The organism is Streptomyces sp. DSM 40868 (assembly GCF_011820545.1).
Lineage (GTDB): Bacteria > Actinomycetota > Actinomycetes > Streptomycetales > Streptomycetaceae > Streptomyces > Streptomyces eurythermus.
On sequence record NZ_CP050504.1, the window covers coordinates 172,718 to 230,388 of the forward strand.

A 57,671-nucleotide genomic window follows, 5' to 3' on the forward strand; every position below is an offset into this window, starting at 1 on the left:
GTAAAACGAGCAGCCCCAATCCGTGGCTGACCAGTGGCGTGGTCGCGCAGAGCGTCGAATAACTGACTTAGCAGCTCCTCGGTGAAGGAGGTGCCACGGTGATCAATATCAGCGCCGGGCACAAGGGTGCTCAGGTAGGCGGCACGCTCGACCTCATTCAGATGGGGCAGACAGGCATTACGACCAGGCACATTGATGCCGCGGCAGCCAACCGGATCCTCCGCTGTGCTGCCGCGGCCGCAGTGCGGCCATCCCGGTGGTGTGGTGGACGACTGTCCAGAAGTCACAGACATCATGCTGCGAGGACGATTGAGCACTGTCCGGTGGTTCCCCACCTCGGGGTGCAGCGCTGGCATGTAGGTATCCACCATGGCGCTGCACCACAAGTGCACCAGATCGAGCGGGGAACAGCGGGAAATCACGGTGAAAGCCAGCGACACCGGCGGGGGCGCAGGCTAACCGTCAACGCAGGTCAGCGTCCGGACCGCCCGCAAGTGATCGCAGCTTCCCAATCTGAGGGCTCGGCCGGTCACCGCCGTCAGGCGCTGGCCATCGAAACAGGCAGCGTGGCTGAGGCCGGCGGGTGTGCAACGAGGCACACGCGGGCGTGGTCGGTCGGCGCACTCGCCGTCGTGGCGGGCTGTCGTCGGCTGAGGTTCGGGCTGGGCGCGTCGAAGGTGCCGGCCGTCAGGCGAGCGCGGCGAAGCTGGGCCGTCTCTGGGCCGTCCGAGGTCGCTCGACAGTGGCCAAGGACGACCAATTACGACCAGTAGGCGTACGAGCGCACTACCTCTGAGCAGCGAATACCCAGCTCGCCAAGATCCCCGGCAAGACCCAGGGCAAGAAGACACCTGCGAGCGGGGAGCCTTGACGACATGTCGCCGCAGGTCACGGGCGGATGTCCAACGGCGCAGCGTGTGCATCATGAGGCATGGGAATCGATCTGGAGCTGCACTCTTCACGGCCGGCTAACAGCAACTGGCGCAAGTCCCGCGTGACACTCCTGCGGAGTTCCTACGGGCACGGCGACGCGCTGGCCGATGCACTCGGCTCGCTCCATCTCTTTGGAGTACCGGGGCGGCTCACTGCCGTCGATCCGTACGGGGACACGTTGATGAACGAGCAAGAGGCCGTAGCCGCCCTCCAAGAGATCCACAGCCTAAGGCAAAGGTGCGGCGATGAACGTCAGCTCGCCGCGCTGGACGACCTCGCAACGTTGCTGGCAGAGTGCGCGGCCACCCCAGGAAGTTACTTGTGGTTCGCGGGCGACTGAAGCTGGTGCCACGTCCGCTATGTGCGTGTCTAACTGCGTGACAACGCCCACGCACAACGGCGAACAAGCGCGGACGTCTGCGGACCATCAGCGCAGGTGAGAGCTGCACCAGTCCCAGGCAGAGGCCTCACCCAAGTTGCTTCGGGACGAAGAGGTCATGGGTTCAAATCCCGCCACGCCGCGGGGCAGGCCCTGCCCCGCGTAGTAGTTTCCACTCGACCGCGACTACGCCGACCGGTCAACATCCGTACATGAACACGGAGATCACGGTCGCGCTGATTGGTGCCGCAGGCGTGCTCGGGACGATCGGCGGCACGATCGTGGGAGCCCGGATTCAGTCCAGCAGCGGCCACGCCCAAGCCCAGGCCGCGCGCGACGCGGCATCAACAGCTGCCCAGGCTACCCGCGGTCAAGTACTCGGGGAACGCCGCTGGGCTGTCTTGACGACCTACCTGCGGGCCGCCGACCTCTGCGTGGACGCAGTCGCGCAGTCCTACGATTCTGGGTCCCTGGGTGAGAACGACGGCGCCTACAAGGTGTTCGTGCTGGCCCAGGCTGAGGCAGAACTGGCCGCACCAACCATCATGGACACACACCTGGCCGAGATGCACAACGCCGTGAGAAACATCTGGAGCACGGCAAGTATTTGGGCGCCCCACGGATGGGGGTGGCGGGCTCTGACGGAGATGGCACAGTCAGGCCGGCCGGAGGCGGCGCAAGCCAGGACCGTGCTGCAACGTGTGCGCGGCGAAGGTCCTCGTGAATCACGTACCGTCGCCCAGCTCAGGGCTGAGCACGAGGAACTGCGCGCAACGCTCGAAGCTCTCCCCGGTTTCACAACTGATCACGTCAGTGGGCTGCTACGTGACCGAAGCGACCCGGACAGGGCGGGGCGAGAACAGCAATGGCGCGAGCAGCACTACTTCGAGGTGCGAGGAAAACTGATCGAGGCCGCCCGAAGCGTGCTTGGAACGAATCAGCTTTAAGCCGCCGACAGTGGCACCATCAACGGCAGTGCCTGTTACGCCAAACCCACGGTTGGTGGGATGCAGCTCCGCTAGCTTCGACATATGACTCTTGAGCTGCCGCATCCAACGGCTCCGGTTGTCGTCCACTGCCCTGAATGCGATAAGCCAGTGATCGCCAGTGCCGCTGGGCGCGTACTCGAGCCGGACACAGACGTGTGGGGGCCCGGCGATCTCGTCACCCTCGCGCAGTGCACTGGGTGCGGAAGGGCGCTGGTCGTTACCCAAAGTGACGGCCTCGAAGGGCGCTGGTCTGATCCCGTACGGGTCTACCCACCCACGGGCGATCAGCTCAGCTTCAGCGTTCCTAGCAAGCTGCGTGACGAGTGCGAAGAGGCCCGCCGTTGCTTCACGAGCAAGGCCTTCACTGCTACGGCTGTCATGGTCCGACGGGTCCTCGAAGGTCTCTGCCTCGACCAAGGAGCCACCGCAAAGCCTCTGATGAACGCGCTCAAGCAACTCGCGGCCGACGGGAAACTTGATGGTCGTCTGCTCGAGTGGGCTCAGGAGCTGCGGGGTCTCGGTAACCACGGAGCGCACCACACCGGCGTACCGGTACAGAGACAGGATGCGTATGATGCTCTGCTGCTCACGGAAGCGATCTTGACCTACGTATACGCCCTTCCCACGCAGTTCGAGGCATTCCGGCGGCGCAGGGCGGCTGAACCCCCGTTGCTCCCGCCGCTCACAAGCATCCCGGGGCAGCAAGCTCCGCCGACGACCGCCACGATTCCCGGCGATGGGCCAGCGCCCGCATCACAAGCGCACCAGACGGAGCGGGGAGCAGCGGGGACCCACAGGGAAAGCGGTCAGATCCGATGAGGCGGCTCTATGGCCATATGTGGAGGTCAGCGTCCGTACCAGCCCCAAATGATGGCAGCTTCGCAAGCTGAGGGCTCGGGGCAGCCGACTCCAACTTGTCCCCACGGCCCGGCCGGCGCGGTCGCTCCCGGTGACGGCATTGCACCACGGCTGAAGCCGGTCGAGGTGCAGCGAGACACACGCGCGCCTGATCGGTCAGCGCGCCCACCGTAGGGGCTGGCTGTCGGTGGCTGAGGTCCATGCGGCCCGTGCGACTGTGACCCCCGTCGGCCGACGCACCGGTTGCTAGTGATCAGCTCTAGGCCGCGCGAGGACGCCCAGCTATGACAGAAGCCCACGGCATGGGGTGTTCAGAACCGTGGGCTTCGTCGGGCTTGTTGTTCGGCGGGGACCGGTAGTCAGGAGACCGGCATCTCAGGTCGCACTCAGCCGCCGTGGCAGAGAAAGCTGCCTGAGCCTCTGAGAAAGCGCAGCGTCCCCTCAGGGTCGATGAGGATCGCTCACCTCCAGGAGGTGACCGCGGCTGACTGCAACGCGGAGAACATCCCGCAGCGACCCAGCCAGTTCCCTCGCCAGCGGGTGCAAGTCCTCCAGGGCAGCGTCCTGGTCGTCGAGGGTCTCGGCGGCATGCTTCAGCAACTCGGCCGCCGTGCCCAGTTGTACCGCTTCGATGTTGTCCGCCAGGCGGGACATGTAGCTGGCCTTGTCGTCGGTGTCCAAGTAGCAGGGCTTCCCGCCGGGCCCCGACCACGGGAGGAGGCGCAGTTCGTTCAGTGCCGTCATAGGTGGGTTCCCTTCTCATCAGTGACGTCGTGGGTGGTGAAGACCTCGTCGACGCGATCCCCTGGGAACACGAGGAGCGCGGCCTCGACGACTCGACCAGTGGAGTCGGTCGCGAGCCGGGTGATCGCGAGGGCTGCCGCCGTTGGGCCGATCCGGAGGACGGATGCCTCGTCCGGTGTCGGTGGACGAGCACGTACCGTCTCCCGGACAGTTGCCGGTGCCGAGCCGAGGACGGCGAATCGCGTGGCCGTGTTCCGCCATGAGGAGTCGTCGCCCAGCACCCCGACCGGCGCCAAGTCGCACGGGATGTAGATGCGGGCCAGACCGTGCGGTGAGTCCCCCTCGTGGCTGATGCAGAAGAACTCAGCGACAGGGCTGCCCGTCGGCACCCTCAGCAAGGTCGTCAGGTGGCCGTCTGCCTGCACGGTGGTGGTGCGGACAGTGACGCGCATTGCCGCTTCAGCGGCGGTCCAGGGATCCAGCGTTCCCCATCCCCCGACGTACATGATCTTGCGGAGTGAGCGGCGGACGAAGTTGCCTTTTCCGTGGATCTTTTCAACGAGACCTTCGCCTTGGAGGACTGCGAGCGCACTTCGCAGTGTGGTCGTACTGACGTTGTATCGGTCGGCGAGGTCCGCCTCGGACGGCAGGCGTTCACCCGGTTTGACTGCGCCGGTTGTGATCCGGCGCCGGAGATCGTCGGCGATGTCGTGGTGGCGTGAAGGCACGGACGGGATCACCGTCTTCTCTGCACGCGAACGGCGGCGAGCCGGGTTCGCGCGTGTATGGTCAGCAGCTCGCCCGACTCGAAGAGGAGTCGTTTGGCCCCTTGGGGCAGTTCAAAGAGGTCCATAACCCGGCACGCTCTGCTGCCCAGTTGGATGACGTCGCCACGCTGCACGGTGGTCGCCGTGACCTCGACCGTGGAAACCAGCGCGCCGCCCGGTGCCCAGCCGCTCACCGCTCTACCTCTCTGGGCTCTGAGCGGTCCGGGATCGAGTGACACGGGCACGCGCACCTCTCATAGACAACCGGCAGGTCAACCGGCGCGCAGACGGGAGAGGACTCCGTGCAGAGAGAGTGTGTGCCCATACGGCAGGCGGTCGAACGGTAGGGGACCGTCGAGGCGTCGGTGACGCGAGTCTGCTGGCGTGGAGACATCAGCCGGCCCCCGCGAGGGTCGCCCAGGCTTCAGCCGGCAGGTGGGAAGCGACGAACACCGCCCGTGGCCGTACTCGTTCCTCCCAGGCCAGCACGTAGGGGCGGACGAGTGCGTTGTCCTCCCCTGCGAGCGGGAGTCGGTGGTCGGCGCTGTCGGAGAACCGGCCCAGTGGCGGCCTCGACGCATCGGCGGACGCCGGGGAGGTGGGGGCGACCGTCGGCAAGGCGGGCGTTAAGGCGCGGCGGTGCCTGCCCTTGGGGGCGTACCGCGCTCTGGCGAGCGAGACGGCACGGCGGATACGGTTGAGCACGCTGCTCAGCTCCTATCGCTGATGGCTCGGTCCCCCGACATCGCCCGCGCGGGGACCGCTTTGTGTACGACCGCCCAGAGGGTGCGGCCGTTCAGGCTGGTGGCGAGGAGGCCGAACCGATCTGCCTCGGCCACGACTTCCAGGGCCTTCCGCCATGAGTCGGCGGAGAGCGCTTCCGGTACCTCCGCTTCGATCGACGTGTACCGGTCGTGCTCCTCCACGCGCGTGGCGAGCCCGATGGCGGACAGCCGGGCGGCGATGGCCGCCGCGCGAGATCCCGAAGCGGGCACAGGGCAGCCTCCGTCAACCGGCGATCACTTTCAGTGAAGCTAGTTAACTAGATTAGGGCTAGTGGACTAGATTTTCCATATGCCTGAGCAGCCGCCCTATCTCCGCATCGCCGACGAACTCCGGCGCCGGATCGCGGAGCACGTATGGGAGCCCGGGGACCGTCTGCCGTCCCGCGCCCAGATCGGCCAGGAGTACGGGGTCGGCGAAAACGTGGTCCGCCGGGCGCAGGAGTTGCTGATCTCCCAGGGTGTGCTGGAGGGCCGCGCCGGTTCGGGCACGTACGTCGCCGAGCCCCGGCAGCGCATGCGCATGGTCCGGTCGTCGGCGCGTGAGCGGCCCGACGGGTCTCCGTTCCGGGCGGACATGAAGGCCGCGGGCAGGCAAGGAGACTGGGAGAGCCGGACCGAGGCCAAGGTGCCGGCTCCCGCGGACATCGCGGCGCGGCTCGGCATCAGCGAGGGTGATCTGTGCGTCCGGACGACGTACGAGTTCCTGGGCGACGGCAGGCCGGTGCAACTGTCCACGAGCTGGGAGCCGTACGACCTCACCGCCGGCACCATCATCGTCCTCCCCGAGGGAGGCCCGCATGCCGGGGCGGGTGTCGTCAACCGCATGGCAGCGATCGGGATCACCGTCAGCCACGCCGTGGAACAGCCCGAGCCGAGGCAGGCGACCGCCGAGGAGGCGTCACTCCTCGGCATCCAGAAGGCCGCGCTCGTCACGCACATCCGGCGGACGTACTACAGCGACGAGGGACAGCCGGTCGAGACGGCGGACATCGTGGTGCCCGCCGCTCACTGCGAGATCGTCTACGAGATTCCGATCAACCGCTAGCTCCGCTCGCACAGAGCGCCTTCAGATTGGCGTGCCGAGTAGGGTCCGCAGGCATGACCACCTCTCCCGATCACGTCGGCAGCAGAGAAGACCTGGCAGCCTTCGTCCGTTCCCTGCGCCGCAGCCACGCCGAAGAAGGAAGCTCATGGGAGAACGCGGACCTTCCGAGCTTCTTGGAGGCCCTGGCCGCCTGGATCGACGATGCGGACGGCTGGTACGGCAACACCGGCCGGGAGTTGCCGCCCGGTGGTGACTGGATGTTCTTCGCCCGAGCCCTGCAAGCGGCGACCGTGTACGAGTAGGCCGAGCCGTGTCGAATGCGTGTCGAAGATCAGTCGGTGACCCGCGCGGCACGCAAAGAGAAGCAGGTCAGCAAGGGAGTGACTCGTGATCCACCAAGCGCCTTCTAAGCGCCCGCTCCGTCTCAATCACACGCACCGGCGTACGCAAGTTGTTCATGTCGATGTTGCGATCCTCGAACGCCCCGAAGGGCGACCGCTAGGCCGACGACGGTCGTCTACCAGAAGACGGCGATGGGGTTGCGATCCTCGGCCGCCCTGGGGGGCGACCGCCAGCCGAAGTGATGCTCGCGGATGCAGACCGACGATCCGTTGCGATCCTCGGCCGCTCCGAAGGGCGACCGCCAGTCGGGACCCGGCCGCAGCACCTCCGAGCGTACGTGCGTTGAGTTCCTCGGCCGCCCCGAAGGGCGACCGCCACCTTGTCGAGGCCGACGTCGTGGTACATGTCCCAGTCGTTGCGATCCTCGGCCACCCCGGAGGGCGACCGCCACCTGCGGCACAAGCCGTTTCGCCGCCGCCGCGCCGATGTTGCGATCCTCGGCCACCCCGGAGGGCGACCGCCACCCCGGACGGCGAAAAGTGCGAGCCGCTGTGGAGGCAGTTGCGATCCTCGACCGCCCCGAAGAGCGACCGCCACCGCCCCGTTTCCGGGGCTGCACCACCATGACACAGAGTTGCGATCCTCGGCCGCCCCGGAGGGCGACCGCCACGCTGCCTGAGCAGCAAAATCAGCCTACCGCTCGCTCCCGAGTAGTGGAGCGACAGGCGACAGAGCTGCTGAATGCGGACATTTTGCTTCGGTGCGATCCGCGTGTCGCGTGTGTGCTTCCGGTTCCGAAGCAGGCGGGCGGGAGGAAGACGCATCCGCCCGTCGGTCGACTAGCGGGCGTCATGGTCCGTCAGAGTACAAGGTCTCCACGATGGGGCTGGACCTGTGCGATGCCGAGAGTCTGGACGTGGTCGAAGCCGTCGACGGGCAGCCGGTAGAGCCGGATGCTGTCAGTGTCGGAGTCGATGATCTGGTCGAGGTCATGGAGGAGGGTGAGGAGTGTCTTTTCATCGGCGACGATTTCGAAAACGGATTTCTGGACCCGCAGGCCGTGGCCTTCACAGAGTTTCGCGACGCGGCGAAGGCGGCGTTGGCCAGCTGGGCTAGGAGTTGTCGTCAAATGTCACGCCCACATCAGCAGGGATGCGAGGGTAACGGCTGCCTGGTAGGACTCGGCCGTCTTGTCGTAACGGGTGGCGATGCCGCGCCACTGCTTCAGCCGGTTGAAGCACCGTTCCACCACGTTGCGCCGCCTGTAGAGCTGCTGGTCGAAGGCCGGGGGCCGGCCACCACGGCTGCCACGGCGGAGGCGGTTGCGAACCTGGTCGGCCCGCTCGGGGATCGTGTGAGCGATGCCCCGCCGCCGCAGCCAGGTGCGGATCGCCTTCGAGCTGTAGCCCTTGTCACCGATGACATGAGACGGCCTGGTCCGGGGCCGGCCAGGGCCGATGCGGGGCACCCGGATCGCCTCCATCACCGTGGTGAACTGGGTGCAGTCGTTGGTGTTGCCGCCGGTGACCACAAGCGCGAGCGGGCGACCGAAGGCATCGCAGGCCAGATGAATCTTGCTGGTCAGGCCGCCTCGCGACCGTCCGAGTGCCCGGGGCCCCCTTTTCGGGCTCCTGCGGCGTGGTGGTGGGCCCGCACGATCGTGGAGTCGACCGACACCAGCCAGTCGATGTCCCCGGCCGCGTCCGCCTTGGCCTGCGCTGCCCGCAGCATCCGCTCGAATGTTCCGTCCTTGGCCCACCGGCGGAAACGGGTGTGCAGCGTGGCCCACGGTCCGTACCGCTCGGGCACGTCCCGCCAGGCCACTCCGGTACGGAACTTCCATACGATCCCGTTGAGGACCGTCCGGTCGTCCAACCGCTTCCGGCCCCGCAACGAGACTGGCAGCAGCGGCCGAAGGAACTCCCACTCGGCATCGGACAGTTCATGACGACGTATCACACGACCATGATCCCCCAGCCAAGATCATTTGACGACAGGGCCTAGTACTGCAACGGTGTTTGTGCTGAGTGCTGGCCAGGTCAAGGGCTGTGTCCGCGTCGTTTGTAGTGGCTGGTGCGGGCTTGGTGTTGGCGTCGTCGGCGCCAGGTCGACCAGTGCAGGACGTGGCCGACCGGGGTGGGACGGCGGCTGGTGAGGCGGGTGATCAGCCGTCGGATTTCGGCGAGGCTGAGGTGGATGAGCTGGGAGGATCCGTTTCTGCTTTCTCCGTGTCCAGCTGTCGGGCCCGCAGGACGGTCAGGCATGCATGGGCGGCCATGGCCAGGGTCATGTGGCGGTGCCAGCCGGGGTAGCGGCGGACCTGGTAGTCGTCCAGGCCGCATTCCTGCTTGGCGGTCTGGAAGCATTCCTCAACAGCCCAGCGGCTACCCGCGACGCGGATCAGCTCGTCCAGTGTGGTGTCGGCGGGGCAGTAGGCGATGTAGTAGGAGATCTCCTCGGGTCGGCTGACGCTGCGGCGTGCGATCACCCAGTGCCGGCGGTCCTCGCGGTGCCAGGGCCTGACCTCGACGCGGGCCCAGTCGTAGATCCGCCGGCCGTGTGCCCCTTCGCCGCAGGAACGACGCTTCCACTTCTGCCGCGGCAGGCCGGGGAACAGGTCGTGGACGGGATGGTCGAGTGCCCAGCGCGTGACGACGGTGTCGTGCCGGGTGGTGGCCATGACATGGAAGACATCGGCCTGCTCGAGCTCGAAGCGCCAGCCCTTGCTGAAGCCGTAGGCGGCATCCGCCGTCACCCAGGTGAACGGGATCCGGTCCGCGATGGCCTTGTGGACCATCGCCTTGGCCATGGCCACCTTCGTCTCGAAGGCGACTTCGTCGCCGATGCCGGCCCGTCGGCAGCGTTCCCGGTCGTCCGTCCACGACGTGGGCAGATACAGCCGCCGGTCGATCAGCGTGCGGCCGCGGCCGGTGGCGTAGGCGAGGAACACACCGATCTGGCAGTTCTCGGTCCGGCCGGCGGTTCCGGAGTATTGCCTTTGCACCCCGGCCGACCGCAGGCCCTTCTTCAGGAAGCCGGTGTCGTCGATGATCAGCACGGCGTCTCGGTCGCCGAGGTGTTCCACGACGTAGTCGCGTACGTCGTCCAGGACCTCGTCGGCATCCCACTCGATCCGGTTCAGCAACCGGTGGATGCGATCGGGACCCTCGTGCCCGGCTTCCTCCGCCAGCGTCCAGCCGTTCTTCCGCTCCAGCGGTGCGACCAAGCCTCGCATGTAAGCGAGCGCCGACTGACGCGGTTCTTCCCTGTTGAACCGGTGCACGAACCGGTCATGCACAGCGTCCAGTTCACCGGCCCACAGCCTGACATCAGCAAGGTCCCCACCCATAACCACACCAACGACTGAGCTGGCCATCAGTCACGGCAAGCACCGTTGCAGTACTAGTGGTGTCGACGTCGTAGGTGAGCAGCAGGTCCATCAGGCGGCCGTCCAGGGGAGGTAGCGATCCTCAGTCGCCCTGGAGGACGACCGCCACAAGCCCTGGCGACTGGCCATCCTCACGATGGACGAGATGTTGCGATCCTCGGCCGCCCCGGAGGGCGACCGCCACGACCATGCAGGCCCGGTCAGGGCGTATGTCCGTGACGTTGCGATCCTCGGCCGCCCCGGAGGACGACCGCCGCGGAGCCGGTCTTCCTTCTCCTGGCCCGTGTCGAACGTGTTGCGATCCTCGGCCGCCCCGGAGGGCGACCGCCACCATCGTGGCCGGCCGGGGCAAGGTGTACGAGGCGCTGTTGCGATTCTCGGTCGCCTCGGAGGGCGACCGCCACCTTGCAGCCGGTGCACAGCCACGCCGCGCCCTCACGGTTGCGATCCTCGGCCACCCCGGAGGGCGACCGCCCCCCGTAACCGGTCACTCTGAACCGGCCGAACTGTTGCGGTCCTCGGCCGCCCCGTAGGGCGACCGCCACGGTCGAGGCCCGAGTGAACGTACGCGCCGCCAAGCAGTTGCGATCCTCGTCCGCCCCGGAGAGCGACCGCCACGAAGCCGCCGGGGCTGCCGGTGGTCGGGGTGATGCCGTTGCGATCCTCGGCCGCCCCGGAGTGCGACCGCCACCGGGCAAGTTGTTGTCTGCGGCGACCTCGTAGGTGGTGTTGCGATCCTCGGCCACCCCGGAGGACGACCGTCACACCCAGCCGCGGGGCTTCAGCTCGACGTAGAGGGCGTTACGATCCTCGGCCGCCCCGGACGGCGACCGCCACGGGGCAGCGCGGGGTGCCGGGCCTGCGCGGAGTTGATGTTGCGGTCCTCGGCCACCCCGGAGGGCGACCGCCACGTTCGAGGACCTGGCCCCCGTCCGCCAGGCCGACGTGTTGCGATCCTCGGCCGCCTCCGGAGAGCGACCGCCACCCGAGGGTCCGTGACCCGCGCCTGCGCTGGGCGCTGTGGTTGCGATCCTCGGCCGCCTCGGAAGGCGACCGCGACGCTGCCGTCGGTGTCCGCGCGCGTGGGTGAGCGGGTGTTGCGATCCTCGGCCGCCCCGGAGGGCGACCACCACGTGAGCTGGTCAGCGGTCACCGAGACGTAGAAGTCGTTGCGATACTCGGCCGGCCGCCCCGGAGGGCGACCGCCAGACTGCCAGGTGCCAGCCTTCACCATGCCGCCTCCGGTGTTGCGATCCTCGGCCGCCCTGAAGGGCGACCGCCAACTGCGTTCTGCCGCAAAGATAGATCGTGCCGTCCGCGCTGCGATCCTCGGTCGCTTCTGGGGGTGACCACCGCGCCTGGTTGGGACTTCAAGGGTTTTAAGCTCTCATTCCTATGCCATTGACCATCACACCATGGTCTCGACCAGCGCATCGACGAGTCGCTGCTTGGTGGTCTGGATGGTCATGTAAGAGGTTCGATACCTCGTTGGGGATGGTAGGAACCGACCCACTGGTGCAGATCACCGGCGATTTCGATGGCGTGGCCGGCGTTGATTGCCAGTTCCAGTTCCCGCTGGGGGATGGACGCCATGTGTTCCTGCAGGGTGTGGTAGGTCGCCGGTGTTGGCAGGCCACGGCGGAGCTGGTCGACGGCGTTCTGGGCGGCCTGTCGGGTTTCTTCTTTGAGGTGGGGGCGGATGACGACCACGGCTACGGAGTGCTCGTTGTCGATGATCCTCATTCTGCGCGCGACCTCCGGGTAGTGCAGTTTTGCGCGCAGCGCTTCGATGACTTCGCCGGTGGCTCCGTTGGGGTCCTTGGAGTGTTGTCCTGCCTGGAGGCGGTAGCGGTGCTGGTAGTACGAGCGGAGGGCGTCCAGATCGTCGGGATAGGCCAGCCCGTCGCCGAAGTGGCGGGATGCTGCTGCGATGGCGCACGTGTTGTAGACCAGTTCCGGGTTGAGTCCGTCCCGGGGGTCGAAGATGGTCATGACGCTGTCTTGCTTGGGGCGTTTGCCTTCGCGGTTGACTCGTCCGGCGGCCTGCTGTTCGGACTCTGGTGTTGATCTGGCGCGGTATCCGCGGGGGAAGTCGAGGTTGACGCCTGCTTCGATGAGCGAGGTCGACACGAGGAGAGTGTCCAGGGCCTCCTCCAGACGTTGTTTCGTCGTCTGGATGGTTTCTCGGCGGTGGCCGCCGGTCATGCGGGTCGACAGGTGCAGGACGCCTGGGTCCTCGGCATGGTTGGTGCCGATCCAGACGCGGTGGACCTGGTTGGCGTCCTTGGTCCCGTTGACGACGACGAGGGCTTGGTCGTGCTCGGCCGCCTCGGTGGCGATGCTTGCCAGGGTCACGTCCGGGCCGGTCCGCCACTCGTACCTGACGCGGCGCAGCTGTTTGAAGAGCGGCGTGGGGTCGGCGACGACGTCGCGTTGGGGGAGGCCGGAGCGCCAGGGGTTAAGTGCGGCGAGTTCCGGCTGGGTCGCCGATGACAGTACGAGGGTGACTCCGTAGTGCTCTACGAGTTCTCGCAGGCCGGAGAGGATCGGGGTCAGGAGCCTGTCGGGGAGGGCCTGGACTTCATCGAGGACGATCACGGAGTTGGCGAGCCGGTGGAGCCGGCGGGTGGCCCAGGGGGTGTTTCCGAAGATTGTTTCGATCAGGCGGACGGTGGTGGTGACGATGAAGGGGGCGTCCCAGTTCTCGGTCGCCAGTTTCGACCACCGGTTGGGTCGGCCGCCTTTCTGGCCGTGGCTCACGTTCGTCGAGGTGCCGGCGGACTGCGGTGTGCGCTGCTGCGGCGCTTCGACGCTCACGGCTGAGTGGTGTTCCAGTACGACCGATGGTCCTTGCTCGGGGTCCAGGAGGTTTCGGTACTCCGCTGCGTTCTGTTCGGTGATGGAGATGAAGGGGACTGCGACGATGACGCGCCGCAGTCCGTGCAGGGAGGCGTGGCGGAGGGCGAAGCCTCCGCCGGTGAACGTCTTTCCGGCGCCGGTCGGGAGGTGCAGCCGGTAGACGCCCGGCTTGCCGGTGGCGGCTTCGAGTGCCTCCTGGTAGACGTTTTCGCGGAGTTTGTCCAGCCAGGAGGCTCCCTTGGAGCGCTGGCGTTCGGTGATGGCCTCCTGGCGGCGGGCCTCGTACCGCTCCCAGAGTTCCGCCATCCCGATGTGCGGCCGGATGTGCGTGCCGGGCCGGAAGTGGGCTGCAGTGTCGAGCCGGTCGGCGTCGACCACGGCCGAGTAGGTCATGCGGACCAGCATCTCCACAGCGATCGTGTCACGGGGGTCGAGCCAGTCCGGAGCGGCCGGGCATGAGCCGTCCAGGATTTCCGGCATGACCGCGGCGACCCTGTAGATGGCTTCGTCCACCTCGCTGGAGTCAACCATCAGGGCCTTGAGCCGGAGCCGGACTTCCGACCACGCGGACAGACCGGCGTGGTGTCCCTCGATCACACCGGCGCAGGGCAGCAGAGCGGGGGAACGTTCGGCCGCCCGGGCGAACAGGAGGGCTCCGGCGTCGTTGTGCGGGGGCCGTCTGGTCTTGCGGCCGGTGGTGGCCTCCTCGATCAGCCCCTCCTGCCACGCACAGGCCCCTTTGCCCGTGTCGTGGTCGCGTCCGAGCTGGTAGGCGAGGTCACCGCCTCCCCATGGCTCTGCGAACCGACGGGCCAGCTCGCCCGTGCCGCGGGCGTGGTCTTCGTACCAGTGCCAGGTCCCTTGGTGGCCCGGCGAGTGGGCCACCAGTCTGTCCTCAGGGACCGGATTCAAGCCAGCTAACGCATCAACTACTCTGCCTGCAAGCATATTTGACTTTCTATCAGTTATACGCTGAGATCCCACCAGATCGCCGCATACCCCTCGAATCCCACGGCGTAGACCTCGGGGTTGCGCGACGTATGGAAGCTAGCCGCAGGCACTGACAATGGGCCGTGTCAGCAGGCAGGGAAGGGAACAAGTGCATGGTTGCGTCGCGTCCCCGAAAGCAGCGCGAGGAGAGGGCTGACCGGCCACTTCACGTCCAGGTGGAGGCGTGGGGGCCGCTGGCCTGCTTCACCCGTCCGGAACTCAAAGTCGAACGTGTTTCCTATCCGACCATGACTCCCTCAGCGGCGAGGGGACTGCTGGAGGCCATCTTCTGGAAACCGGAGATGACCTACCGAGTCGAGCGGATCGAGCAGCTCAAGCCGGTGAGGTGGACCCGCTTCCGGCGTAACGAGGTCAACAACTCGATCATCACCAGGCACGCCTACGAGAGCCTGCGAGCCAACACCGGCTACCGCTACGACACCGCCGAAGACCGCGGCCAGCGGGTCACCGTCGCCTTGAGCGACGTCGCCTACCGCATCCACGCAACGATCCGCGCCACCGACCGGTGCACCGCGCCCTTACCGAAGTACCGCGACCAGTTCGATCGCCGGCTCGCACGCGGTGCCTGCTACGAACAGCCCCACTTCGGCTGCCGCGAGTTCGCAGCCTTCTTCGGGCCTCGCGGATCAGCGGAGGAGGCCGGCGCGGTCACGGTCGCCGATCAGGCGGGTATTCCGCCCATCGACGAGCTCGGGCTGATGCTCCACCACATCGAGTACCTCCCGAAGGGCAAGGAGCGCTACCACTGGTTCCGGGCCAGCCTGGAGCACGGCGTTCTTCACGTGCCCGACCGCCCGCTGGCCCCTGCCGAGGTCAACGGCATGCCCGGCGCCGAGGGACGCGCCTCCGCGGAAGGGGTGGCCTGACGTGCTGCTGCAGAGCCTCGTCCAGCAAACCGACAACCGCCAAGGCGATGTCCCCCAGTACTACCTCGCGCGCCGGGTCATGTGGCAGATCGACCTCTCCAGCACAGGGAACGCGGAACCGCTGGTGATCGACCTCCGCCAGGAACAGCGGAGGATCACCGCCCCGTACACCGGACGCTCCGGGCAGAAGCCTGCACCGATCCTGTTCGCCGACACCGCACAGTTCGCGCTCGCTCACCCCGGCCTGGTGAAAGGGCCGGACGGGGAGAAGGTCCTCTCGATCAGCCCTGCCGACGTGACCAAGGCGAGAACCCGGCACGCCGCCTACCGCTCACTGGTCACCTCCTGGTGCAACGACCACTCTCACCTTCCCCAGGCGCAGGCAGTGGCCGCGTGGCTGAACAGCCCGGCGCCGACCGCGTGGCCGCTGGAGATGGACAAGGATCACCTCGTCGCCATCAGCGTGGACGGCGAGTGGCTCCACGACCTGCCGGAAGCCAGAAGCTGGTGGGCCGACAAGGTCAGGAAAGCGAAGAGCGGAAAGGCGGGCAAGGCGAACCAGGGGCTCTGCCTCGTCTGCGGGCATGTCGCGCCGTTGCTGTCCACGCTCCCGGTTCCCATCAAGGGCATCCCCAACTCCGGGATGAACACCCAGCTGGTCTGTCTCAACCAGCCCGCCCACTTCAGGGCCGGCACCAAGCAGCTCGGTGCCACTCCCATCTGCGTCGACTGCGGCACCAAGTCCGCCACCGCCCTGAACACGCTGCTCGCCGACCCCGAACACCGCGCCTGCGCCGACGACTCCGCCATCGTCTGGTGGACCCGTAACCCCGACACCGACACGTCCATGTGGGCCCTGAACAACCCCGAACCCGAGGAAGTGGCCCAGCTCATCGCCGGCCTCCGCCACCCCCGTCGGGGACGAGACGCGCTGGTAGTCCTCGACGAGGACGCCTTCTACGCCCTCACCCTGCGGGTGAACACCAACAGGGTCATCGTCGCCGACTGGATCACCATCCCCGTCCCCGAACTGAAACGGAGACTCGGGACCTGGTTCGCCGATCAGCAGACCTGGGACGGCTGGAACAACACCTACACCTACTGGTCGGTCTGGCGACTCGCCCTCGCCTGCGCCCGCTGGGACAAGCGCAAGAACAAGTACGTCGACACCACCGTCCCCAAGCACCTGCAAGCCGACCTCACCAAAGCCGCACTCCACGGTGCCGCACCACCGGCCCATCTCCTGCCGGTCCTCCTGCAGCGCGTCCGCGCCGACCACCACCTCGACCGGCCCCGCATCGCCCTGCTGCGCCTCGCCCTGATCCGTACGACCACTCGCCACAAGGAGCTCTGTGTGCCCCAGCTGAACCCCCAGTCGACCGAGCCCGGCTACGTATGCGGACGGATCATGGCCATGCTCGAAGCGATCCAGCGCAAGGCCATGCCCAAAGTCAACACCACCATCACCGACAAGTACCTGAGCACCGCGGTCGTCTCCCCCCAAGCCGTCCTCACCCGCCTCCGCATCGGAGCACGCCCCCACCTGCGCACCATCGCCCGCACCAGCGGACCTGCGGCCAAGGCCATGGACAACCGGCTGCGGGACACCTTCGACCTGCTCGACACCATCCCCGCCCACCTGAGCACCGAACAGCAGGCCCTGTTCGTCCTCGGCTACGACCACCAGCGAGCCCACTCGGCACGCGCTGCGGCAGAGGCCATCAAGGCACGGGAAGCCGGCAAGGAACTCGCCGCAGGGCAGCAAGCGGACGCCCTTCCTGAAGCCGTCGTCGAGGACGCCGACGCTTCGGACGACACCCTCTGGTGACGGACGCCCCGCCGCCGCCAGCTTCACCACGACACCACAGCCCCGGAAGGACACCCAGCACAACCATGACCGTCGCGCACCTGGACCCCACCCGCAAGCACGACTACGTCTTCCTCATCGACGTCAAGGACGGCAACCCCAACGGTGACCCCGACGCCGGCGGCATGCCCCGAACCGACCCCATCACCGGCCAGGGCCTCATCACCGACGTCGCCCTCAAGCGCAAGATCCGCAACACCGTCACACTCATCCACCAGGGCCAGCCCGGCTTCGAGATGTACGTCGAACAGGGCGTCGCCCTCAACCCGCAGATCCAGCGCGCCTACACCGAAGGGGGCGCCAAGGAAGGCGAGACCGCCACCGCGCAGGAGTGGATGATCCGCAACTTCTGGGACGTGCGCCTGTTCGGAGCCGTCATGTCCGTGGGCGACCAGAAGAAGCACGCCGGCAAGGCCCGCGGGCCCATGCAGCTCACCTTCTCCCGCTCCATCGACCCCATCACCCCACTGGAGGCCGGCATCACCCGCGTCGCCCCGAACAAACCCGAAGACCTGGCCAAGGGCAAGGTCACCGAGATGGGCAACAAGCACTACGTCCCCTACGGCCTCTACCGCGGCCACGGCTTCTACTCCGGAGCCCTCGGCGCCAAGGCCAACGTCACTCCGAAGGACCTCGCCGCCTACTGGCAGGCCCTGACCATGATGTTCGACCACGACCGCGCATCCTCCCGCGGCGAAATGGCCATCCGCGGCCTGTACGTCTTCTCCCACGACGACGCCTACGGACAAGCCCCCGCCCACAAACTCTTCGACCTGATCCGCATCAAGCCGCTCGGCCACAGCGAGGCACGCTCCTGGGACGACTACACCGACCGCATCAGCATCGACGAAGAGAAGGTCCCCACAGGGGTGACCCTGACCCGGCTCATCGACTGAACTCGCCCTCCGCAGCTGCCCAGGATCGCAACATCGAGGTCACCTAGCACGCCGCGCCCGGAAGATTGCTGGCGGTCGCCCTATTGAGTGACCGAGGGTGGCAATGAGGCACAGGAGCGTTGGCGCGATGCAGAAATGGGCTGTGGCGGTCGTTGCTCCGGGCGGCCGAGGATCACAACGTCGTAGAAGGGCAACGGTACGGAAAGCTCAAGCGAGGTTGGCGGTCGCCCCTGGGCGACCGAGGATCGCAACGTCGTGCTACGGGGGAAGGTGCTAACGGCGAGATCTTGACGGTCGCCCGCCGAGGCGGCCGGGGGTCACAACCGGCGAAAGGCACTCACGAACTTCTGCGAGAGTGCTCTGACAGTCGATCTCGGAGGTGACCGGGGATCGCAACGACGGCTCCAACTCCGACGACCGGACCGCTTGCGCGTGGCGGTCGCCCTCCAGGGCGGTCGAAGGTCACAACAACGTCGATGCGCGTCTCCGCGCCAAGACGAAGGACGTGGCGGTCGCCCTTCGGAGCGGCCGAGGATCGCAACGCAATCTGACCGAGTAGGTGATGTGGTGGGGCCTGGGCAAGAATGCCCTCTGGACGCACGAGGATCGCAACGCCCACGAGGATGACCGGTTGGAGCACGCATTCAGGTGGCGGCTGTCCTCCCGGACGGACGGTCGAGAATCGCAACCACTGGATGGTGTCGTAGTAACCAGGCAGCCGGAACAGTGGCGGTCGTCCGCTGGGTCGGCTGAGGACTGCAACCAGCTCGATCCGACCGTCATCCCCACCTGGAACGGGTGGCGGTCGCCCTCCGGGGCGGCCTGCGGATCAAAACCCCGTCGTCGTAGTCAAACTCCGCGGGGGCGCCCCGTGGCAGTCGCCCTCAAGGGCGGCCAAGGATCGAAACCACGCTCACATCGCGCCTGGGGTGTGAGCTCAATGCGTCTGCGGTCGTCCTCCGGGGCGGCGAAGGATCGCAATGGAACACAAGCGGAAGACCTGGGCCACGCCTTCTTTGCGCTGGCGGTCGCCCCCGAGGCAACCGAGGATCGAAGCAATGCCTGGATGGACTGGTGCAGCCCGTCGGGCACCCTCCTGTGCGGCCGCGCAGGGCTGGCAGGCGCCCTTCCGCGTGACCGAGACCCGGACGGTTCCCGCGTCCCCGACAACCGCTGGCGGTCGCCCATTGGAGCGGCCAAGGATCGCAACGCCACGCTCTTCTGGCTGGGGTATATCCCGCCCGCGTGTGACGGTCGCCTTCGGAACGGCCGAGGATCGCGACGTAATGTTGTCGACGACGCTCAAGTGCGGCATGCACCCTGAGCAGCAGGTCGCCCGTCACGGGGACGGCCAGCCCGCAGCGCAGCGCAGTGTCGGCTTCTCTCTTGGGCAGGGAGGCCGTGTGCTGTTGGAGGCTGCGCAGCACCTCCGGGCCGCAGGGCCGGGATGGATCCGTCAGCTGTGCGACGGCTTCTTCGATCTGCTCCCGGTCACGCTCGTCGCAGATGACGACCACCGGGACACTGTGCTCGTCTTCGATCATCTGGAACTCGCGGTCCACCTTGGGGAAGTCAAGGGCGCGCCGCAGCTTCTGGATGTGCGCTCCCAGCCCCGCCTGCAGGTTCCCGCCCTGATGGTACGAATGGTACGAATATCGCCGCTCGTAGTACTGGTGCAGCGCGTCGAACTCGTCCGGCACGGAGCGGATGCCGTCCGAAGAACTGTTCCCCGGTCTGCACCGCGGGGCGGTACTCGTCGCTGCGCGGCCGGCCGCCGTCTGTGGGGTCGAAGACGATCACGGTGCCGGAGGGCAGGCGTCCGTCGCGGTTGCAGCGTCCTGCCGCCTGCTGCAGGGACTCCGGCGGCGCCCACGCCCGGTACAGGCGTGGGAAGTCGACGTCCACACCCGCCTCGATCAGATTGGTCGACACCACCTGGACCGGCTCCCCCCGGCCGAGCAGTGCACGGATCTGTGCGATCACCTCCCGGCGGTGGGCGCTGGTCATCCGTGTCGACAGATGCAGCACCACACCCTGGGCGGAGGCGGCTTGAAGGTGACGGTGGAAACGGGCTGCGTCCCTGGTCGTGCCGACCACCGTCAGCACCTGCGGGTGCGTGGCCGTCTCCCGGGCGATGCTCTCCAGCGTGACTTCCTGCCCCGTCCGCCACTCGTACTCCACCCTGCGCAGGGCGTCGAAGAGCGCCGCCGGGTTGTCGATGACCGCTTTGCGCTCCAGCCCCTTCCACGCCGACAGCTCCCAGAACGACGGCTGGGTCGCCGAGACCAGCAGCACCGTGGCCCCGAAGTGATCGACCAGCCCCCGCAGCCCGCTCAGGATCGGCGCGAGAAGACGGTCCGGCAGCGCCTGCACCTCGTCCAGGACGATCACCGAGCCGGCCAGGTTGTGCAGACGCCGCATCTGCGACGGCTTGTGTGAGAAGAGGGACTCGAACAGCCTGACCGTGGTGGTCACCACGAACGGCGCGTCCCAGTTCTCCGCCGCCAGCTTCGCCGTCCGGGCACGCTGCCGCAACGCCTCGCGCTGCTCCTCGGCCAGCTCGCCGAACCCAGCCTCCTCCACGTCGAGGTCCACCGCACTGTGATGCTCCAGCACCACCGCCGTCGCGCCGCCGGCGTCCTCGGGGTCGAGCAGGCCCCGATACACGGCCGCGTTCTGCTCGGTAATCGAGATGAACGGCACCGCCAAAACGACACGGCGCTTGCCGTGCCGGGCCGCATGCCGCAGCGCGAAGGCGCCCGCGGCCATGGTCTTCGCCCCACCGGTGGGGACCTGGAGCACATACACGCCCGGCTCGCCCGCCGCCGCGCACGCCCGCTCGTACACCGACTGCCGCAGCGCATCCACCGGCGAGGACTCCCGCCCCGCCAGGTACCGCTTACGCCGGGCCTCATAGCGCTCCACCAGCGCCGCCATGTCCGCCCGCTCCCCCACCCGCACCGCCGCACCCTCGAAGTGGGCGGACGTGTCGAGGTAGTCCGCGTCCACGACACAGGAGAACAGCATCCTCACCAGCAGGTCCAGCCCCAACCCCTGCTCCCGCCTCGGCAGGTCGAGCAGCCAGCCGGGCAAAGCAATCCGCGACGAACGGTGCATCTCCGGAACGATCCCCTCCACAGCACGGATCGCCTCCTGAACCCGCGCAGCCTCCGAACCACCCGGACGGCCCTTGTGTAACTCATCCCGCAGCCGCTCCAGGTCCGGAAGCCCGCCATGATGCCCGAACACCACCGCCGCACACGCCAACTGCGTGTACCGCTCCGCCAGCACCGTGCCGGCATGCTTGTGTCCAATCCCCCCTCCCCCCACCTCCGCGCGCCTCGACCGCCCGGAGCCCGTCCTGCCACGCACACGCCCCCTTGCCCACGTCGTGCACCAAGGCCAGATACTCCGCCAACTCCCCGGCCCCGAAAACCTCCCCGAAACGCCGCGCCAACGCAGCCGAACCACGCAAGTGGTCCTCCAGCGTGTGCCGCACCCCCGAGACACCACTCAGGCTATGCGCATACAACACACCCGCCACTACACCCTCTCCTCCCCCACCAGACGCACGGCACCCTCCAGCCGAGACCAAGACCGTATCCGCCCCCTCGGACACCGGCCCGCCACAGACCCGAATCAGCACCGCCCAAATGCCTGGACCGCACCGGAAACACCGAGCCGCGAAGCCGTTATATTCTTGCTGACCTGGCAGCCACCACCTCTCCAGCATCCGAGCCCAAGCCAGCAGAAGCGTCGAAGACCCGAAGACACAACAGGTGCAACTCACCGATCAACGATCGCCCCAGGACAACCGCCAGAAGGCCACTGCCCCCTGGCCACCGACGTGGTGCGCATTGCGATCCTCGGTCGCCCCGGGGGCGACCGCCAGGACGAGCCGGCTTGCGATCCAGGTCTTGCCGACGCCGTTGCGATCCTCGATGGCCCCGGAGGGCGACCGCCAGCCGAGCGGGTCCTGACTCCGCGCGGGGGGGGGACGGCGGTGTTGCGATCCTCGGTCGTCCCGGAGGGCAACCGCCAGGGTGCAGCCGTCGGCCGGAGCGGACACGCTGTGGACGTTGCGATCCTCGGTCGTCCCGGAGGGCGACCGCCAGCGATGGATAGACCGAGTTCATCCCGGACACCACGTGGTTGCGATCCTCGGTCGTCCCGGAGGGCGACCGCCAGGCTGCGTGAGCAGTGGAAACAGCCTACCGCTCGCTCCTCTATGGGTGCGCATCGGGTAACAGAGTTACTGAATACGGACATACAGCCTAGGTGCGATTCGCGTGTCGCGTGTGCGCTTCCGGTTCCGAAGCAGACGTGAGGGAGGAACACACATCCAACCGTCGGCCGTATCGCGGCCATCATGCTTCGTCAAAGTACGCGATCGCCATAGGGAGGCCGATGTCGAGGCGCTGGCGACTCACTTCGCCCGGGACCGCGTCCCGACAACGGCCCTGCTGGCTCGGGGGCTGCGGTCCGGACGGTGGTGGCTGGGTGAGCAGCTCGATGTCCCCGACAGCCCGCAGCGCGATACACCTGATGCCCCATCAGAACGAGCGTCAAATGAGCGTCAAGATGCCTCACAGAGCGTCATTTGAGCGTCAAGATATCGCCCGTAACGCCCATAGCGCGCATCATGCATACCCACGGAAACCGCAGGTCAGCGGCCCTTCTCGGCAGGCTCAAGGATGGCAACGCACTCCACATGATGCGTTATCGCAAACATGTAGAGCCAAAACAGGTTAAGGAAAACCGCAGTTCAGTAGCCTGACGGGCGCAAAACGGACTCAAGGTCAATGTGCATTACGTGCATCGTGGGCGCTACGTGCGATCCCTGACGCACGCGCGGAGGGCACCGGGGCGCTCTGCGCCCGCGTGCCGACGTGCGACGTCGGCCTCTGGGCGGCGGTGTCAGCGTCGCCCTCGCCGTCGATCGCAGACGTTCCGGAAGCGATGCCACTGGCGAAGGCAGGCCGCCTGGGCACCGTCCGGGCGCCCGCGCGGTTCTGCCCGCCTTTCCCCGTCTCGCCCTTCCGGGCTCTTCCCTGAGCAAGGAAGCTCGAGCACCGCAGCTGCGTGGTGTGAGCTCAGCTCGGAACGACCGTCACGATGTCAGGCGCGATGTCCAGCACCGAGAGCGCCGCCGCCACGTGGGTCGGATTCTCCTCCACCTTGACGGTCGAGAGTTCGTTGGCGCGTGAGACGCGCCGTTCGACGGTGTTGCGGTGCGCGTAGAGGTGGGCGGCCGCCCGGGTGGTGCTGAAGCCGCACTGCACGTAGGTGAGCAGGGCTTGCCGCAGGGCTGTGTCGGCTTCGGCCAACGGCCCGAGGGTGTTGATGACGAACCGACGTGCACCGGGCCGGTCCTTCGTGAGCGCATCGATCAGCTCGACGTCGGCGTAGGCGGTGAATCGCCGGTCGGACCCCAGCCGGATCACCAGTGCCTGCGCCGCGAGGGCGTCCTGGTGGCTGGAGCGGAATCCTTCGAGTCCGCGTCCCGGCCTTCCCACCGCCGCGCGGACCTCGTCGGTCGCCGCGAGGTCCTTCTCCACGTGGTGAGGGTCCGGGACGGCTTCCCCTGAGAGCCAGATCCACCGCGACGTGGCGCTGGCGCGCGCCACCAGGGCGCTCCGGCCGCCGGCGGAGGAGCGCGCGGCGGCGATCGCCTCGTCCAGGGCGTCGGCCTGCTGGGGATCATCGACCCAGAGGACGAGACCCATGTGCCACCGCGCCATCCGGTAGCGCAGGCGCCCTTCGGCGAGGTCCTCCGCCATCGGCGCCCCACTGGCGATCAGCTGGATCAGTGCGATCCCCTCGGCATCCGTGTTCCCCATCGCCGCGGCGAGGCCGGCTTGCCGCAGGGCCGCGACGGAGTCGAGGGCGTACTGCACCAGCGACTGCGCCGTCACGTCCAGGACCCCCACGAGAAGATCGGGGTCCGCGCAGTCCGCCACGCATTCCTCAAGCCATCGCCGCCAGCCGATCCCCAGGGCCACGCGCCAGGCACCGGCGAAGTCGGGCGCGATGCCCCGGGAGACGAGATCGTTGATGTACTCCGTGGTCCTCGGACTGACGTAGGGCTCTACCCTCCGCCCCGGTTGCTGAACGTTTGCGGTCAACCATTGGACCAGCTCAGAGCGGTTGAGCGCGCGGTCCTCCTCGACCAGCGATGCGTCCGCGAGGAGAGCGGGATCGTTCTGGGCGACGAGAGAGGGCCTTGCGAAGGCGTCGACCAAAGCGTCCGTTTCCGTCAGCAGGCGCTGACACAGTGACCTGATCGCATCGGCAACCTCGCAGGAGGGCGGGGGCCACAGCTCTTCCATGTTCTCAGTGTCCCTCTGCTCTCGGGGGGCCGAGGCGGCCCGACATGCCGTGCCACAGACAGATGAAGGGTGTGTCGGCGGCCTGGCCGACGACGAAGGCGCGGGCCGCCGACCGCTGTTTACCACCACTAAACGGCGGCAGATTTATCACACCCACGTCGGCGCCACAAGGGGTTCTACGCTGTCGCCACCTCCGCAAGGGCGCACCGACTGCCTCTGGCGCGCATGCCTTGGATTAGCCTCGTGTCACGGAGAGGACTCGTCCGGGTCGGCCCGTCATCTGACAGGCACACGACCTCGGCCTCAGGACGGGCGGGGCGGTGAGCACATCATGTCCATCGGTGACGGCAGGACAGCAGGCGGAGCGGAAACAGGCGCCGCCGCCCTCAAAGCGTCCACGGGCGCGCAGCTGCGGAAGATCAGGCTCGATCGTGGGTTGTCGTTGACGGAGGTCGCGCACCGGGCGGAGGTCACCAAGGGCTTTCTGAGCCAGTTGGAGCGTGGGCTCACCAGCGTGTCCGTCCCGACGTTGCTGCGCGTCTGCGAGGCGCTGGGGATCGGGGTCGGGGAGCTGTTCGCGTACCCCGACGAGCAGGTCGTGGACGGCGGAAACCGGATCGGTATGGGCGGTGAGGGCGTGGCCGAGTACCTGCTCACGCCCGTCGGCGCCACGGCGTTCCAGGTCTTCCGTTCCGTGATCGAGCCGGGCGGGGGCACCGGAGGCCCCTATCGGCTCGACACCGCCACGATCTTCGCGATGGGGCTGAGCGGTTCGACCCGTCTGATTGTCGGGGGCGAGACCCGGATGCTGTCGGAAGGGGCGTCCACGTCGTTCTCCGGCCAGACGCTTCACCAGTTCGACAATCCGGGTACGACGGTGAGCGAGGTCCTCTGGGTCCTGTCGCCTCCCCTGCCGCGCGCCGCGCGAGGGGCCGCCTAGATCCTGTCGTCGCATGCCGGCCCCGCGTCAGGAGTGGTGCGGGGGCGGCGGCTGTTTCGCAGGACCCGGCGGTCTTGTCGTAGCGGGTGGCGATCTCACACCGCGTCGTCACGGAGCAGGCGTCGCCCGACCCTCAGGAACCCCCGCGCCCACCACGACGGAGCGCCCGCCGGGCCCGTGTCCTGCTGCCGTTGAAGAAGTCGTTGAACCGGTCCAGCCCCCAGACGGTCCGGAGGACGAACGGCTGCATCAGCAGCGACATCGACGACGAGTACTTCGGGGTGTCCGACCAGATGCCGGCGAGGTCGTCCGACATCTCACCGTCGACGATGTAGTCGGCGAGCTGGTGGGTCACGTACGGCACCTGACAGAGGCCGTGGCCGTTGCAGGCCATCGCGTAGAACACATTGTCACCCACCTGCCCGGCGACCGACAGCCAGTCCGGGCTGATACCGATCCAACCGCCCCAGGCCCGCTCGATGGCCACGTCCGACAGTGACGGGAACCGGTTGGCCAGATCCTTCCCCATGTCCCGCACGACACGGGGGTCCGGGACCCGGTCCGGGAGCGGGTACGTCTGTCCTCGCTGCGCTTGGCGGACCCCGCAGACGATGGTGTTGCGCTCGGTGAGCCGGTAGTGGGTCATCAACTGGTGCTGGGTGATGATGCCGGACCGACTGGTCCAGTCCAGCGCGGCGAGCCGCTCCGGCGCGATGGGTTCCGACTCGATCTCGATGACGTACAGCGGCGTCGCGAGGTTCTTGGGCGTGATGTCCCACTCGCCGCCATAGACGCTCGTCGCGAGCAGCACCTTGTCGGCCCGCACGGTGCCGTGCGGTGTCGTGATCTCGACGGTACTGCCGGTCCGCCGGACATCGCTCACCCGCGTCTGCTCGAAGACCTTGGCCGAGGAGGTGAGCAGTGCACGACGCACACCACGGGCGAGCTTGCCCGGGTTCAGCATCCCGCCGGTGGATTCCCGCATCCCGCCCACGAAGCCGGCGGGGAGGCCGAGCTCCTCCCTGCTGCCGACGGTCCCGTGCCCGCCGAAGGCGCGCAGGATCGCCGCCTGGGTACGCACCCTGAGCATCATGAGGGGTGAGACCGCACCCCACACCAGGCCGTTCGCCACGTAGTCGCAGTCGATGTCGTGCGCCTTGATGAGGTCTTCCACGTAGCGGCCCGCGTTCTCCGCCAGTTTGGCCATGACCGGCATCTTCTTCGGGGACTGGAGGCTGAGCATCCGCAGGTCGCCACCCGGCGCCCCGGCGATCTGACCGCCGTTGCGCGAGGCCGAGCCGTAGCCGCAGAACTCGGCCTCCAGCAGGACGACGTCCTGGTCGCGCTCCGCGAGGCGCAGCGCAGCTGCCATGCCACCCATGCCGCCGCCGATGACGGCGATGTCACAGGTGAGGTCGCCGTCCAGCGCGGGCTGCACGTCGTCCGGCGGGTCGATCCAGCCGGTGAAGCTGGTGTACTTCGTGCTGTCGGTCCTCATGCTGTCCCGATCTCCTTCCAGGTGGGGCGTCCGCCCCACTTCGTACTCCGCGTCGAGGCGTGCTCGGCAGCGCGCCCGATCCCCCGTTCCCGTCCGGCCGATCAACCGTGGCGGGCGGCTCTTCGGCGAGACGCGTGAGAACGGCGAACAGGAGGTTCTCCGTCTTCTGCGTCTCCGTCTCAGTCCTGAGAAGTCGTGGCCCCGAGCGAGGCCCGGCCCGTTCGCCGCTCTCCCTTGGCCGCGACCGAACGGGCGGGCAGGTCCCCCATCGACAGGAGACCGGGACGCGCCTCGACGACCGCGGCGGAGGCGTTGACCGCCGCCGCGACGGTGCTGAGGAAGGAATCGAAGCCCACGGAGGAACGGAGGTCGACGACCTGCTCCTCTCCGACGATCCGGTAGTCGTCGCCCGCGGCCACCTCATCGGCCGGCTCGAAGAACCCGAACGTGATCTCCAGGTCGATCACCACGTCGCCCTTGAGCACGCCCCGGGCGGCATGAGTGACAGCCGCGATCTGCCCCGGTTCGATACGCATGTGGTCGCCGACGCGCGGCGAAGTCGTCACGACGGCGGGTTCGACCTCTCCCACGTCCACCGAGTCGAGATCCCATCCGAGCCCTGCCGCGAGCGCCCCGATGGCCTGCTCGAAGCCGTGGTGCCCCCGACGACCTCGCCCCGGCTGCGAGCCGTCGCGAACTCTCGCACGGTCAGACCGAGGCCGAACTTCGACAGGATCGCGCCGTAGCGTGACATGTTCGTCCGTCGGCGGATCCGCACGCTCTCCACACGCTGGGTCAGTGCGGTCAGAAGGAGGGGAAGGGTGTCCATCAGGACGCCCGGGTTCGCCCCGCTGCCCAGGACGGTCACGCCGTGCGCCTTCGCCGTGTCGTCGAGCCGTCGGGCCAGATCGGGGTGGCTCCGCCATGGATGGGCCAGCTCTTCGCAGATGCTCAGGACGTTGTACGAACGCTCCAGCAGCGGCAGCAGGACGTCGGCCGCCCTGTGCAGATCCGAGACGGTCGCCACGATCGCGAGGTCGGCGGCGGGCAGCTCGGCCGGGTCGCTCACGACGACGACACCGTTCGCGAGGCCACCGAGGAGCACGCCGAGGTCTTGACCGACCACGCGGGGGTCCCGGTCCGCCGCTCCCACGATCTCCACATCCGCGCGTCGCAGCAAGGAAGAGGCGATGGCCCGGCCAGTGGCACCGAGCCCCACCACGACAGTCCGATTCTTCAACGTCACTCCCTTGGGCGCCACGGTCGGCCCGCCCACGACACGGTGCTCGGCGAAACCGGACTTCGCCCGTGGCGGTTGCCTGGTACCCCACTGTCACAGGCCGCGGCCGTGGTGAGAACGACACTGGGCACCGGCTTCCCCCGAGGGCGGTGCACGGTGCACAGACCGGCCGCGCCCTTGCGCTCATGAGCTGACCGGCAAGTCGCTCAGAGTCGCTCGTAGACAGCCGGCCGGCGCGCTCGCAGGACGAGGGCCTGCACCGCGCCGGCCACGGCCGAGAGGGCGACGAGGCCGCCGATCACCCAGGCACCCGCGGTGGTACCGACGAGGAGCGCGAAGTTGGCGACCAACAGGCAGACCACACAGGCCAGGCCGAGGAAGGCGACGCCCGGGGCCACGACCGTACGCCACACCGGCTGCCGCCCGTCGGCGCGCCGGAAGAAGCCGATGACGGCGAGACTGGTGGCCGCCATCAGCAGGACGATGCCGAGCGTGGCGGCGCCGGAGAACCAGGCGTAGAGGTCCCCGACCGGGTCGAGGTCGAGCACGGCGACGACGACCGTGGTGACGAACGCGACCGCCGAGGCGACGGCCGAGGACGCCGACGGCGCGCGGTGCCGGGGATGGACGACGCTCAGCGACGCCGGAAGCGCACCGGCCCGGGACAGCGCGAACTGGTAGCGCGTCACGACGTTGTGGAAGGCCAGTACGCAAGCGAACTGGCTTGTGATCAGCAGGAGTTGCATGGCGTCGGCCCAGACGGACCCCACGTGGCTCCGCGTCAGCGTGAGGACCAGGCCCTCGGGGTCGGCCTGCGCGGCTCCGACCACGGCGTCAACGCCGGAACCCACCACGATCGCCCACACGGTGAGCGAGTAGAAGGCTCCGATCACCAGGATCGCGACGTATGTCGCCCGCGGGACCGTGACGTCGGGGTCCTTCGCCTCGTGGCGGAACACGGCCGTCGCCTCGAAGCCGATGAACCCGAAGAGGGCGAACATGACGCCGAGGCCCAGGGAGCCGGTGCCCACGATCGAGGGCGAAACCGGCTCGGCCGTCAGTCCGTGGGCGCCGCCGTGGCCCACGATGCCGAGGTCCAGGACCAGGAGCAGCAGGGATTCCAGCACCAGCACGGCACCGAGCACCTTGGCGCTCAGTTCGATGTCGCGATAGCCGAGAAAGGCGATGACGCCCAGCGAGACGAGCGCCCAGACCCACCACGGGGAGCCGACGTCGGCGTACCGCTCGATGACGTCGCTCGTCGCGACCCCGACATAGGCGTTCACCCCGACGAGAAGCAGCGTGTAGGAGAAGAGCGCGAGGGTCGCTGCCGAGAGACCGGGGATCCGGCCCAGCCCCGCCTGGACGTAGGCGTAAAAGGCCCCCGCGTCGCGTACCCGTCCGGCCATCAGTGTGAAGCCGACCGCGAAGATCAGCAGCAGCACGGTGGACAGCGCGAAGTACAGCGGCATCCCCGGGCTGCCGCTCACGGCGAAGGCGAGCGGCACCCCGCCGACCACAAGCCCGAGCGGTGCCGCCGCGGCGACGACCATGAAAACGATCTGCGACACGCCGAGCCCACGGTGGAGCGGGTTGCCCGACCCCGCTTCACCGCCGGGTGCATCGGCGTGCCCTGTCCTGGAGAGGTCGGTCATCGCGATCACCTTTCGGCTCACGGGCCGGTACCGGCTCGTCATGGGTGGATGAAGGAGTGCGTGGAGCGGTACGCCTGCGCGCACGAACAGGTGCGGCTCCCTCGCGGTGGCTGAGCCGGAGCGGCAGGAGGCGGCTCCTGCCGCCCGAGAAAACGTGGCCCCGTGCGGGTCCGGGGTCGTCGGCCGCTTCCGCTCGGCCGCGATCGCGGGAGCGACGGCGGCGCCCCCCCCTGCGGCTCGATACACCCGGGGGCGCGACGCGCAGCGAGGTCGTGACGACAGCGGGTACGACCTCTGCGCACGACCACGACGAGACGTTCAGTAGCACTAAACACCGGGAGTAAGCCCTTACCGCGCCGGTCTTGCTGCCCGCAATGGCTGCGGCACGACCGTCCGCTGGACGGCCGTCTCCGGCCGCCCTGCTCCCGGAAGGGCCGGGCCGCAGGCTCGGCCGGGGGCCCCGCCCGAACGTCGGACACCGTATGGGCGCAGCGGCCCGGCCCGCCTGTGCATCGTGCACCGAGCCCTGGCGAAGGAGGTGCCCGCTGTCGTTCTCGCAAGCGGTCCTGGCTGGCGACAGTGAGGCAACCGCCACAGGAACAGCGAGGAAACGCCATGACAGCTGAGGTGTTGGACGCCGTCGAGGAATTCGACGTGGTGATCATCGGAGCCGGGATATCCGGGATCGGCGCGGCCACCTATTTCAGCCGGGATCTGCCCGACAAGTCGCTCGCCGTACTGGAAGCGCGCGACGACATCGGGGGCACTTGGGACCTGTTCCGCTATCCCGGCATCCGCTCGGACTCCGACCTCCACACCTTCGGATACGCGTTCAAGCCCTGGCGCCACGAAGCCGCGATCGCCGACGCTCCTCTCATCAAGGAGTACCTCCACGAGACCGTCGAGGAGAACGGCCTGGAGCGCGTCCTCAGGCTCGGCCACCGGGTCGTCCGCGCGGAGTGGTCCACGGCGGACTCACGGTGGACCCTCACCGTCCAGACGTCGGACTCCGCCACGGGAGCGAACCGGACCAGGACGATCCACGCGGGATGGGTCTTCGCCGCCACCGGCTACTACCGGTACGACGAGGGGTTCTCCCCGGAGTTCCAGGGACGGGACGAGTTCGAGGGACAGATCGTCCATCCGCAGCACTGGCCCGAGGGACTCGACTACAGCGACAAGAAGGTCGTCGTCATCGGCAGCGGCGCGACCGCGATCACTCTGGTGCCGGCCATGACCACCGGGGCGGGCGCCGCCCGGCACGTGACGATGCTGCAGCGCACCCCCACCTACGTCATGGCACTCCCCCGCGTCGACAAGGTCGCCCTGGCGCTCACAAAGCTGCTCGGGGAAGAGCGCGGGTACGCCGTGACGCGGTTCAAGAACATCTGGACCGAACACGCCGTCGTGAAGGGCCTGCGGACCTTCCCCAAGGCAGGACGGGCCTTCATCCGGCGCGAGAACGTCAAGCGCCTTCCCAAGGGATTCGACGTCGACAAGCACTTCAACCCGCCGTACGACCCGTGGGACCAGCGGCTGTGCGTGGCACCGAACGGCGACTTCTTCGACGCGATCAAGGAAGGAAGGGCCTCCGTCGTCACCGACGCCGTGGCGAGGTTCAGCAAGCGCGGAATCGTCCTGGCGTCGGGTGAGGAGCTGGAAGCCGACATCATCGTCACCGCGACGGGGCTGAACCTTCGGCTCTTCGACGGCATGCCCATCGTGGTCGACGGGCACCAGGTCGACATCGCGGACGCGCTCTGTTACCGCGGCATGCTGCTGAGCGGGATCCCGAACTGGGCGATGGCGATCGGCTACACCACCTCGTCCTGGACGCTCAAGGTGAGCCTGATGTGCCGTTACTTCATCGACCTGGTCAGGCACATGGACGCCCGCGGATACGACACGGTGGTTCCGGTCGCACCGCCGGGAACGAACCGCAGGCCCGTCATGGACCTTCAGGCCGGGTACGCCAAGCGCGGCGAGAAGCTCCTGCCCAAGCAGGGCCCCGAGAAGCCCTGGCGGATGGCGATGTCCTACCCCGAGGACGCCAGGGCGCTGCGCGGCCCGGTGGCCGACGAGAACCTCCGGTTCGGCGCTCGCCGGGCGGCCGCGCCGGCGCCCGGCGGGAGGCGGGGCACCCGTGTCTGAGACGAGCGCCGCCGAGGGCGGCGACCAGTACGCGACCCTGCCGTCCGGGATGACGATCTGCTTCCGGGACCACGGCCACAAGGACGCCCCCGCCATACTGCTCATCGCGGGACTGGGCGAAGACCTCACCTTCTGGTCCGACTCCTTCGTCGGCTCCCTCACCGCCCACGGTTTCCGGGTCGTCGCGATCGACAACCGCGACGCCGGCCAGTCGACGTTCGTCGCCTCGCCCCCTCCCGGGCTCTGGCGTCAGATCGCCGCGCGTCCGCGCGGCGACGCGTACACGCTGGCCGACATGGCCCAGGACGCCGTCGGCGTACTCGACCATCTCGGGATCGCGCGGGTGCACCTGGTCGGGCGGTCGATGGGCGGAATGATCGCGCAGACGATCGCGGCCACGGCGCCCGAGCGGGTCCTGTCGCTGGCCTCCCTCTACTCCACGACCGGGGCGCGCAAGGTCGGTCAGCCGGCCCTGTCGACGATCCGGCTCCTCGCCGCCCCGCCGGCGAGGAACAGAACCGCGGCGGTCCGTGCCCACCTGAGGCTCACCCGTCACATCGCGGGATCGGGGCACCCCATCGACGACGCGGCCGAGGCGGCCATCGCGGCGCGCGGTTGGGACCGCAGCGCCGGCGACCCGGCGGCCGGCACGGCGCGCCAGATCCAGGCCATCCAGCGCTCCGGGGACCGGACGGCCCAGCTGAGCCGGATCACCGCCCCGACGCTGGTCATCCACGGCGACCGGGACCCACTGGTGAGCCCGAGCGGCGGCGTCGCGACGGTCAAGGCGATCCGCTCGGCACAGCACGTGGTCATTCCCGGCATGGGCCATCACCTCCCCGAGTCCCTCGTCGACCCCATCACGACCTACATCGCGCAGCACGCGAACCGCGTGGGTGAAGGAGGCAGCCATGTCCGGATCTCGTGAGCCCCGCTCCGGCAGCACCACGGTCGACGTCGTGGTCGTCGGTGCCGGTTTCGCCGGTCTGAGCGCGGCGGAGCGACTGGTGAGCACGGGGCAGTCCGTCCTGGTCGTGGAGGGCCGCGACCGGGTCGGAGGCCGCTCGCTCTCCGGCGAGGTGGCCGGTGTGAAGGTCGACCTCGGAGCGACGTGGGTGTCCCGGCGCCACACCGCCGTCCGGGACCTCGCGAGCCGGGTGGGGTGTACCACCACCGACCAGTTCGCCCAGGGCCACAACGTGCTGTGGATGGCGGGCCGGCGCCGCACCTACAGCGGCACCATTCCCAAGGTCTCCCCCGCGGCCCTGGTGGACATGGCCCGCATGCAGGCGGCGGTGAACAAGCTGGTCGCGACCATCGACGTGAACGCCGCGTGGGAGACGCCCGGGGCCGGCCGGCTCGACACCCTCTCGTTCGGCGAGTGGCTCGACCGGAAGAACGCGCTGCCCGGCACCCGCGCACTGATGACCGTGATCAGCAAGGTGCAGTGGGGTTGCACGCCGGGAGACGTCTCCCTGCTGCACGCACTGCGCTACATCCGTTCGGCGGGCGGGCTCGATCACATGCTGGACGTCGAGGGTGGTCAGCAGCAGGACCGGATCGTCGAGACCACCCAGGAGATCGCCAAGCGGGTGGCGGCGCGGCTCGGTGACCGCGTGCGCCTGGAGACACCGGTGCGCTGCATCGCGCAGGACGACGACGGCGTCACCGTCCGCACCGACTCCGGCGAGATCCGCGCCCGGTACGCCATCGTCACCGCCTCGCCGGCGCACCGCGCCGCCATCACCTTCGAGCCCGCTCTGTCAGAGCAGGGCGAAGGGCTCGCGCGGACCTGGCGCATGGGCGTGCTGAGCAAGGCGTTCGTGGCCTACGAGAGGCCGTTCTGGCGGGCCGACGGCTGTTCCGGCGAGGCGGTGACCGACACCGGAACCGTGTTCATCACCTTCGATGTGTCCCCCGCCCCCGGCGGACCGGGCGTCCTGATGGCCTTCTGCGATCCGCGCGTCTTCGACGGCTTCAGCCCCGAGACCCGGCGCGACCGGGTGGTCCGGCAGCTCGCCGACCTCTACGGTCCGCAGGCGCTCACCCCGATCGACTACGTGGACCACTGCTGGGGAGCGGAGCCCTTCGCCCCGGGCGGCCCCAATCCCGCCGTCGCTCCTTACGCGACCACGAGCTTCGGCAAGGCGCTGAGCGAGCCCCACGGGCGCATCCACTGGGCGGGCTCCGAAACCGCCGGCGAATGGGCCGGAACCATGAACGGCGCGGTTCTGACGGGCCAGCGCACCGCGGAGAGCGTCATCACCCTGCTGTCCCGCGACGTCCGAGAGGGGGCGTTTCGATGAGGGAGACGCTGTTCCTGCTGGCCGACCTGTGGATGATCTTCGCCGGTTACTTCTACGGCTGGAAATTCATTCGCCGCTACGGCAACTACCTCCTGGGCCTCGAATGGATGGTCGTCGCGACGTCGGGCAGCAACTTCCTGCTCTGGTCGCTCCTCGGAGCCAAGAGCGACAGCGTCCTGTACGACCTTGCGTACTTCTTCGACGCGTTCTCCAGGTCGGTCGGCATCACGCTCATCCTGGTCCTGGGCCTGATGAAGGTCACCCATCGCTACAAGCCGAGCCGCGGCGTCGACGTCGCCGTGTTCGGGGTCGCGATCGTGGCCGCCCTGTTCCTCCGCCCCTTCCACGGCGCGGATCTCCACACCGACCGTGGCGCGTTCTGGGTCTCCGTGTTCTACGTCGTCGTCAACCTCCTCACGGCCGTGTTCCTCTGCTGCTTCGTCAAACGGCTCTGGAGCGCGGGCGCGAGGTGGCCGGCGGTCTGGACCGGACTGGTCACGGCCGCCGGGACCACCATCGCGATCACGTACGACTTCTTTCCCCTGCCGTTCGACGACGCGAACCGCACGATCTTCTACACCGCCGCGCTGGCGACCTGGGGCACCCAGGGATTCGTCTACTTCCGCGCCTACCGCGCGCTGCACGCCCGCAACGCGGCTCTGGACCCGTACCCGGCCCGCACGGCCGGGGCCCCCGCATGAACCCGGATCACGACGAAGGAGTCAGCATGGTGAAGCGGCACATGTACGCGGTGGTGGATCCCGCCAGCGGCAAGCTGGTCAAGGAGTACCCCACCGCGACGGACGAGACCGTCGACGCGGCGCTCGACGCGGCGGCTGAGGCCTACGCGCACTGGTCGAGGCAGACCTCCGTGGAACAGCGCGCCCAGCTGTTGCACACCGTCGCCACCCTGCACGGCGAGCGCAGCCGGCAGCTCGCCGAGATCATCCACCGGGAGATGGGCAAGCCGGTGGAGGAGGCCGTCGGGGAGGTCGACTTCAGCGCCTCGATCTACCGGTACTACGCCGAGAACGCGGAGAAGTTCCTCACCGACGAACCGATCGAGCTCCTGGAGGGAGAGGGCACCGCCTTCGTCCGCCGCCAGCCGGTCGGCGTGCTGCTGGGGATCATGCCCTGGAACTACCCGTACTACCAGGTGGCCCGGTTCGCCGCACCCAACCTCGCCCTGGGCAACACCATCGTGCTCAAGCACGCGTCGCAGTGTCCGGAGTCGTCCGCGGCTCTCCAGCAACTGTTCACGGACGCCGGCTTCCCCCAGGGCTGCTACGTCAACGTCCGCGCCACCGGCGAGCAGATCGGTCGCGCCATCGCGGACCCCCGCGTGCAGGGCGTCTCCTTCACCGGTTCGGAGCGGGCCGGCGCGGAGGTCGCCGAGAAGGCCGGGCGCAGCCTCAAGAAGGTGGTGCTCGAACTGGGCGGCTCGGACCCGTTCATCGTGCTCTCGACCGACGACCTCGACGCCACGGTCCAGGCGGCGGTCGAGGCGCGGTTCGAGAACGCCGGGCAGGCGTGCAACGCCGGGAAGCGCTTCATCGTCGCCGATGACGTCTACGACGCCTTCCTCGACAAGTTCACCGAGAAGGTGCTCGCGCTGACCGACGGACTGGCGCCGCTCTCCTCGGTCGCCGCCGCCGAGTACGTCGAGGAGCAGGTCGGGCGAGCCGTCGACGAGGGGGCGACCTTCGTCTCCGCACGGCAGCGCGAGGGGGCGTACTTCCCGCCCGGCGTGCTGACGGGCCTCTCCCCGGCGTCGCCGTCGGCCGCCGAGGAGCTCTTCGGTCCCGTCGCGACCGTCTACCGGGTCGGTTCCGAGGACGAGGCCGTCGAGCTGGCGAACGACACCCCCTACGGGCTGGGCTCCTACGTGTTCACGACGGACGCCGAGCAGGCGCTGCGCGTCGCCGACAGGATCGAGGCCGGCATGGTCTTCATCAACGGCGTCGGCCTCGATGGCGCGGAACTTCCCTTCGGTGGCGTCAAGTTGTCCGGTTTCGGCCGCGAGCTGGGACGGGCGGGCATCGACGAGTTCGCCAACAAGAAGCTCATCCGCACCGCTCGGACGTGACCGCCCCAAAACACGGAAGGAAGACTTTCATGACGATCGAGTTCGACGCCGCCGTCTTCAGGACGCCGAACGAACCGCTGACCATCGAGCGAGTGACGATCCCCTCGACGCCTCCGCCCGGCGAGGTGCTCGTGCGGCTCCAGGCGAGCGGGGTGTGCCACAGCGACCTCCACGTCCTCCTGGGCGAATGGGAGGTTCCTACGCCGATGATCCTCGGCCATGAGGGAGCCGGGATCGTCGAGAGCGTCGGCGAGGGCGTCACGACGCTCAAGAAGGGCGACCACGTCGTGCTGTCCTGGACGCCCTCGTGTCGCCGCTGCCGCTACTGCATCAGCGGCAGGCCCGTCCTCTGTGACATGGTGAGCGAGCACTCGGCGAACCACCTGTCGTTCGACGGCCGGTCCCGGATCACGTCCGCCGGCGGGGACGACGTCCTCAGCTTCGCGGGCCTCGGAACGTTCGGCGAGTACGCCCTCGTGCCCGAGTCGGGTGCGATCGCCGTCCGGGACGACGCCCCGTTCCCGCAGGCGGCTCTGGTCGGATGCGCCGTCACGACCGGTGTCGGCGCGGCCGTCAACACCGCCAACGTGCGGCCGAGCGACACCGTACTGGTCCTCGGCTGCGGCGGCGTCGGCCTGAACGCGATCCAGGGTGCCCGGCTCGCCGGCGCGCGGAAGATCATCGCCGCGGACATCTCCGACGAGAAGCTGGAGCAGGCGCGCGTCTTCGGGGCGACCGACCTGATCAACAACGGCCGCGATGATTTCGCGGACCGGGTGCGGCAGCTCACCGACGGGCGCGGTGTGGAGATCGCCATCGAGGCCATCGGACTGCCCCGCACCATCGAGGCGGCCTACGAGGTCCTGGCCCGGGGCGGCACGGCGGTGGTCGCCGGGCAGGTGGCGGACGGCCTGAAGGTCTCCATCGATCCCTTCGTCATGTCCGATCAGGAACTCTCGCTCATCGGCTCGAACTACGGCTCCAGCAAGCCGACTTCCGACTTCCCGCTGCTGATCGACCACTACATGAACCACCGCATCGATCTCGACTCCCTGGTGACGAGCGTGATCGGTCTGAAGGACGTCAACGAGGCGTTCGACCAGATGAAGCGCGGCATCGGCATCCGCTCGGTGATCACGTACTGAAAGGCAGGGGCGATCTCATGGCCCTGGCATCATCACGCTCGGCCTTCGAGCGAGCCCGCCGCAGCGTCGGCGGGGGTGTGGGATCGGGCCTGCGCGCCGCGATGCCACCCCATCCGCTCTTCGTGCGCGAGGCGCGGGGCGCACACGTCTGGGACCTGGACGGCGACCGGTACGTCGACTACGTGATGGCCTGGGGGCCGCTCGTCCTCGGTCACAGTGACCCGCGCGTGCTGTCAGCGGTGTCCGAAGTCGCGACGAAGATGCAGGTCGTCGGCACCGGCCACCCGCTCGAGTACCTCGCGGCGGAAGCGGTCCTCGAGGCCGTGCCGCACGGCGAGCGACTGCTGTGGAGCAACACGGGGACCGAGGCGGTGCAGGTGGCGCTGCGCCTCGCGCGCGCCGCCACCGGGCGGCGCCGCGTCCTCAAGTTCGCCAAGAGCTACCACGGCTGGCACGATACCGTGTACGCCGGCATGTCCGAGGACGACTGCGATCGCCCCGCCACCCCCGGTGGGGCGGGACAGTCGGCCAGCGTCCTCGACGACCTGGTCGTGGCGCGCTTCAACGACGTGCGGCTGGCCGAGCGCCTGCTGAGCGAGGCCGTCGAGCGCGACATCGCGGCCGTGCTCGTCGACCCGGTGATGAGCAACGCCGGCGTCGAAGCACCCACACCGCAGTTCCTGTCGACGCTGCGGACCCTCTGCGACCGGCACGGCGTCGTCCTCGTCTTCGACGAGGTGATCGCCGGATTCCGGATAGCCCGGGGCGGGGCGGCCGAGAAGTACGGCGTGCTGCCCGACCTGTCCGTCTTCGGAAAGGCGATGGCCGGCGGTTTCACCCAGAGCGCCGTCGTCGGCAGAGCGGAGCTGGTCGATCAGGTAACGTCCGGCGTCGTTCACGCCGGGACCTTCAACGCCAACCCGATCGCACTGGCGGCCGTCGCGGCGACGATGCGCGCCCTGGCCGATCCCGCGGTCTACGAGCAACTCGAACGGACCTCGTCCGAGTTCGAAGCCCTCGTCGGCGCCGTTCTCGGTTCATCGCCCGACTTCGGAGGCTTCAACCGGGTCGGCTCGCTCCTCCAGTACGTCCCCGCCGGTGGCGCCACGGGGCTTCACGGAACGAGTGGGCTCTGGGCGGTGATCCTCGAAGGGATGCTGCGGCAGGGCTTCCTGTTCATGCCGTCCGGCAAGGTCTTCCTCAGCACGGCGCACACCACCGCCGACGTCGAGGCGACGGCCGAGGCCCTCGACCGGCTCCTGCGGAAGTTGTGACACCCGCATCGAATCACGCGTTACCCCCACCCGCTCCGAGCCAGGCCGCGTGTTCTGTTCCCCCGCGGCCTGGCCCGGTCCACCTTTCCGGAAATGGCACCATGCTGAACCTCTCGGTCCTGCTCGAGGACTCCGCCCGCACGCACCCGGACCGGGACGCGGTCGTCCTCGGTTCGTCGCGTCTCACCTACGCCCAGACCGACGCCGCCGCCAATCAGGTCGCCAACCTCCTCGTGGACCGCGGCATCTGGCCGGGCGACAAGGTCGCGCTCAGTTGTCCGAACGTGCCCTGGTTCCCGATCGTCTACCACGGAATCCTCAAGGCCGGCGCCGTCGTCGTCCCCCTCAACATCCTGCTCAAGGGCCGGGAGGTCGCCTACCACCTCGCCGACTCGGAGGCGAAGGCGTACTTCTGCTTCGAAGGCGGCGAGGGCCTGCCGATGGGGGCGGAGGGGCACGCCGGGTTCAGCCAGACCCCTGCCTGCGAGCACTTCTTCCTCATCACCGCCGACCCCGCGGCGGAGAGTCCGATCGAAGGCGTCGAGACCATGGGCACCGCGTTGCGGGGAACCGCGGCGACGTTCGACAGCATCCGGACGTCGGGGGACGACCCGGCCGTGCTGCTCTACACGAGCGGTACGACGGGGCAGGCGAAGGGCGCCGAACTCAGCCACGCCAACCTGGTGCTCAACGCCCTCGCGGTCAACCGGCTGCTGGAGAACCGGCCGGCCCAGGACACCCATCTGGTCGTGCTGCCACTGTTCCACTCCTTCGGCGCAACCGTGCAGTTGAACGCCGGCTTCTCGACGGCGAGCACGCTGGTGCTGCTGCCACGGTTCGACGCCCGGCAGGCGGTGTCCCTGATGCAGCAGCAGGACATCACCTTCTTCGCGGGTGTCCCCACCATGTGGTGGGGCCTGTTGCAGGCGCTCACCGACGACGTCGACGTCGAGAGGATCGCGAGAAACCTGCGCGTCGGCGTCTCCGGCGGCGCCGCGCTCCCCGCGGAACTCATCAAGCAGGTCAGGGAACGACTGGGCGTCCAGGTCCTGGAGGGCTACGGCCTCTCCGAGACCTCGCCGGTGGTGACCTTCGGCGATCCGGCGCGGGAGCCCCGGCCCGGGTCGATCGGCGTGCCGATCTGGGGGGTAGAGGTCAAGCTCGTCAACTCGGACTGGTCGGAGGTCGAGGACGACGGCACGGGCAGTGCCATCGGGGAGATCGCGGTCAAGGGCCACAACGTCATGAAGGGCTACCACGGCCGCCCCGAGGCCACCGCGGAAGCGATCCGGGACGGTTGGTTCCGCACCGGCGACCTGGCCCGCAGGGACAAGGACGGCTTCTACTACATCGTCGACCGGGCGAAGGACCTGATCATCCGCGGTGGCTTCAACGTGTACCCGCGGGAGATAGAGGAGGTCCTGGTGACGCACCCGGCGGTCAGCCTGGCCGCGGTCGTCGGCGTGCCGCACGAGAGCCACGGCGAGGAGATCAAGGCGTTCGTCATCCTCGACCGCGGCGCCGAGGCCCGTCCCGACGAGCTGATCGCCTGGGGCAGGGAGCAGATGGCCGCCTACAAGTACCCGCGCATCGTGGAGATCGTGCAGAGCCTGCCGATGACGTCCACCGGAAAGATCCTCAAGCGCGAACTCACGTGACCGGCGCGCCAAACGCATGGACATGGGCGGGAAGGGCGGCAGATGACAGTGGATGAAGGTCGGCTGCGGGACACGTTCCCCAACGGGTCCGGTACGGGGACGGACAAGGTTCCCGGCTCACTCGTGGCCGCCTGGAAGGCACGCGTGGCGAAGAACCCGGAGGGCACGACGCTCCGCTTCTTCGACGGTGCTCTGTCCGCGCGGGAGGTGGACGTGGCGTCCGACGCCCTGGCCGCCGCGTTCGAGGCGCGCGGAACCGGCCGGGGTGATCGCGTCGGGGTGTACCTGCAGAACGTTCCGCAATACACGCTGGTGCTGCTGGCTCTCTGGAAGCTGGGGGCGACGGCCCTGGGACTCAACCCGATGTACCGGCGCCAGGAGCTCCGCCGGATCATCGACGACTCGGGGGCGGTCGGGGTCGTCTGCGCGGACACGGACGTCCACGAGACGCTCGGCGCGCTGGCGGGGAGCACGGTGCGATGGCTGATCAGCACTTCGGGGCTGGACTGCCAGTCGAGGAACGATCCACGGGTCTTCGCGACGACGGAACGCCTGGCCCCCGCACCGGACGGTGACCTGATGGCGCTGATCCGTGAGTTCGAGGGCCGCAGCCCCTCGCCCGTGAAGCTGACCCGCGACGACATCGCGTTTCTGACGTACACCTCGGGAACGACGGGGCCGCCGAAGGGTGCCATGAACACCCACGGCAACGTCCTGAGCGTGGTGTCGACCTGCGCGTCGTGGATGGGTGTGGGTGACGGGGACGTCGTGTTCGCCATGGCCCCGCTGTTCCACATCACCGGGGCGGTGGTCAACGCGACGATCTCCCTGCTCACCGACACCACGCTTGTCCTGGCGGGCCGGTTCCACCCCGAGGTCGCCCTGGATGCCTTCGCCGAGCACGGGGTGACCTACACGATCGGCTCCATCACGGCGTACAACGCGATCTACGAGCTGCCGCAGGCCGGACCGGAGCACTTCGCGTCGGCGAAGGCCCTGTACTCGGGCGGCGCGCCGATCCCGCCGGCGACCGTCGAGCGGTTCCGGGAACGGTTCCGCGTCTACCTCCACAACGGCTACGGGATGACCGAGACGACGTCCGCTGTCATCGCCGTGCCGCCGGGCGAGCGGGCGCCGGTGCATCCGCCGAGCGGCACGCTGTCCATAGGCAGGCCCCTGCCGCACCTCACGGCACGCGTCGTGGACCTGCACGGCGAACCGGTGCCCAGCGGGGAGCAGGGCGAACTCGAACTGAGCGGGCCGCAGGTGGTGCCCGGGTACTGGGGCAAGCCCGAGGCCACCCGCCGGACGATGCCGGAGGGCCGGTTGCGTACCGGTGACGTCGCGGTGATCGACGAGGAGGGCTGGGTCTACCTGGTGGACCGGCTCAAGGATCAGATCAACGTGTCCGGGTACAAGGTCTGGCCGCGCGAGGTCGAGGACGTCCTGTACGAGCACCCGTCGGTGCTCGAGGCGGCTGTCGTCGGGGCGCCGGATGCCTACCGCGGCGAGACCGTCGTCGCCTACGTCTCGCTCAAGGCGGGTCTGAACACCACGGCGGACGAACTGATCGGCTTCTCCCGCGAGCGACTTGCCGCCTACAAGTGTCCGCGCACGATCCACTTCCTCGCCGACCTGCCCAAGACGCAGAGCGGCAAGATCCGGCGCGCCGAGCTCCGCGGGCTCGACGGCCCGGAGCCGGCTTCCCCTTCGAAGGACTGATCCATGAGCGAGAAGGACACGGCCACGGCCGCTTCTCAGGCCGTGTTGCCGTCGTGACGGGAGCGAGCCGGGGCATCGGCCTCGCGATAGCCGAGCGGCTCGTCGCCGGAGGGACGCGCGTGTGCATCACGGCGCGCAAGCCCGGGCCTCTCGCAGAGGCTGCCGCCGCTCTCCCCGAGGGCAGCGTCATCACCGTCGCGGGCAAGGCGGACGACCCCGAGCACCGCCGCGAGGTCTTCGACACCGTCGCGCGCGAGTTCGGTGGGCTGGACGTCCTCGTGAACAACGCGGGCATCAATCCGGCGTACGGTCCCGTCGTCGGCCTGGACCTCGACGTAGCCCGCAAGGTCCTTGAGGTCAACGTCCTCGCCACCCTCGCCTGGGTGCAGGATGCCGTGGCGCACCTGAAGCTCGGCTTCACCGAACGCCGCGGCACGGTCGTGAACCTCTCCTCCGTCACCCCCTGCGACGTCTGGGCGTGCCGTCCGACATCGCCTCCGCCGTGGCGTTTGGGTAGCCGTCGGCCACCTCGGCTTCCCTGTTCCTGGCCTCGGAGGACTCCTCCTGGGTCACCGGCCGCGTGCTCACCGTCGACGGCGGCCTCACGGTCACCGGCGGCACCGCTTAACGACCTCGCCCACCTCACGAAGGACAGCAATGACTTACCCTCACCTTCCGCCGGAGATCGCGGAGCTGCGTGAGCGCACGCGCCGGTTCATCCGCGAGGTCGTCGTCGACGCGGAGCCAGTACCGGGCGAACGTCTCGACCAGGCCACCCGCGACCGGCTGCAGGCCGCGGCGAAGGAGGCAGGCGTCTTCGCTCCGCTCGTGCCGAAGGAGTACGGCGGGCAGGGCCTGCCCATCGAGCGCTGGTCGCCGATCCTCCAGGAGGCCGGCTACTCGCCGATCGGTCCCGCCGCACTCAACTGCATGGCTCCCGACGAGGGGAACATGCACATGCTCAACCTCCTCGCCACCGAGGAGCAGAAGAAGCGGTATTTAGCGCCTCTGGCGGCGGGGGACGTCCGGCCCTGTTTCGGCATGACCGCCCCCCCCGTTACCGTTTTCATGGCTCCGCAATGGGGCCTCCGGCCTTCGGGTCCGGCATGACTTCCCCCCCTTGTTGTTCATGATCCGGGGGGTGGTGTCACCGGGTCCGGAGGCATCGACGGACCGCTGATGAGGGGCTTGAGCACCGGCTTCACCCGGGCCGGAAGAGCTCTCCGTAACGTGGATGTGGCAGCTCGGTGCCCTGGCAAGGCCGGACGAAAGCGTGATGGAGGGGCCTGCACGTGATCGACACCGGCGACATCGACGTCTTCCTCGGCCTGGACGTCGGCAAGGGCGAACACCACGCCACCGCCGTCACCCGGGCCGGCAAGAAGGCGTTCGACAAGCGGTTGCCCAACACCGAGCCCAAGCTCCGCGAGCTGTTCGCCAAGCTGCAGGCCAAGCACGGGACGGTGCTGGTCGTGGTCGATCAGCCGGCCTCGATCGGCGCCCTGCCGCTGGCGGTCGCGAGGGACATGGGCTGTCCGGTCGCCTATCTGCCGGGGCTGACGATGCGGCGGATCGCCGACCTCTACCCGGGCGAGGCGAAGACGGACGCGAAGGACGCGTTCATCATCGCCGACGCCGCCCGGGCGATGCCGCACACGCTGCGGGCGATCGACGGCGAGGACGAGACGATCGCCGAGCTGGAGATGATCGTCGGGTTCGACGACGACCTGGCCGGCGAAGCCACTAGGGTCGCGAACCGGCTGCACGGTCTGCTGACCCAGGTCCATCCGTCGCTGGAACGGGTTCTGGGGCCGAGGTTGCAGCACCCGGCTGTCCTCACGTTGCTGGAGCGGTTCGGGTCACCGGCCCAGATACGCAAGGCCGGACGGCGGCGGCTGGTCACGCTGCTGCGGCCGAAGGCACCGCGGATGGCCGAGCGGCTGGTCGAGGAGATCTTCGCCGCTCTGGACGAGCAGACCGTCACCGTTCCGGGGACCGAGGCGGCCGCGCTGATCGTCCCGAGCCTGGCCGGATCGCTCGCTACCGTCCTTGACCAGCGGAAACTACTGGCCGGGCGGATCGAGGAACTGCTGGAGGCCCACCCTCTTTCGAAAGTCCTGACGTCGATGCCGGGAGTCGGCGTCAGGACGGGAGCCAGGATCCTGATCGAGGTCGGCGACGGCAGCACGTTCCCGACCGCCGGCCACCTCGCGGCTTACGCCGGACTCGCCCCGGCCACGAGGAGCTCGGGCTCATCGATCCGCGGCGAACAGCCCTCCAGGAGAGGAAACAAGCAGCTCAAAAGGGCCTTCTTCCTCTCCGCGTTCGCCGCCCTGGGCGACCCGGCCTCCCGGGCCTACTACGACAAGAAGATCGCCCAGGGCAAGCACCACACCCAGGCCCTGCTCTGCCTCGCGAGACGTCGGGCCGACGTTCTCTTCGCGATGCTCCGCGACGCAACCTTCTACGAACCCCAACCCGCAGGAGCCAGGTGACGGTTCAGACTCATCGATCAGTCCTCCTCCGGCCGAAGCCGTCGGCGAGCGGCCTCAAGTTGCTGGTCATAGTCAGGCGCGAACAGCCCAGGAAGGGACTTGTCCAGCGTCCCGGCGATGCGATGGATCGGCGCCCAGACCGCCGGATCGTCGACAACCCGGCTCAGGTCCGTCATCTGGAGCTTCTCCAGCCAGTCCGACAGCACCAGCGCCTCGTCACTCGTGAGCTTGATCGTGACCTGGCTATCCCCCATGCACACCCCTACGGCTCGGCCCCGCCCTCGACCACACGAACCTACTGGTCCTCGACCTTGACCAAACAGATAGGGGCACCCCCCGGAGCGGGATCCGACCCGGCCGGGCTGCGGACCACGGCAGTGCGCGCCGACGGCGGCTGGATCATCGACGGTCGCAAACGGTTCACCAGCGGCGCCGTCGGCGCCGCGTTCTGCATCGTCATGGCGCGGACCCCGGCCATGGACGGCGCCCCCGAGGGAGCCACCATGTTCCTGGTGACTTCAACCTGTTCCCGCTCCACACCCCCGGGCTGGTCTCCGTCCCGGCAGCTTTCCTCCTCGGATGGCTCGGCAGCGCGCGTCCCTGGGAGCGAACCACACACCCCCGGCACACAGCGCCGGGACCCACTCCTGCACGTAGCTCCCCTGGAGCGCGCATCGACTCCGACGAGGACGTCGTGAGCGGATAGCTCCGCCGTTCCCCCGACCGGACCGTGCATCGTGCACCGGGCCCGGGCGAAGGAGGTGCCCGCTGTCGTTCTCACCCGCGGTACTGGCTGGCGACAGTGAGACCACCACCACAGGAACAACGCGGAAACGCCATGACCACCGTACCCACCTGCCCCTCGCGAGGACGCCGCGCGGGAGTCCCCAGATCGAGGAAGAGGACACACATGACGACACAGGAGAAGGCCCAGACCCTGACGTCCGTGGCGAACGACACGCCAACGGAGGAGATCCTCGAGATCGTGACCCGTGACGGCGGCGTCATCATCAAGAACTTTCTGACGCGGGAGCAGATCGCCCGCTTCAACGCCGAGATCGAGCAGCCGCTGCGGGCGCTCGCCCCGGGGTCCACCCACGAGGACGAAATCGTGGCCGCGTTCCACGGCAGCAACACCAAGCGCCTCACGAATCTGGTGACGCACAGCGCCACGTTTCGCAGCGAGGTCATCGACCATCCCCTGGTCCACGAGATCAGCGACCTGGTCTTCCTCCAGGAGTCGGGCACGTACTGGATGACCACCGCACAGGTGATCGAGATCGGCCCCGGCAACAAGGCGCAGATGCTCCACCGTGACCTGGAGAACTGGTTCCCCTTCATCAGCATGGGGCCCGACGGCCCGGAGGTCACCATCAACTTCCTGGTCGCCCTGACCGACTTCACGGAGGAGAACGGCGCCACCCGCGTCATCCCCGGAAGCAACCACTGGAGCGACTTCGAGGACCGCGGGGCTCCGGAGCAAACGATTCCCGCGGTCATGAACGCCGGAGACGTCCTTCTCATCAGCGGCAAGACCGCGCACGGCGGCGGGGCGAACCAGACCGGCGACGAGTACCGGCGGGGCCTCGCCTTCACGTTCAACGCGGGCTTCCTCACCGGCGAGGAGGCATACCCCTTCCTGGTCGACAGGGAGCTCGTCAAGACGCTCTCGCCGCGTGTCCAGCGCATGCTCGGCTTCCGCTCCCAGTACCCCACGGGCTCCCCCGGCCTGTGGCAGGTCGACTACGCCGACCTCGGCGACCACCTCGGTCTCTGAGGTCCGAGTCGATCAGAGGCCGCCACAGCCGTCCGTGGAGGAGCTGGTGGTCCGCGAACGGGTGACGAACGCGATCCGCTACGGCAGGGCTCCCGTCCAGCTCCGACTGATCCTCCAGTCGACGCTCACCTGCGAGGTCTCCGACGCCAGCAGCACCGCCCCGCATCTGCGCTGCGCCCGGATCTACGACGTAGGCGTCCGCGGCCTGCTCCTCGTGGCGCAGTGCGCCGAGCGCTGGGTACGCGACACGGTCGCGAGGGAAAGGTCATCTGGGCCGAGCAGGCCCTCCCCGCACACAGCACGTCGACCGCCGAAGTGATGCAACGCCTGCTCCGGGGCCGACTTGATCGATCGACTAAGTCGATATAGTGGACGCATGGCTCACGTTTCCGCGGCGGAGCGCCGCCCCCAGTTGATCAAGGCGGCCATCGACCTCATGACCCGGGAGGGCGTCGCCGCGGGGAGTACCCGTGCCATCGCCGCGGAGCTCGGTGTCGCGCAGGCCACCGTCCACTACACCTTCGGGACGAAGGAGGACCTCTACCGCGCGGTCATGGACCAGATCACCGACGAGCTGGTCGCCCAGGTGCGGCGGGCGGCGCCGGAGGACGCGGGCTTCGAGGACACCTTCAGCGCCCTAGCGGGTGCCCTGTGGGGCACCTTGCGCGAGCCGACGTCGCACCACCAGTTGCTCAGCGAGCTGACCATGTTCGCCCTGCGCGTGCCCGGCCTCAACGAGGCCCGGCAGAGCCACTACCGGCGGGTCGTAGAGGTGACCGCACAGGTGATCACGGAGACGGCCGAGAGGGCAGGGCAGGAACTGGCCGAGTCCCCGGAGACGGTGGCCCGGTTCTTCCTTTCCGGCTTCGACGGACTCACCATGCAGGTCCTCCAGTGCCTGCCGGACGAGGCCACCGAGCGGACGGGGCTCAGGGCGCTCGTGGGCGCGACCGTGGCGCTGGCCAAGGGGGACCTCGACCTGCCTGACGTACCGACGGCCTGACACGACGCGAGAACGGTGGTGGGCGCACCCGGGTAGGTGCGCCCACCACCGTTTCTGCGGGGGAATCAGCCGGCCCAGACGTCCTCGACGTAGCGTCCGGACCCTACGAGCGCGGCGAGCCATGCCACGGCCTGCTCATCGCTCGCACCGGTCCGCTCGCGGTAGACCGCCATGAACGCTTCCCGTACGGCGGGTGCCATGCGACGGCCGTCGCCGCAGACGTAGACGCGTCCGCCGGCCTCCAGGACCGCCCACACCTCCTCGCTCTCGCGGGCGATGCGCTCCTGGACGAAACGGGCTCCGTTCTCGGGCGCGTGCATGAAGGTGGGGCGCATGCTGACGGCGCCGTCCGCCTCGGCCGCCTCGAACTCCTCCCGGTGCAGGAAGTCCACGTCGGGGTGGTCGCAGCCGAAGTAGCAGAGCAGGGTACCGGTCGAGCCCGTGTGGTGGCGGTCCAGGACGGCTCCGCGGAAGGGCGCGAGTCCGGTGCCCGCGCTGACCAGGATCACCGGTACGGAGGTGTCCTCGGGGAGGCGGAAGGACTCGCTGCATGGCAGGACCCGGGCCTGGATCACGTCGCCCGCATTCACGGTCTGCAGGAAGTGGGAGGCGATGCCCCGGAAGGTGCCCTCGCCCGCCCTGTGGGGCGCTGCGAGCAGCGACACCATCAGGTCGGCCTCGCCGGGCCGGGCCGCGGCGGACGACGAGATCGAGTAGTGCCGGGGCCGCAATACCGGCAGCAGCTCCAGGAAGCGCTCGAAGGGCAGCTCGCACGCGCGGTAGCGCTCCAGGAGGTCCAGGACGCTGAGGCCCGCGACGGTCACCTGCTCCCGGAAGGTCTCGGGATCGGCGGTGGCAAGCGCGGTGAGCGGCTGCTTCTCGGGCGGGCAGGCGGTGTGCTCGGCGAGCACGGCGACCTGCTCCTGGGCGGCCGCGTCCTGGAGCTCGACGAAGTCGGTGAGCAGGCGGCGCAGGGTCAGCGGCCGGTCCACGGGCAGGGCGTTCCGGCTCCGGCGGCGGGCGCGCAGCCGGACGGTGCGGTCCAGGTCGAGGCCGAAACGATCGGCGACGCGCCGGACGAGGGCCTCGGGGTTACTGGGCAGGACGGCCAGGTGGTCGGCGGTGCGATAAGTGACGCCCTCGGGCAGCCGCAGTCGCAGGAACCGCTTGGAGCGGCCCAGTTCGTGGTCGGTGTCGACGAGTTCGTACGCTTCGAGGACCTCCATCGGCTGGACGCCGTGGCGCTCGGCGAGACCGCCGAGGACCGACTCCGAGGTGTCCTCCAGCTCGTACAGCCCTTCCCCTTCCGTATCGGGTGCGGGGGCGGCCGCTTCACCGGCGACCGCCTCGCCGTACTCGTCCAGGAGCGCCTTCCACAGGTCTTCCGTCCACTGGTCGACCGCTCCGCCGAAGTCGCCGGAGGCGTCGGCGCTGCCGCGCTCCAGGAGCGGGACGGCACCGGCGGCGGTCAGACGCTCGTCGATCAGGGTGGGGATCCGCTGATAGGTGGCGGCCCAGTTGCGGTCGCCGACACCGAGGACGGCGTACCGCATCCCGGTGAGCGAGCCGGGGGCGAGGTTCTCCAGGGAGGCGACGAACTCGGCGGCGTCGTCGGTCGGGCGACCGTTGTAGGAGGCGGCGACGATGACGACCGGACCCTTGGAACCGGCCAGCCTCTCCGTGTACGCGTCGAGGGGGGCGACGATCGGGGCGAAGCCGTGCTCCTCGCCGTCCGTGCCGAGGTCGCGGGCGATGCCGGCGCAGGTGCCGAGGTTGGAGCCGTGGAGCAGCGTCAGCGCGGTGCCGCTCGCCCGGCGCGTCACGGTCGCGGTCCGGCCCGCGGCGGGGTCCGCCGCCGCTGCGGCGGGCAGGCGCCGTTCGTCGCTGGTGCGGCGGGCGAGCCTCAGGCTGAACCCGTCGGGCTTGATGGTCAAGGTCGACTTGATCTTCATCTGGTAGTCGGTGTGGTCGATCAGCCGATAGCGGTGTACCAGCAGGCCGAGCAGCAGGGTGGCCTCGTGCAGCGCGAACTGGCGTCCGATGCAGGCCCGCTCGCCGTTGCCGAACGGCTTGAAAGCGTGGACCGAGCGGGCCGCCTCCCGCTCGGGAGTGAAGCGCTCGGGGTCGAACAGCTCGACGTTCTCCCCCCAGGCCGAGTCGCGGTGCAGGGCCGAGGCGATCACCATCAGCGACTCGCCCTTGCGTACGGGGTACTTGCCGCCGATGACGGTGTCCTCGATCGGCTCGACGGCGTACGCGGGCGCCGTCGGCCACAGCCGCAGGCTCTCGTTGAGCACCTGGCGGATGTAGGTGAGCTTGCCGATGTCGCCGTACTGGGGATCCGGGGAGTCGGTGTCGCCCCACAGAGCGTCCACCTCGGCCTGGGCCCGGGCGAGGACCTCCGGATGCTTGGTCAGGTAGTACAGGGCGAACGAGAGCGCGCTGCTCGTAGTCTCGTGGCCGGCGATCAGGAAGGTGATCACCTGGTGCCGGATGTTGACGTCGTCCAGCGGCTCGCCGGTGACGGGGTCCTTCGTGTGCAGCATCAGCCCCATCAGGTCGTCCGTGCTGGTGTCGCCGGAGGCGCGGCGCTCCCTGATCACGTCGTCGACGAGGTCCGTCATCAGGTCGACGTCCGCGCGGAACTGCTCGACCTTCTTCCTCTTGAACAGTTCGGAGCCCGGGATGGACTCGCCCTTCTCCTGGGCGAAGACGAGGGCGCGGGCCATCGCCTCGACGAACGGGTGCAGGTCGTCGCGGCGGAAGGACTGGAAGTCGTAGCCGAAGCCGCACAGGCCGATCGTGTCGAAGGTCAGCCGGGTCATCTCGTCGGGCACGTCCACCGACTCCACTCCGGCCAGCCGGTCCCACTTGTCGATCAGCGAACGGGCGACCTTGAGCATCGGGTCGTGGTAGCTGCGCATCGCGCCGAGCGAGAACGCGGGCATCAGGATGTCGTGGGCCTTACGCCAGTTCGGTTCGTGGTTGTAGGCGGTGAACAGACCGTCCCCGGCCAGAGCCCGGACCTCGACCAGGTCGGCGTGGACGTGCTTGCGGAAGCGAGTCTCGTCCGACAGTTCGGTCACGAGGTCCAGACCGCCGACCATGACGGTATCCCTCCCGAAGAGCCGCAGCCGGTACACGGGCCCGAGTTCCCTGAACTCCTTCAGCAGGTAGGCCAGGAAGTCCGCGCCCGCCGGAACGTTGAACGCGTGGCCTACGAGGGGCAGCGGGGGGCGCTCGGGGATCGCCCGCGCCGCGCCTACGGACACCTGAGTCATGAGCGTGCCTTTCGTTGCACTCCAGCAGTCACCAGCCAACATACATACGACTTTGTCGAGTGAACATGTCGAATGACTGTATCGAATGACACAGCCATCGGGCGGAACTCGGAGTACCCCGCGAACGTCCGGCGGGATCGGCTTGACAGGCGACCTGGTCAATAGACACGGTTGGACGACATGGTCACTCGACCATGTCGAGCGCCTGAGCTATGCACGCGCTTCTTCCACCGAGCACATCGAGGTCTCCGCATGAACACCATGCTGGCCGGGCGGCTGCGCCTGGACACCCGTACCTTCGCCGTCGAAGAGGTCCCGATCCCTGTCCCCGGCCCCGGCGAGGTCCTCGTGGAGGTGCGGGCCGCCGGCGTCTGCCTGTCCGACATCCATCTGATCGACGGCAGCCTGAGCCCCTTCTTCCCCACCGACGCCGTCACGAAGGCGGGCGCCGTCACCCTCGGCCACGAGGTCGCCGGAGTCGTCCACACCCTCGGCCCGGACGTGAAGGGCGACTGGACGCCCGGACAGCGCGTGGTCCTCCAGGCCGGCGAGGCCTGCGGCGACTGCCCCGGCTGCCTGCGACGGATGATGTGCCACCGGCCGCTCACCCGCGGCCTCGACTACGACGGCGGCTGGGCGCAGTACACGATCGCCCGCGAGCACACGCTGCTGCCCATCCCGGACGGCCTGCCCTTCGACCAGGCCGCGATCATCCCCGACGCGGTCTCCACCCCGTACGCCGCGATCGTGGGCACCGGCGCGGTCCGCCCCGCCCAGTCGGTCGGCATCTGGGGCGCGGGCGGCCTCGGCGCCCACGCCGTGCGGCTCGCCCGTATGGTCGGCGCGGCCCCGATCCTCGCGATCGACCCGCTGCCCTCGGCCCGCGAGCGGGCCCTCCTCTTCGGCGCGGACGTCGCCCTCGACCCCCTCGCCCCCGGCTTCGCGGAGGCGGTGCGGGAGGCGACGGCCGGGCGCGGCCTCGACGTCGCGTTCGACTTCGCCGGCGTGGGTGCCGCCCGTGCCCAGGCCGCGTCGACCCTCGGCCCCTTCGGTTCGCTCGTCCTCGCCGGACTCACCCCGGAGCCGGTCGCGATCGCCGACAGCATCGGCTTCTGCTTCAACGTCCAGCAGATCCGCGGACACTACGGCTCCGAGCCTGAGCACGTGGAACAGCTCGTCGGACTGGCCGCCGCCGGACGGATCGACCTCGGCCCCTCCGTCAGCGCCCACGTCCCGCTGGCGGAAGCCGCAGACGCCGTCGCCCGGCTGGAGAAGAAGATCGGAGACCCGATCCGTCTCGTGCTCACCCCCTGAGCACGAAGGGCGGTGGCCGTGGACTACCTCTTCAGCATCATCAAGACCTTCGGCCACCGCACCGACTTCCTCCTCCCCGACCGCGCGAAGGTCACGATGACCGCCCCTTTCCTGCGCGCGTACACCGAACTCCTCGTCCGCACGGGCCACAAGCGCGGCGCCCACGCCATCGGCGGCATGGCCGCTCAGGTCCCCGCTAGGGAACCGGCCGAGAACGAGGCCGCGCTCGCCAAGGTCCGCCTGGACAAGGAACATGAGGCCGAGGACGGCTTCGACGGCGCGTGGGTCGCCCACCCGGGGCTCGTCCCAGTGTGCCGCGAGGTGTTCGACCCCAGAGCTGTTCCGATCGGACAGGTACTTCAAGGTCTGGCAGTACTCCGTCGGTCACCGCAGGCTGCTGCTGCGCAGCAGCCGGGACATGCCGCCGGAGACCCGGATCGACATCCACTTCGCCAACGTCGACCTCATGCTCCTCCGCCCCCAATACGACGGTCTGGTCATCCGCCGGGCCGACGACGAGGAATGCGAGAAGACCGGTTTGGACTACGGGGTGGAGGTCAAGCCCGGGCGTCTGTTCGTCCTGGGCGATGGCCTGCGGAGCTTCGTCGTATCGGCGCCTCCGCAGTGGCACGAGGACGAGGGCACGATGGACGATCCGTCATGGTTCGGTCACATGCGAGGAACGCGCTGAGAACCGTCCGGGACGCCCGCCCTTGAAGAGACATCCGAGCGGACCCCGGGAGAACCGGGGGCCCGAGGAACCGGACCATCGAAACCTCGGTCGCCAAGGGGCCGCCGCACCACCCACGTGGTGCGGCGGCCCCGCGCGTCCCGCACCCACACGGCCGGAGCCAGCGTGACGCACCCACCCAGCAGCCCACTGGTCGCCTACACCATCAGAACTGACTCAATATCAGGTCTTGCGCTGACTGCCACCCTGGAGACGACGACGCCCTGGCCGCGCTGGTTCCCGCTGGCCCGATCCGGGCTATCCATAGGCCGGAACGCGGTCGTCGTTTTCTCCATACGCTGCTGCCCAAGTCGATCACACGGGGGTGTGCAGGATGCGGTACGGCGTGGTGGTGGAGGATTTACAGCGTCCCCTTTCCCGGACGAAGTGGACCGACCTCCTGAACGTGATCGATGTCAAGATCACTGGTCGGCCCGAGCGGGAACTCCTCGAAGCCGTGCGCGCGTTCCCGGGCACCCGGGACAAGCTCCGCCTCGACCCCGGCATCAGGCGTTACCTCGATGCGTTGCCGCGCGGATCTCACATCATCCAAGACAACGGTCACGAACCCTCTGGCGAAGAAAGGCCGGCGCTCCCCGCTCGCCACGCTGGCGAGGCAGGCCGCCCCGGCGGTGCGCGGTGCGCCGGGAGGGAGAGATCTCCCCTCCCGCACCGGGCATCAAGGGCCCGGTGCGGGTCACCTCCGTGGCGGTAGCGGAAGGTGTCAAGGGGAAACGTCGAAGATCGCTCGGAAACTCGTAGGTGGACAAGGGTTGCTTTCCACTTGATGGGCCGGGTGGAATTCGGCGGCACACCTGGTCAAGGGGGGTGCATCGAGTGCTCCGCATCCGATGCGCCGTCACCCTCCGTGGTCGCATCGGGTGGAACGTGCGGGAGTGGCGGCCGCTCCGATGCGCGCCGGAGGACCTGGGTGTGCTTGCGGCACCGAGCCTCTGATTAACCGTCAGTTCGCGGCGGGGCGTCGGGGCCAGGCGAAAGGGGACCTCCAAGCTCCCGACAGAAAAAAATCGACTCTGAGGCGAACGTTTTGAGTTCCTTCTCCGTCGTATGAGGGACTGGAGGGGAACGCCGGCTGGTGACCACACCACGAAGATTCGCAGCGGACGGTCCACTCTTGGATCCGTCTGACATCGAACTGGTACGTGCCATGCTCGTCCTCGGCGGAGTCCCCTGGGGCGAGATGGAGGACGGGGTTCAGCAGGTCCGGATGAAGCTGCTGGAAGCCGGGGCGAGGATAGACAATCTGCAGGCCTGGTTGACCGTCGTCTCCTCGCGGATCGCGGTCGACTGGCACCGCGGCCGTGCCCGAGATGCCTCGTTACGGGACCGGCTCGCAGCTCGCTGGGAGGACCGGCCGCCCCCAGGCCAGTCCGAAGATTCGCGGCTGCTGGCCCCGGTCGTGGCGGAGGAACTGGAGCGGGTGCCCCCGGCGCAGCGCCAGATCCTCGCGCTACGGTATTTCGCCGATCTGACCGCGCGGGACATCGCGGACCGTCTCGGCATTCCCGAGGGGACCGTAAAGAGCCGACTGCACAGCGCCGTGGCCGCGCTCGGCCGGCGCCTGAGGGACGTGGAGGTGCTGTGACGATGGACGGACCAGACGAGCGGGCCCATGAGGAGGCTCCGGCCGGGTCGCGAGCGGGAGCGGACGAGGCCGAGCAAGCTGTACGCCTCGCTCTGAGAATGATCGGTGAAGAGGCCGGGCGAACCGACAGGCCCGGGGACGCGGTGCCCGAGGCTCTGGTACCACGGCGGCCGGATCCGCGTCGGCGGCTCCGTACAGCCGCTGTGTGGGCTACAGCGGTCGCCGCGTGCGCCGCCGTGGCCGTCACCGTGGCCCTCTCCGGCCTGCTCTCCGGAGAGGCTCCCGGAGACGGCGTGGCTTCACCCGGCACACGGTCGACCGCGGCGGCCGAGGGCGGGCAGGGGCAGACGCTGCTCGAATGGATCGCCTGCGCCCGTACCGTTGTCGTCGGCGATGTCACCGAGGTCGCTCCCAGCGGCAAGGGACGGCTTGAAGTCGGCCTCGACGTCGAGGAGTGGATCAAACCACCGCGAGGTGACCACAAGATCACCATGGATGTGGTGGATCCCGGCGTGGCCCAGGACCGGCCACCGATCGAGGAGCGGACGCGTGTCCTGGTCGTCCTGCCCCGGAAGGCGGACCAAGCGGCGGACACCTTCGAGGGCGGGCAGCTGACCCAGTACCGCTCGGCGATCATTGCGGCGCTGGACGACGCGGGGCGGACGACCTGCCCGCAGCCCTGGAACTGACATGAACGCGCCAAACTGGCCACGGATTGTCCGATGAGGGTGTGCGCAGCCATGTCGCCGGGTCGGTCGTGCGGCCCTCCAGGTACTCCTCGGGCATCACGGCCTGCTGGTGGGCCTGGACGGCGGCGGCCCGCTGCACCGGGGTCAGGGCGGCGGCCCGACCGGGGTGGTCGACGGTGTGGGGAGCGGACGCCGTCTCGCCCTCGAGGTCGCGGTGATCGGCGGGCGCGGAGACGGCCGAGGTCGTCGCCTCGTTGGCGGTAGCGGTGTCGGCTCGGATGCGGGCGTCGCGGATCGCGTTCTGCACGGCAAGGCTGGCGAGACGGGCCCGCTCGCAGCGGCTGGACTCCCGTGGCGGCGTGCCTTCGGCGGGGGCGATCCACCACCGGTGCGGCACCGGAAAGTCGGCGGTGTAGGTCATCCGGTCCGCCGCCGGCGCTTCCCGGCCGGGCTGTGTGACCGTGTGACGGCGGGAGTACCGGAGCAGGGCCCGGCGGGCGATGTAGTCGCCCAGGCCGCGGGTGAACTCGCGGCCGCGCAGCGTCTCCAGCAGGTGGCGGCGCGCTTCGGCCAGGATGTGGCGCCGGGAGAACTTCTCTCGCACGGTGAAGACGACCGCGGCGACGTCGACGGCGGCGAGCGTCACGTCCACGGTGGGATCCACCCGCGCCCGGATCGCCGCCCCCCTCGGCCCGGCACCTGTCCAGGAGGGTCTCGATGAGCTGCTGGCCGAAGCGGAGGATCGCGGAGGCGCGCCACCATGCGAGCAGCTGCGCGAGCGGCTTCGGCTTCTTCTTCGCGGGCCGGGTCTCCTGCGCCGTCCACCAGCCCAATCCGTGACGGCCGCACTCGCCGGGCGGGTGCCTGTGGTCCTTCACGTACTGGTCGGTGAGCACCTCCAGGGGGTCCTCGATGCGCTGGCGGCGGGACGCCGACCAGTTGATGAGGTCCTCGGGCACTGCGGCGATCTCCATGACCGGACGCAGGCCCGGTGTGACCTCGCGCGGCACGGTCGCCCGCCCCAGGGTTTCGCACACCTCGGTCGTCATCGCCGGGGTGTAGAGCGTCCCGGCGGCCACCACGTTCTGGTAGAGGCGGTAGGTGTCCAGAGACATCCTCGACCAGCCGTGACCACGACTCCATCAGCCGCGTCGTCGGGTCAGGCGCTGCGGGGCCGGCGGCCTGCCGTCTTCTTCGCCCCGGCCTGCTTGGCCGGCGGCTTCCTCGCGGTCGTCTTCTTCTTCGGCTGCGGCAGCTCGTGCAGTCGGCGGGCCTGACATCGGCGGGAAACCTTCGCCTTGGACACCGACTCCTGCAGGGCGGCCATCAGGTCCAGCACCCGGGCCGGCTCCTTCGGCTCCTCCACCGCGGGCAGCGGCTTGTCCTCGCGTTTCGCCTCGATGATCCGGGCGAGTGCCTCGGTGTAGCGGTCGGTGAACTCGGGGCCTTCCAGCCGGTCGACGGTCATGGTGTCCATCAGGGCGAGCGCGCCGGCGATCTCCTTCTCGCAGACCTCGGTGGGCGGGGGCAGGAGCTCGGTGGGGTCGCGGATCTCGTCGGGCCAGCGCATCGCGTGCAGGACCAGGACGTCGTCGCGCACCCGCAGCAGCCCGAGGCGTTCGCGGCCGGACCAGGCGTACTTCGCGACGGCCACCTTCGCCGACCGGGAGAGGGCTGCGACCAGCAGCTTGTACGGCTTGGCCGCGACCTGGCCGGCGGGCTGCAGGTAGTAGCCCCCGGCGATCCGGATCGGGTCGACCGACTCCAGCGGGACGAACGCGTCGATCTCGATCGCCTTCGCGGTCGGCAGGGGCAGGTTCGCGAGGTCCTCGTCCGTGATCGGGATGACCTGCGTCTTCGTCAGCTCGTATCCCTTGCCGATCTCGTCCTGGGGGACCTCACGGCCCTCCAGCTCGCACACCTTGCGGTAGCGGACCCGGCCCTGGTCGGGCAGGTGGTACTGGTAGAAGTGGATGCTGTGGTCCACCGACGCGCCGACCACGTTGATCGGCACCGTGACCAGGCCGAACGAGATGGCACCGGTCCAGATCGTTCGGGGCATGGCAACCTCTCCCACTCACCCCGAGCACCACCAGGCTATGGACCCCGCCCGGGGCCCCGCACGTGCGCTCAGCAGGCGTCGGCGGCGCGCGCCGCGCTGCTCACACCTCCCAACGTGTCCAGGGCCGGGACACACTGGCACAGCAAGCCGCACCCACCGCTCAGGGGTGAGACTCAGCCCGGGCGGGGCCGGCGCTGGCGACCCGGAACACCGGCCAGCCGATCTCGGTGCGCCACTCCTCGGCGGCCGGGGTGTCGCGCGGGCCCACGAGATAGGTCTCGCGCACCGGCCCGGCCACGGCGAGGGCGTGCTCGGCGACCCACCTGCCCAGCTCGCCGTAGGTGATGTCGATGGTGTCATGGGACCCCGGGTGCACGGTGACCGCCAGCTCGGCGGGCGGCAGCTCGGTGCCGTGGACGCGCCCCAGGTCCGGCACGGGCGCGGCGACCGGGACGTACACGAGCACGTCCCCGCGGCCCTCGCTGAACAGCGCGTTGTCGTAGAGGCCGCCCGCGGGGCCCGTGGGCGCGTCGATGACGGCGTCCAGCTCGGCCATCGCGCCCGCGTACCAGGACAGCACCTCCTCGTGGGTGACCGTGCCCCGCACCGCGGCCACGTGGCGCGCGGGCGCGTGGCGCAGTTCGACGGCGACGCCGGCCGGTTCGGGGCGCAGCAGCCGTTGCAGCGACGCGACGGCCGCCTGGGTCCGCGACAGCTGGTCCTGGAGTCGCTGGAGGTGCTCGCCCACCAGGTGCGCGCGCACGGTCGGGTCCGGGGTGAGCAGGATGCGCCGGACGTCGGCGAGCGGTACGTCGAGTTCCCGCAGCCGGGAGATGACCTGTGCGCTGGGGATCTGGCCGGGGTCGTAGTACCGGTAGCCGCTCGACGGGTCCACGTGCGCGGGCTCCAGCAGCCCGGCCTCGTGGTAGCGGCGCAGCGTACGGATGCTCAGGTGGGTCAGTTGGGAGAACTCGCCGATCG

Annotated in this window: 44 protein-coding genes and 7 pseudogenes (2 of these 51 running past the window's edge); 30 read left to right on the plus strand and 21 right to left on the minus strand. The window is 68.9% G+C overall.

Translation table 11 applies throughout. The features are described 5' to 3' along the window. On the minus strand, positions 1 to 371 hold the start of the coding sequence (locus tag HB370_RS00785) for a pentapeptide repeat-containing protein (RefSeq protein ID WP_244405315.1). It extends 1,486 nt beyond the left edge of the window; only the first 371 of its 1,857 coding nucleotides appear in the window; it begins with the start codon at positions 369 to 371; its stop codon lies beyond the left edge, outside the window. Between the two features lie 560 nt (positions 372 to 931). On the opposite strand from HB370_RS00785, the gene HB370_RS00790 reads away from it, so the two are divergent. Both HB370_RS00790 and HB370_RS00795 read left to right on the plus strand, forming a co-directional pair. Continuing rightward, the gene (locus HB370_RS00790) at positions 932 to 1,273 is read left to right on the plus strand and encodes a hypothetical protein (protein WP_030795339.1); all 342 of its coding nucleotides are present in this window, start codon (positions 932 to 934) and stop codon (positions 1,271 to 1,273) included. A 251-nt stretch (positions 1,274 to 1,524) separates the two neighbouring features. Further along, positions 1,525 to 2,259, plus strand: coding sequence for a hypothetical protein (locus tag HB370_RS00795; RefSeq protein WP_030795342.1), 735 nt, complete (start codon positions 1,525 to 1,527; stop codon positions 2,257 to 2,259). 1,341 nt (positions 2,260 to 3,600) lie between these two features. Here the strand turns inward: HB370_RS00795 and HB370_RS00805 are convergent. From HB370_RS00805 to HB370_RS00820, 4 genes and pseudogenes are all read right to left on the minus strand, one after another. Next, positions 3,601 to 3,903 (minus strand): hypothetical protein, encoded by a 303-nt coding sequence (locus HB370_RS00805; RefSeq protein ID WP_030795344.1) that lies wholly within the window; start codon positions 3,901 to 3,903, stop codon positions 3,601 to 3,603. Then, positions 3,900 to 4,643 (minus strand): GntR family transcriptional regulator, encoded by a 744-nt coding sequence (locus tag HB370_RS00810; RefSeq protein WP_106980836.1) that lies wholly within the window; start codon positions 4,641 to 4,643, stop codon positions 3,900 to 3,902. The genes HB370_RS00805 and HB370_RS00810 overlap by 4 nt, the downstream gene beginning before the upstream one ends. Further along, positions 4,640 to 4,864 (minus strand): hypothetical protein, encoded by a 225-nt coding sequence (locus HB370_RS00815; protein WP_030795350.1) that lies wholly within the window; start codon positions 4,862 to 4,864, stop codon positions 4,640 to 4,642. The genes HB370_RS00810 and HB370_RS00815 overlap by 4 nt, the downstream gene beginning before the upstream one ends. Before the next feature lie 523 nt (positions 4,865 to 5,387). Further along, positions 5,388 to 5,665 (minus strand): annotated as a pseudogene (locus HB370_RS00820) (hypothetical protein). A 79-nt stretch (positions 5,666 to 5,744) separates the two neighbouring features. On the opposite strand from HB370_RS00820, the gene HB370_RS00825 reads away from it, so the two are divergent. Together HB370_RS00825 and HB370_RS00830 are read left to right on the plus strand one after the other, a co-directional pair. Beyond that, a complete protein-coding gene (locus HB370_RS00825; RefSeq protein ID WP_030795353.1) occupies positions 5,745 to 6,500 on the plus strand; it encodes a GntR family transcriptional regulator in 756 nt (251 codons plus the stop codon). A gap of 53 nt (positions 6,501 to 6,553) precedes the next feature. Continuing rightward, positions 6,554 to 6,802, plus strand: coding sequence for a hypothetical protein (locus HB370_RS00830; protein WP_030795355.1), 249 nt, complete (start codon positions 6,554 to 6,556; stop codon positions 6,800 to 6,802). 899 nt (positions 6,803 to 7,701) lie between these two features. On the opposite strand, the gene cas2 is transcribed toward HB370_RS00830, so the two are convergent. The 4 genes and pseudogenes from cas2 to HB370_RS00850 form a co-directional block, all read right to left on the minus strand. Further along, positions 7,702 to 7,971, minus strand: coding sequence for a CRISPR-associated endonuclease Cas2 (cas2, locus tag HB370_RS00835; RefSeq protein WP_030795359.1), 270 nt, complete (start codon positions 7,969 to 7,971; stop codon positions 7,702 to 7,704). A 3-nt stretch (positions 7,972 to 7,974) separates the two neighbouring features. Continuing rightward, positions 7,975 to 8,798: pseudogene (locus HB370_RS00840) on the minus strand (IS5 family transposase). Between the two features lie 208 nt (positions 8,799 to 9,006). Further along, positions 9,007 to 10,191, minus strand: a complete 1,185-nt coding sequence (locus HB370_RS00845; RefSeq protein ID WP_037703471.1) for an IS701 family transposase — start codon at positions 10,189 to 10,191, stop codon at positions 9,007 to 9,009. Between the two features lie 1,503 nt (positions 10,192 to 11,694). Continuing rightward, positions 11,695 to 14,037, minus strand: coding sequence for a CRISPR-associated endonuclease Cas3'' (locus HB370_RS00850; protein WP_167512928.1), 2,343 nt, complete (start codon positions 14,035 to 14,037; stop codon positions 11,695 to 11,697). A gap of 155 nt (positions 14,038 to 14,192) precedes the next feature. On the opposite strand from HB370_RS00850, the gene cas5c reads away from it, so the two are divergent. From cas5c to cas7c, 3 genes are all read left to right on the plus strand, one after another. Next, positions 14,193 to 14,966: a type I-C CRISPR-associated protein Cas5c gene (cas5c, locus tag HB370_RS00855; protein ID WP_244405988.1), complete on the plus strand. Its 774-nt coding sequence runs from the start codon at positions 14,193 to 14,195 to the stop codon at positions 14,964 to 14,966. 1 nt (position 14,967) lies between these two features. Further along, positions 14,968 to 16,794, plus strand: coding sequence for a type I-C CRISPR-associated protein Cas8c/Csd1 (cas8c, locus tag HB370_RS00860; RefSeq protein WP_167512929.1), 1,827 nt, complete (start codon positions 14,968 to 14,970; stop codon positions 16,792 to 16,794). Between the two features lie 65 nt (positions 16,795 to 16,859). Beyond that, entirely contained in the window at positions 16,860 to 17,729 is an 870-nt protein-coding gene (cas7c, locus tag HB370_RS00865) for a type I-C CRISPR-associated protein Cas7/Csd2 (protein WP_167512930.1), read from the plus strand. A gap of 1,572 nt (positions 17,730 to 19,301) precedes the next feature. Here cas7c and HB370_RS00870 read toward each other — a convergent pair. Together HB370_RS00870 and HB370_RS00875 are read right to left on the minus strand one after the other, a co-directional pair. After that, positions 19,302 to 21,020, minus strand: coding sequence for a DEAD/DEAH box helicase (locus tag HB370_RS00870; protein ID WP_051816356.1), 1,719 nt, complete (start codon positions 21,018 to 21,020; stop codon positions 19,302 to 19,304). Positions 21,021 to 22,822: 1,802 nt separating this feature from the next. Further along, positions 22,823 to 24,058, minus strand: coding sequence for a helix-turn-helix domain-containing protein (locus HB370_RS00875; protein WP_030794942.1), 1,236 nt, complete (start codon positions 24,056 to 24,058; stop codon positions 22,823 to 22,825). A 331-nt stretch (positions 24,059 to 24,389) separates the two neighbouring features. Here HB370_RS00875 and HB370_RS00880 point away from each other — a divergent pair, with 331 nt between their 5' ends. Beyond that, positions 24,390 to 24,998: an XRE family transcriptional regulator gene (locus HB370_RS00880; protein ID WP_030794945.1), complete on the plus strand. Its 609-nt coding sequence runs from the start codon at positions 24,390 to 24,392 to the stop codon at positions 24,996 to 24,998. Positions 24,999 to 25,131: 133 nt separating this feature from the next. Here the strand turns inward: HB370_RS00880 and HB370_RS00885 are convergent, their stop codons facing one another. The 4 genes from HB370_RS00885 to HB370_RS00895 all read right to left on the minus strand — a co-directional run bounded on the left by HB370_RS00885 (position 25,132) and on the right by HB370_RS00895 (position 29,307). Then, positions 25,132 to 26,496, minus strand: a complete 1,365-nt coding sequence (locus HB370_RS00885) for an FAD-binding oxidoreductase (protein WP_030794948.1) — start codon at positions 26,494 to 26,496, stop codon at positions 25,132 to 25,134. 179 nt (positions 26,497 to 26,675) lie between these two features. Beyond that, positions 26,676 to 27,134: a hypothetical protein gene (locus tag HB370_RS41550; protein WP_244405989.1), complete on the minus strand. Its 459-nt coding sequence runs from the start codon at positions 27,132 to 27,134 to the stop codon at positions 26,676 to 26,678. Further along, complete coding sequence (locus HB370_RS41555) at positions 27,059 to 27,736, minus strand: Gfo/Idh/MocA family oxidoreductase (RefSeq protein ID WP_244405317.1); 678 nt, start codon at positions 27,734 to 27,736, stop codon at positions 27,059 to 27,061. The genes HB370_RS41550 and HB370_RS41555 overlap by 76 nt, the downstream gene beginning before the upstream one ends. A 206-nt stretch (positions 27,737 to 27,942) precedes the next feature. Further along, on the minus strand, positions 27,943 to 29,307 hold the full coding sequence (locus HB370_RS00895) for an APC family permease (protein ID WP_244405318.1): 1,365 nt from the start codon (positions 29,305 to 29,307) through the stop codon (positions 27,943 to 27,945). Positions 29,308 to 30,006: 699 nt separating this feature from the next. Between HB370_RS00895 and HB370_RS00900 the strand changes: the two genes are divergently transcribed. The 12 genes and pseudogenes from HB370_RS00900 to HB370_RS00955 all read left to right on the plus strand — a co-directional run bounded on the left by HB370_RS00900 (position 30,007) and on the right by HB370_RS00955 (position 44,228). Continuing rightward, positions 30,007 to 31,542, plus strand: a complete 1,536-nt coding sequence (locus HB370_RS00900; protein WP_030794954.1) for an NAD(P)/FAD-dependent oxidoreductase — start codon at positions 30,007 to 30,009, stop codon at positions 31,540 to 31,542. Next, positions 31,535 to 32,470 carry an alpha/beta fold hydrolase gene (locus HB370_RS00905; RefSeq protein ID WP_030794957.1) on the plus strand — a complete coding sequence of 312 codons (936 nt, stop codon included), beginning with the start codon at positions 31,535 to 31,537 and terminating at the stop codon, positions 32,468 to 32,470. The genes HB370_RS00900 and HB370_RS00905 overlap by 8 nt, the downstream gene beginning before the upstream one ends. After that, positions 32,454 to 33,848, plus strand: a complete 1,395-nt coding sequence (locus tag HB370_RS00910; protein ID WP_030794960.1) for a flavin monoamine oxidase family protein — start codon at positions 32,454 to 32,456, stop codon at positions 33,846 to 33,848. Before HB370_RS00905 ends, HB370_RS00910 begins: the two co-directional genes overlap by 17 nt. Continuing rightward, positions 33,845 to 34,549, plus strand: a complete 705-nt coding sequence (locus HB370_RS00915) for a hypothetical protein (protein ID WP_037703460.1) — start codon at positions 33,845 to 33,847, stop codon at positions 34,547 to 34,549. The genes HB370_RS00910 and HB370_RS00915 overlap by 4 nt, the downstream gene beginning before the upstream one ends. Before the next feature lie 26 nt (positions 34,550 to 34,575). Then, on the plus strand, positions 34,576 to 35,934 hold the full coding sequence (locus HB370_RS00920; protein WP_030794965.1) for an NAD-dependent succinate-semialdehyde dehydrogenase: 1,359 nt from the start codon (positions 34,576 to 34,578) through the stop codon (positions 35,932 to 35,934). Positions 35,935 to 35,963: 29 nt separating this feature from the next. Further along, entirely contained in the window at positions 35,964 to 37,079 is a 1,116-nt protein-coding gene (locus HB370_RS00925) for a Zn-dependent alcohol dehydrogenase (protein WP_030794968.1), read from the plus strand. 17 nt (positions 37,080 to 37,096) lie between these two features. After that, complete coding sequence (locus HB370_RS00930; protein WP_030794971.1) at positions 37,097 to 38,353, plus strand: aminotransferase class III-fold pyridoxal phosphate-dependent enzyme; 1,257 nt, start codon at positions 37,097 to 37,099, stop codon at positions 38,351 to 38,353. 101 nt (positions 38,354 to 38,454) lie between these two features. Further along, positions 38,455 to 40,011, plus strand: a complete 1,557-nt coding sequence (locus HB370_RS00935) for a long-chain fatty acid--CoA ligase (protein WP_030794974.1) — start codon at positions 38,455 to 38,457, stop codon at positions 40,009 to 40,011. A 42-nt stretch (positions 40,012 to 40,053) separates the two neighbouring features. Next, on the plus strand, positions 40,054 to 41,733 hold the full coding sequence (locus HB370_RS00940; RefSeq protein WP_030794977.1) for an AMP-binding protein: 1,680 nt from the start codon (positions 40,054 to 40,056) through the stop codon (positions 41,731 to 41,733). Next, positions 41,733 to 42,361: pseudogene (locus HB370_RS00945) on the plus strand (SDR family NAD(P)-dependent oxidoreductase). Before HB370_RS00940 ends, HB370_RS00945 begins: the two are co-directional and overlap by 1 nt. Positions 42,362 to 42,390: 29 nt before the next feature. Next, positions 42,391 to 42,843: an acyl-CoA dehydrogenase family protein gene (locus HB370_RS00950; RefSeq protein WP_030794983.1), complete on the plus strand. Its 453-nt coding sequence runs from the start codon at positions 42,391 to 42,393 to the stop codon at positions 42,841 to 42,843. A gap of 185 nt (positions 42,844 to 43,028) precedes the next feature. Beyond that, entirely contained in the window at positions 43,029 to 44,228 is a 1,200-nt protein-coding gene (locus HB370_RS00955) for an IS110 family transposase (protein WP_167345782.1), read from the plus strand. Positions 44,229 to 44,245: 17 nt separating this feature from the next. On the opposite strand, the gene HB370_RS00960 is transcribed toward HB370_RS00955, so the two are convergent. Then, positions 44,246 to 44,482, minus strand: coding sequence for a hypothetical protein (locus HB370_RS00960; RefSeq protein ID WP_030795553.1), 237 nt, complete (start codon positions 44,480 to 44,482; stop codon positions 44,246 to 44,248). 81 nt (positions 44,483 to 44,563) lie between these two features. Between HB370_RS00960 and HB370_RS00965 the strand changes: the two are divergent. The 4 genes and pseudogenes from HB370_RS00965 to HB370_RS00980 form a co-directional block, all read left to right on the plus strand. Next, positions 44,564 to 44,743, plus strand: a pseudogene (locus tag HB370_RS00965) (acyl-CoA dehydrogenase family protein); the annotation flags it as partial. A 395-nt stretch (positions 44,744 to 45,138) separates the two neighbouring features. Next, complete coding sequence (locus HB370_RS00970) at positions 45,139 to 46,005, plus strand: phytanoyl-CoA dioxygenase family protein (protein WP_030794779.1); 867 nt, start codon at positions 45,139 to 45,141, stop codon at positions 46,003 to 46,005. A gap of 40 nt (positions 46,006 to 46,045) precedes the next feature. After that, positions 46,046 to 46,374 (plus strand): annotated as a pseudogene (locus tag HB370_RS00975) (ATP-binding protein); the annotation flags it as partial. Positions 46,375 to 46,381: 7 nt separating this feature from the next. After that, the gene (locus HB370_RS00980) at positions 46,382 to 47,008 is read left to right on the plus strand and encodes a TetR/AcrR family transcriptional regulator (protein ID WP_030794785.1); all 627 of its coding nucleotides are present in this window, start codon (positions 46,382 to 46,384) and stop codon (positions 47,006 to 47,008) included. 65 nt (positions 47,009 to 47,073) lie between these two features. Here HB370_RS00980 and HB370_RS00985 read toward each other — a convergent pair whose 3' ends face one another. Beyond that, positions 47,074 to 50,289, minus strand: coding sequence for a cytochrome P450 (locus HB370_RS00985; protein ID WP_030794788.1), 3,216 nt, complete (start codon positions 50,287 to 50,289; stop codon positions 47,074 to 47,076). 252 nt (positions 50,290 to 50,541) lie between these two features. On the opposite strand from HB370_RS00985, the gene HB370_RS00990 reads away from it, so the two are divergent. From HB370_RS00990 to HB370_RS01010, 5 genes and pseudogenes are all read left to right on the plus strand, one after another. Further along, on the plus strand, positions 50,542 to 51,603 hold the full coding sequence (locus HB370_RS00990; protein ID WP_030794791.1) for a zinc-binding dehydrogenase: 1,062 nt from the start codon (positions 50,542 to 50,544) through the stop codon (positions 51,601 to 51,603). Positions 51,604 to 51,624: 21 nt separating this feature from the next. Further along, positions 51,625 to 51,933 (plus strand): annotated as a pseudogene (locus HB370_RS00995) (malate synthase A); the annotation flags it as partial. 88 nt (positions 51,934 to 52,021) lie between these two features. After that, positions 52,022 to 52,294, plus strand: a complete 273-nt coding sequence (locus tag HB370_RS01000; RefSeq protein ID WP_244406089.1) for a hypothetical protein — start codon at positions 52,022 to 52,024, stop codon at positions 52,292 to 52,294. A gap of 1,174 nt (positions 52,295 to 53,468) precedes the next feature. Next, positions 53,469 to 53,939 carry a sigma-70 family RNA polymerase sigma factor gene (locus tag HB370_RS01005; protein WP_244405320.1) on the plus strand — a complete coding sequence of 157 codons (471 nt, stop codon included), beginning with the start codon at positions 53,469 to 53,471 and terminating at the stop codon, positions 53,937 to 53,939. Positions 53,940 to 54,232: 293 nt separating this feature from the next. Beyond that, positions 54,233 to 54,628, plus strand: coding sequence for a hypothetical protein (locus HB370_RS01010; protein ID WP_157855688.1), 396 nt, complete (start codon positions 54,233 to 54,235; stop codon positions 54,626 to 54,628). On the opposite strand, the gene HB370_RS01015 is transcribed toward HB370_RS01010, so the two are convergent. Beyond that, positions 54,573 to 55,280: a hypothetical protein gene (locus tag HB370_RS01015; RefSeq protein ID WP_157855689.1), complete on the minus strand. Its 708-nt coding sequence runs from the start codon at positions 55,278 to 55,280 to the stop codon at positions 54,573 to 54,575. The genes HB370_RS01010 and HB370_RS01015 overlap by 56 nt on opposite strands. A 65-nt stretch (positions 55,281 to 55,345) precedes the next feature. On the opposite strand from HB370_RS01015, the gene HB370_RS42420 reads away from it, so the two are divergent. Next, complete coding sequence (locus HB370_RS42420) at positions 55,346 to 55,468, plus strand: hypothetical protein (RefSeq protein ID WP_280117721.1); 123 nt, start codon at positions 55,346 to 55,348, stop codon at positions 55,466 to 55,468. On the opposite strand, the pseudogene HB370_RS01020 reads toward HB370_RS42420, so the two are convergent. The 3 genes and pseudogenes from HB370_RS01020 to HB370_RS01030 all read right to left on the minus strand — a co-directional run. After that, a pseudogene (locus tag HB370_RS01020) lies at positions 55,432 to 55,743 on the minus strand (relaxase domain-containing protein); the annotation flags it as partial. The gene HB370_RS42420 and the pseudogene HB370_RS01020 overlap by 37 nt on opposite strands. A 44-nt stretch (positions 55,744 to 55,787) precedes the next feature. Further along, on the minus strand, positions 55,788 to 56,690 hold the full coding sequence (locus tag HB370_RS01025) for a Ku protein (protein WP_030794806.1): 903 nt from the start codon (positions 56,688 to 56,690) through the stop codon (positions 55,788 to 55,790). A 160-nt stretch (positions 56,691 to 56,850) separates the two neighbouring features. Then, on the minus strand, positions 56,851 to 57,671 hold the 3' portion of the coding sequence (locus HB370_RS01030; RefSeq protein ID WP_030794809.1) for a MerR family transcriptional regulator. The gene runs 7 nt beyond the window's last position; the window shows 821 of its 828 coding nt (coding positions 8-828); the start codon falls outside the window, past its right edge; the stop codon is at positions 56,851 to 56,853.

Excerpts from the sequence above, each read along its gene's own strand:
- HB370_RS00790 (WP_030795339.1), top strand. The coding sequence starts at position 932 with ATGGGAATCGATCTGGAGCTGCACTCTTCACGGCCGGCTAACAGCAAC.
- HB370_RS00795 (WP_030795342.1), top strand. The coding sequence starts at position 1,525 with ATGAACACGGAGATCACGGTCGCGCTGATTGGTGCCGCAGGCGTGCTC.
- HB370_RS00805 (WP_030795344.1), bottom strand. The coding sequence starts at position 3,903 with ATGACGGCACTGAACGAACTGCGCCTCCTCCCGTGGTCGGGGCCCGGC.
- HB370_RS00825 (WP_030795353.1), top strand. The coding sequence starts at position 5,745 with ATGCCTGAGCAGCCGCCCTATCTCCGCATCGCCGACGAACTCCGGCGC.
- HB370_RS00830 (WP_030795355.1), top strand. The coding sequence starts at position 6,554 with ATGACCACCTCTCCCGATCACGTCGGCAGCAGAGAAGACCTGGCAGCC.
- HB370_RS00845 (WP_037703471.1), bottom strand. The coding sequence starts at position 10,191 with ATGGGTGGGGACCTTGCTGATGTCAGGCTGTGGGCCGGTGAACTGGAC.
- HB370_RS00850 (WP_167512928.1), bottom strand. The coding sequence starts at position 14,037 with ATGCTTGCAGGCAGAGTAGTTGATGCGTTAGCTGGCTTGAATCCGGTC.
- cas5c (WP_244405988.1), top strand. The coding sequence starts at position 14,193 with ATGGTTGCGTCGCGTCCCCGAAAGCAGCGCGAGGAGAGGGCTGACCGG.
- cas7c (WP_167512930.1), top strand. The coding sequence starts at position 16,860 with ATGACCGTCGCGCACCTGGACCCCACCCGCAAGCACGACTACGTCTTC.
- HB370_RS00875 (WP_030794942.1), bottom strand. The coding sequence starts at position 24,058 with ATGGAAGAGCTGTGGCCCCCGCCCTCCTGCGAGGTTGCCGATGCGATC.
- HB370_RS00880 (WP_030794945.1), top strand. The coding sequence starts at position 24,390 with ATGTCCATCGGTGACGGCAGGACAGCAGGCGGAGCGGAAACAGGCGCC.
- HB370_RS00885 (WP_030794948.1), bottom strand. The coding sequence starts at position 26,496 with ATGAGGACCGACAGCACGAAGTACACCAGCTTCACCGGCTGGATCGAC.
- HB370_RS00900 (WP_030794954.1), top strand. The coding sequence starts at position 30,007 with ATGACAGCTGAGGTGTTGGACGCCGTCGAGGAATTCGACGTGGTGATC.
- HB370_RS00910 (WP_030794960.1), top strand. The coding sequence starts at position 32,454 with ATGTCCGGATCTCGTGAGCCCCGCTCCGGCAGCACCACGGTCGACGTC.
- HB370_RS00915 (WP_037703460.1), top strand. The coding sequence starts at position 33,845 with ATGAGGGAGACGCTGTTCCTGCTGGCCGACCTGTGGATGATCTTCGCC.
- HB370_RS00920 (WP_030794965.1), top strand. The coding sequence starts at position 34,576 with ATGGTGAAGCGGCACATGTACGCGGTGGTGGATCCCGCCAGCGGCAAG.
- HB370_RS00925 (WP_030794968.1), top strand. The coding sequence starts at position 35,964 with ATGACGATCGAGTTCGACGCCGCCGTCTTCAGGACGCCGAACGAACCG.
- HB370_RS00930 (WP_030794971.1), top strand. The coding sequence starts at position 37,097 with ATGGCCCTGGCATCATCACGCTCGGCCTTCGAGCGAGCCCGCCGCAGC.
- HB370_RS00935 (WP_030794974.1), top strand. The coding sequence starts at position 38,455 with ATGCTGAACCTCTCGGTCCTGCTCGAGGACTCCGCCCGCACGCACCCG.
- HB370_RS00940 (WP_030794977.1), top strand. The coding sequence starts at position 40,054 with ATGACAGTGGATGAAGGTCGGCTGCGGGACACGTTCCCCAACGGGTCC.
- HB370_RS00950 (WP_030794983.1), top strand. The coding sequence starts at position 42,391 with ATGACTTACCCTCACCTTCCGCCGGAGATCGCGGAGCTGCGTGAGCGC.
- HB370_RS00960 (WP_030795553.1), bottom strand. The coding sequence starts at position 44,482 with ATGGGGGATAGCCAGGTCACGATCAAGCTCACGAGTGACGAGGCGCTG.
- HB370_RS00970 (WP_030794779.1), top strand. The coding sequence starts at position 45,139 with ATGACGACACAGGAGAAGGCCCAGACCCTGACGTCCGTGGCGAACGAC.
- HB370_RS00980 (WP_030794785.1), top strand. The coding sequence starts at position 46,382 with ATGGCTCACGTTTCCGCGGCGGAGCGCCGCCCCCAGTTGATCAAGGCG.
- HB370_RS00985 (WP_030794788.1), bottom strand. The coding sequence starts at position 50,289 with ATGACTCAGGTGTCCGTAGGCGCGGCGCGGGCGATCCCCGAGCGCCCC.
- HB370_RS00990 (WP_030794791.1), top strand. The coding sequence starts at position 50,542 with ATGAACACCATGCTGGCCGGGCGGCTGCGCCTGGACACCCGTACCTTC.
- HB370_RS01000 (WP_244406089.1), top strand. The coding sequence starts at position 52,022 with ATGCCGCCGGAGACCCGGATCGACATCCACTTCGCCAACGTCGACCTC.
- HB370_RS42420 (WP_280117721.1), top strand. The coding sequence starts at position 55,346 with ATGAGCTGCTGGCCGAAGCGGAGGATCGCGGAGGCGCGCCACCATGCG.
- HB370_RS01025 (WP_030794806.1), bottom strand. The coding sequence starts at position 56,690 with ATGCCCCGAACGATCTGGACCGGTGCCATCTCGTTCGGCCTGGTCACG.